The sequence below is a fragment of the Cryobacterium flavum genome (genome assembly GCF_900103805.1).
GTDB classification, from domain to species: Bacteria; Actinomycetota; Actinomycetes; order Actinomycetales; family Microbacteriaceae; genus Cryobacterium; species Cryobacterium flavum.
Genome location: NZ_FNIB01000009.1, coordinates 54,559 through 111,568 on the forward strand (window position 1 = coordinate 54,559; position 57,010 = coordinate 111,568).

54 protein-coding genes and 2 tRNA genes (2 of these 56 running past the window's edge) are annotated in these 57,010 nt (G+C 66.1%); 29 read left to right on the forward strand and 27 right to left on the reverse strand.

Going from position 1 to position 57,010, the window contains the following annotated elements; translation table 11 throughout:
- The 6 genes in view from BLS91_RS13960 to BLS91_RS13985 are tightly spaced (at most 30 nt apart) and all read right to left on the reverse strand, a layout consistent with a single transcriptional unit that may run on beyond the window.
- A protein-coding gene (locus tag BLS91_RS13960) for a vWA domain-containing protein (protein WP_241983111.1) crosses the window boundary here: on the reverse strand, positions 1–938 show its 5' portion. Its footprint begins 349 nt before the window's first position; 938 of the gene's 1,287 nt are visible here — the first part of the coding sequence; the start codon lies at positions 936–938; the stop codon falls past the left edge of the window.
- On the reverse strand, positions 931–1,833 hold the full coding sequence (locus tag BLS91_RS13965; protein ID WP_092341379.1) for an AAA family ATPase: 903 nt from the start codon (positions 1,831–1,833) through the stop codon (positions 931–933). Before BLS91_RS13965 ends, BLS91_RS13960 begins: the two co-directional genes overlap by 8 nt.
- Before the next feature lie 30 nt (positions 1,834–1,863).
- Positions 1,864–2,778, reverse strand: coding sequence for an XdhC family protein (locus BLS91_RS13970; protein ID WP_092341380.1), 915 nt, complete (start codon positions 2,776–2,778; stop codon positions 1,864–1,866).
- Positions 2,779–2,781: 3 nt separating this feature from the next.
- A complete protein-coding gene (locus BLS91_RS13975) occupies positions 2,782–5,175 on the reverse strand; it encodes an aerobic carbon-monoxide dehydrogenase large subunit (protein WP_092341381.1) in 2,394 nt (797 codons plus the stop codon).
- Positions 5,172–5,672: a (2Fe-2S)-binding protein gene (locus tag BLS91_RS13980; protein ID WP_092341382.1), complete on the reverse strand. Its 501-nt coding sequence runs from the start codon at positions 5,670–5,672 to the stop codon at positions 5,172–5,174. The genes BLS91_RS13975 and BLS91_RS13980 overlap by 4 nt, the downstream gene beginning before the upstream one ends.
- Before the next feature lie 12 nt (positions 5,673–5,684).
- Positions 5,685–6,605, reverse strand: coding sequence for an FAD binding domain-containing protein (locus BLS91_RS13985; protein WP_244288016.1), 921 nt, complete (start codon positions 6,603–6,605; stop codon positions 5,685–5,687).
- 96 nt (positions 6,606–6,701) lie between these two features.
- On the opposite strand from BLS91_RS13985, the gene BLS91_RS13990 reads away from it, so the two are divergent.
- Both BLS91_RS13990 and BLS91_RS13995 read left to right on the forward strand, forming a co-directional pair.
- On the forward strand, positions 6,702–7,676 hold the full coding sequence (locus BLS91_RS13990) for a LysR family transcriptional regulator (protein ID WP_092341384.1): 975 nt from the start codon (positions 6,702–6,704) through the stop codon (positions 7,674–7,676).
- 20 nt (positions 7,677–7,696) lie between these two features.
- Positions 7,697–8,362, forward strand: coding sequence for a hypothetical protein (locus BLS91_RS13995; protein WP_092341385.1), 666 nt, complete (start codon positions 7,697–7,699; stop codon positions 8,360–8,362).
- A 17-nt stretch (positions 8,363–8,379) separates the two neighbouring features.
- Here BLS91_RS13995 and BLS91_RS14000 read toward each other — a convergent pair whose 3' ends face one another.
- From BLS91_RS14000 to BLS91_RS14010, 3 genes are all read right to left on the reverse strand, one after another.
- Positions 8,380–9,897: a CYTH and CHAD domain-containing protein gene (locus BLS91_RS14000; protein WP_092341386.1), complete on the reverse strand. Its 1,518-nt coding sequence runs from the start codon at positions 9,895–9,897 to the stop codon at positions 8,380–8,382.
- A gap of 46 nt (positions 9,898–9,943) precedes the next feature.
- On the reverse strand, positions 9,944–11,107 hold the full coding sequence (locus BLS91_RS14005) for a globin domain-containing protein (protein WP_092341387.1): 1,164 nt from the start codon (positions 11,105–11,107) through the stop codon (positions 9,944–9,946).
- 115 nt (positions 11,108–11,222) lie between these two features.
- Positions 11,223–11,666, reverse strand: a complete 444-nt coding sequence (locus BLS91_RS14010; protein WP_092341388.1) for an RrF2 family transcriptional regulator — start codon at positions 11,664–11,666, stop codon at positions 11,223–11,225.
- Between the two features lie 54 nt (positions 11,667–11,720).
- Here BLS91_RS14010 and BLS91_RS14015 point away from each other — a divergent pair, with 54 nt between their 5' ends.
- The gene (locus BLS91_RS14015; protein ID WP_092341389.1) at positions 11,721–12,464 is read left to right on the forward strand and encodes a trimeric intracellular cation channel family protein; all 744 of its coding nucleotides are present in this window, start codon (positions 11,721–11,723) and stop codon (positions 12,462–12,464) included.
- On the opposite strand, the gene BLS91_RS14020 is transcribed toward BLS91_RS14015, so the two are convergent.
- Positions 12,461–13,279: an inositol monophosphatase family protein gene (locus BLS91_RS14020; protein ID WP_092341390.1), complete on the reverse strand. Its 819-nt coding sequence runs from the start codon at positions 13,277–13,279 to the stop codon at positions 12,461–12,463. The two genes, BLS91_RS14015 and BLS91_RS14020, sit on opposite strands and share 4 nt — an antisense overlap.
- 125 nt (positions 13,280–13,404) lie before the next feature.
- Here BLS91_RS14020 and BLS91_RS14025 point away from each other — a divergent pair.
- The 3 genes from BLS91_RS14025 to BLS91_RS14035 all read left to right on the forward strand — a co-directional run bounded on the left by BLS91_RS14025 (position 13,405) and on the right by BLS91_RS14035 (position 15,668).
- A tRNA-Lys gene (locus BLS91_RS14025) sits at positions 13,405–13,480 on the forward strand.
- Positions 13,481–13,698: 218 nt separating this feature from the next.
- Positions 13,699–14,868, forward strand: a complete 1,170-nt coding sequence (locus BLS91_RS14030) for an enoyl-CoA hydratase/isomerase family protein (RefSeq protein ID WP_092341391.1) — start codon at positions 13,699–13,701, stop codon at positions 14,866–14,868.
- A 23-nt stretch (positions 14,869–14,891) separates the two neighbouring features.
- Positions 14,892–15,668, forward strand: a complete 777-nt coding sequence (locus BLS91_RS14035; protein WP_092341453.1) for an enoyl-CoA hydratase — start codon at positions 14,892–14,894, stop codon at positions 15,666–15,668.
- Here the strand turns inward: BLS91_RS14035 and BLS91_RS14040 are convergent.
- Complete coding sequence (locus tag BLS91_RS14040) at positions 15,655–16,362, reverse strand: response regulator (RefSeq protein ID WP_092341454.1); 708 nt, start codon at positions 16,360–16,362, stop codon at positions 15,655–15,657. The genes BLS91_RS14035 and BLS91_RS14040 overlap by 14 nt on opposite strands.
- 7 nt (positions 16,363–16,369) lie before the next feature.
- Positions 16,370–18,040, reverse strand: a complete 1,671-nt coding sequence (locus BLS91_RS14045; protein ID WP_092341392.1) for a sensor histidine kinase — start codon at positions 18,038–18,040, stop codon at positions 16,370–16,372.
- Positions 18,041–18,175: 135 nt separating this feature from the next.
- Here BLS91_RS14045 and BLS91_RS14050 point away from each other — a divergent pair, with 135 nt between their 5' ends.
- The 4 genes from BLS91_RS14050 to BLS91_RS14065 all read left to right on the forward strand — a co-directional run bounded on the left by BLS91_RS14050 (position 18,176) and on the right by BLS91_RS14065 (position 23,148).
- Positions 18,176–19,573 (forward strand): cation:dicarboxylate symporter family transporter, encoded by a 1,398-nt coding sequence (locus BLS91_RS14050; protein ID WP_092341393.1) that lies wholly within the window; start codon positions 18,176–18,178, stop codon positions 19,571–19,573.
- A 338-nt stretch (positions 19,574–19,911) separates the two neighbouring features.
- The gene (locus BLS91_RS14055) at positions 19,912–21,216 is read left to right on the forward strand and encodes a quaternary amine ABC transporter ATP-binding protein (protein WP_194087801.1); all 1,305 of its coding nucleotides are present in this window, start codon (positions 19,912–19,914) and stop codon (positions 21,214–21,216) included.
- Positions 21,213–22,139, forward strand: a complete 927-nt coding sequence (locus BLS91_RS14060; protein WP_092341394.1) for an ABC transporter permease — start codon at positions 21,213–21,215, stop codon at positions 22,137–22,139. Before BLS91_RS14055 ends, BLS91_RS14060 begins: the two co-directional genes overlap by 4 nt.
- A 121-nt stretch (positions 22,140–22,260) precedes the next feature.
- Positions 22,261–23,148, forward strand: a complete 888-nt coding sequence (locus BLS91_RS14065) for a glycine betaine ABC transporter substrate-binding protein (protein WP_092341395.1) — start codon at positions 22,261–22,263, stop codon at positions 23,146–23,148.
- Positions 23,149–23,208: 60 nt separating this feature from the next.
- Here BLS91_RS14065 and BLS91_RS20695 read toward each other — a convergent pair whose 3' ends face one another.
- From BLS91_RS20695 to BLS91_RS19660, 7 genes are all read right to left on the reverse strand, one after another.
- Positions 23,209–23,619: a DUF1801 domain-containing protein gene (locus BLS91_RS20695; protein WP_134505269.1), complete on the reverse strand. Its 411-nt coding sequence runs from the start codon at positions 23,617–23,619 to the stop codon at positions 23,209–23,211.
- A 167-nt stretch (positions 23,620–23,786) separates the two neighbouring features.
- A complete protein-coding gene (locus BLS91_RS14070; RefSeq protein WP_092341396.1) occupies positions 23,787–24,788 on the reverse strand; it encodes an FKBP-type peptidyl-prolyl cis-trans isomerase in 1,002 nt (333 codons plus the stop codon).
- A 140-nt stretch (positions 24,789–24,928) separates the two neighbouring features.
- On the reverse strand, positions 24,929–25,522 hold the full coding sequence (locus BLS91_RS14075; protein ID WP_092341397.1) for an energy-coupling factor transporter transmembrane component T family protein: 594 nt from the start codon (positions 25,520–25,522) through the stop codon (positions 24,929–24,931).
- Between the two features lie 10 nt (positions 25,523–25,532).
- The gene (locus BLS91_RS14080; RefSeq protein ID WP_092341398.1) at positions 25,533–26,213 is read right to left on the reverse strand and encodes an energy-coupling factor ABC transporter ATP-binding protein; all 681 of its coding nucleotides are present in this window, start codon (positions 26,211–26,213) and stop codon (positions 25,533–25,535) included.
- On the reverse strand, positions 26,210–26,818 hold the full coding sequence (locus tag BLS91_RS14085; protein WP_092341399.1) for a biotin transporter BioY: 609 nt from the start codon (positions 26,816–26,818) through the stop codon (positions 26,210–26,212). The genes BLS91_RS14080 and BLS91_RS14085 overlap by 4 nt, the downstream gene beginning before the upstream one ends.
- A 90-nt stretch (positions 26,819–26,908) precedes the next feature.
- Positions 26,909–27,619 (reverse strand): PKD domain-containing protein, encoded by a 711-nt coding sequence (locus tag BLS91_RS14090; RefSeq protein ID WP_140426008.1) that lies wholly within the window; start codon positions 27,617–27,619, stop codon positions 26,909–26,911.
- Positions 27,620–27,780: 161 nt separating this feature from the next.
- Entirely contained in the window at positions 27,781–28,341 is a 561-nt protein-coding gene (locus tag BLS91_RS19660; RefSeq protein ID WP_159433871.1) for a hypothetical protein, read from the reverse strand.
- 341 nt (positions 28,342–28,682) lie between these two features.
- On the opposite strand from BLS91_RS19660, the gene BLS91_RS14095 reads away from it, so the two are divergent.
- Positions 28,683–30,569 (forward strand): DUF222 domain-containing protein, encoded by a 1,887-nt coding sequence (locus tag BLS91_RS14095; RefSeq protein WP_092341401.1) that lies wholly within the window; start codon positions 28,683–28,685, stop codon positions 30,567–30,569.
- Positions 30,570–30,688: 119 nt separating this feature from the next.
- On the opposite strand, the gene BLS91_RS14100 is transcribed toward BLS91_RS14095, so the two are convergent.
- The 3 genes from BLS91_RS14100 to BLS91_RS14110 form a co-directional block, all read right to left on the reverse strand.
- The gene (locus BLS91_RS14100) at positions 30,689–32,533 is read right to left on the reverse strand and encodes a glycoside hydrolase family 15 protein (protein WP_092341402.1); all 1,845 of its coding nucleotides are present in this window, start codon (positions 32,531–32,533) and stop codon (positions 30,689–30,691) included.
- Positions 32,534–32,595: 62 nt separating this feature from the next.
- The gene (locus BLS91_RS14105; protein WP_092341403.1) at positions 32,596–32,988 is read right to left on the reverse strand and encodes a hypothetical protein; all 393 of its coding nucleotides are present in this window, start codon (positions 32,986–32,988) and stop codon (positions 32,596–32,598) included.
- A 157-nt stretch (positions 32,989–33,145) separates the two neighbouring features.
- Complete coding sequence (locus tag BLS91_RS14110) at positions 33,146–33,334, reverse strand: hypothetical protein (protein WP_092341404.1); 189 nt, start codon at positions 33,332–33,334, stop codon at positions 33,146–33,148.
- 159 nt (positions 33,335–33,493) lie between these two features.
- Here BLS91_RS14110 and BLS91_RS14115 point away from each other — a divergent pair, with 159 nt between their 5' ends.
- From BLS91_RS14115 to BLS91_RS14150, 8 genes are all read left to right on the forward strand, one after another.
- On the forward strand, positions 33,494–35,704 hold the full coding sequence (locus BLS91_RS14115; protein WP_233197416.1) for a bifunctional alpha,alpha-trehalose-phosphate synthase (UDP-forming)/trehalose-phosphatase: 2,211 nt from the start codon (positions 33,494–33,496) through the stop codon (positions 35,702–35,704).
- A gap of 31 nt (positions 35,705–35,735) precedes the next feature.
- Positions 35,736–37,430 carry a dihydroxy-acid dehydratase gene (ilvD, locus tag BLS91_RS14120; protein WP_092341406.1) on the forward strand — a complete coding sequence of 565 codons (1,695 nt, stop codon included), beginning with the start codon at positions 35,736–35,738 and terminating at the stop codon, positions 37,428–37,430.
- Positions 37,431–37,515: 85 nt separating this feature from the next.
- Positions 37,516–39,309: an acetolactate synthase large subunit gene (locus BLS91_RS14125; protein WP_092341407.1), complete on the forward strand. Its 1,794-nt coding sequence runs from the start codon at positions 37,516–37,518 to the stop codon at positions 39,307–39,309.
- Between the two features lie 2 nt (positions 39,310–39,311).
- Entirely contained in the window at positions 39,312–39,821 is a 510-nt protein-coding gene (ilvN, locus tag BLS91_RS14130; protein WP_166792332.1) for an acetolactate synthase small subunit, read from the forward strand.
- 46 nt (positions 39,822–39,867) lie between these two features.
- Positions 39,868–40,896 carry a ketol-acid reductoisomerase gene (ilvC, locus tag BLS91_RS14135; protein ID WP_092341409.1) on the forward strand — a complete coding sequence of 343 codons (1,029 nt, stop codon included), beginning with the start codon at positions 39,868–39,870 and terminating at the stop codon, positions 40,894–40,896.
- Positions 40,897–40,977: 81 nt separating this feature from the next.
- Positions 40,978–41,691, forward strand: a complete 714-nt coding sequence (locus tag BLS91_RS14140; protein WP_092341410.1) for a DUF998 domain-containing protein — start codon at positions 40,978–40,980, stop codon at positions 41,689–41,691.
- On the forward strand, positions 41,688–42,203 hold the full coding sequence (locus BLS91_RS14145; protein WP_092341411.1) for a hypothetical protein: 516 nt from the start codon (positions 41,688–41,690) through the stop codon (positions 42,201–42,203). The genes BLS91_RS14140 and BLS91_RS14145 overlap by 4 nt, the downstream gene beginning before the upstream one ends.
- Positions 42,200–42,571 carry a hypothetical protein gene (locus BLS91_RS14150; protein WP_092341412.1) on the forward strand — a complete coding sequence of 124 codons (372 nt, stop codon included), beginning with the start codon at positions 42,200–42,202 and terminating at the stop codon, positions 42,569–42,571. The genes BLS91_RS14145 and BLS91_RS14150 overlap by 4 nt, the downstream gene beginning before the upstream one ends.
- Here the strand turns inward: BLS91_RS14150 and BLS91_RS14155 are convergent, their stop codons facing one another.
- Positions 42,572–42,967, reverse strand: a complete 396-nt coding sequence (locus tag BLS91_RS14155; RefSeq protein ID WP_092341413.1) for a DoxX family protein — start codon at positions 42,965–42,967, stop codon at positions 42,572–42,574.
- Positions 42,968–43,053: 86 nt separating this feature from the next.
- On the opposite strand from BLS91_RS14155, the gene serA reads away from it, so the two are divergent.
- Entirely contained in the window at positions 43,054–44,646 is a 1,593-nt protein-coding gene (gene serA, locus BLS91_RS14160) for a phosphoglycerate dehydrogenase (RefSeq protein WP_092341414.1), read from the forward strand.
- Between the two features lie 58 nt (positions 44,647–44,704).
- On the opposite strand, the gene BLS91_RS20975 is transcribed toward serA, so the two are convergent.
- Complete coding sequence (locus BLS91_RS20975; RefSeq protein WP_134505267.1) at positions 44,705–45,268, reverse strand: TetR/AcrR family transcriptional regulator; 564 nt, start codon at positions 45,266–45,268, stop codon at positions 44,705–44,707.
- 274 nt (positions 45,269–45,542) lie between these two features.
- Here BLS91_RS20975 and BLS91_RS14170 point away from each other — a divergent pair, with 274 nt between their 5' ends.
- Positions 45,543–47,036 carry an MFS transporter gene (locus BLS91_RS14170; protein ID WP_233206059.1) on the forward strand — a complete coding sequence of 498 codons (1,494 nt, stop codon included), beginning with the start codon at positions 45,543–45,545 and terminating at the stop codon, positions 47,034–47,036.
- A gap of 74 nt (positions 47,037–47,110) precedes the next feature.
- On the opposite strand, the gene BLS91_RS14175 is transcribed toward BLS91_RS14170, so the two are convergent.
- Positions 47,111–47,362 carry a DUF6458 family protein gene (locus tag BLS91_RS14175; protein WP_092341415.1) on the reverse strand — a complete coding sequence of 84 codons (252 nt, stop codon included), beginning with the start codon at positions 47,360–47,362 and terminating at the stop codon, positions 47,111–47,113.
- 112 nt (positions 47,363–47,474) lie between these two features.
- Between BLS91_RS14175 and BLS91_RS14180 the strand changes: the two genes are divergently transcribed.
- Genes BLS91_RS14180 through BLS91_RS14190 form a run of 3 tightly spaced genes read left to right on the forward strand, consistent with a single transcriptional unit; the run spans position 47,475 to position 50,420 of the window.
- Positions 47,475–48,545 (forward strand): 3-isopropylmalate dehydrogenase, encoded by a 1,071-nt coding sequence (locus tag BLS91_RS14180; RefSeq protein WP_092341416.1) that lies wholly within the window; start codon positions 47,475–47,477, stop codon positions 48,543–48,545.
- Positions 48,542–49,639 carry a branched-chain amino acid aminotransferase gene (locus BLS91_RS14185; protein ID WP_092341417.1) on the forward strand — a complete coding sequence of 366 codons (1,098 nt, stop codon included), beginning with the start codon at positions 48,542–48,544 and terminating at the stop codon, positions 49,637–49,639. The genes BLS91_RS14180 and BLS91_RS14185 overlap by 4 nt, the downstream gene beginning before the upstream one ends.
- 40 nt (positions 49,640–49,679) lie before the next feature.
- Complete coding sequence (locus tag BLS91_RS14190; protein WP_092341418.1) at positions 49,680–50,420, forward strand: fumarylacetoacetate hydrolase family protein; 741 nt, start codon at positions 49,680–49,682, stop codon at positions 50,418–50,420.
- A 107-nt stretch (positions 50,421–50,527) separates the two neighbouring features.
- On the opposite strand, the gene BLS91_RS14195 is transcribed toward BLS91_RS14190, so the two are convergent.
- Positions 50,528–51,124 carry a TetR/AcrR family transcriptional regulator gene (locus BLS91_RS14195; protein ID WP_233206056.1) on the reverse strand — a complete coding sequence of 199 codons (597 nt, stop codon included), beginning with the start codon at positions 51,122–51,124 and terminating at the stop codon, positions 50,528–50,530.
- Between the two features lie 110 nt (positions 51,125–51,234).
- On the opposite strand from BLS91_RS14195, the gene BLS91_RS14200 reads away from it, so the two are divergent.
- Both BLS91_RS14200 and BLS91_RS14205 read left to right on the forward strand, forming a co-directional pair.
- On the forward strand, positions 51,235–52,269 hold the full coding sequence (locus BLS91_RS14200; RefSeq protein ID WP_092341420.1) for an NADP-dependent oxidoreductase: 1,035 nt from the start codon (positions 51,235–51,237) through the stop codon (positions 52,267–52,269).
- Between the two features lie 53 nt (positions 52,270–52,322).
- The gene (locus BLS91_RS14205) at positions 52,323–53,030 is read left to right on the forward strand and encodes a type 1 glutamine amidotransferase domain-containing protein (RefSeq protein ID WP_092341421.1); all 708 of its coding nucleotides are present in this window, start codon (positions 52,323–52,325) and stop codon (positions 53,028–53,030) included.
- A gap of 63 nt (positions 53,031–53,093) precedes the next feature.
- Here the strand turns inward: BLS91_RS14205 and BLS91_RS14210 are convergent, their stop codons facing one another.
- The gene (locus tag BLS91_RS14210; protein WP_092341458.1) at positions 53,094–54,167 is read right to left on the reverse strand and encodes an aminotransferase class V-fold PLP-dependent enzyme; all 1,074 of its coding nucleotides are present in this window, start codon (positions 54,165–54,167) and stop codon (positions 53,094–53,096) included.
- Positions 54,168–54,315: 148 nt separating this feature from the next.
- Between BLS91_RS14210 and BLS91_RS14215 the strand changes: the two genes are divergently transcribed.
- The 3 genes from BLS91_RS14215 to BLS91_RS14225 all read left to right on the forward strand — a co-directional run.
- The gene (locus tag BLS91_RS14215; protein WP_167552440.1) at positions 54,316–55,257 is read left to right on the forward strand and encodes a LysR family transcriptional regulator; all 942 of its coding nucleotides are present in this window, start codon (positions 54,316–54,318) and stop codon (positions 55,255–55,257) included.
- Positions 55,258–55,372: 115 nt separating this feature from the next.
- Positions 55,373–56,896, forward strand: coding sequence for a glutamate--tRNA ligase (gene gltX, locus BLS91_RS14220; protein WP_092341423.1), 1,524 nt, complete (start codon positions 55,373–55,375; stop codon positions 56,894–56,896).
- 104 nt (positions 56,897–57,000) lie between these two features.
- Positions 57,001–57,010, forward strand: a tRNA-Gln gene (locus BLS91_RS14225) (it continues 62 nt past the right edge of the window).

Below are 57,010 nucleotides of genomic sequence, written 5' to 3' on the forward strand. Positions count from 1 at the left end.
TCGTCGATGAACCGACGGATGCTGGTCGCCAGCCTGGTGCCGCCGGCCCAGTCGGTCGCGGTGGCGGCCGCCTGCGCGAGCGCCTGGTCCGGGTCGCGCAGCGCGAGCTGCCGGGTCAGGCGGGTGAGGTGGGTCGAGAACACGAAGGCTTCGGCGCGGGCGCCGGAGGCAGCGCCCTGCAACAGCGAGAGGAACACCCGGGTATACGGCTCCATCGAACCGGACACGTCGCAGAGCAGTACGAGCCGTCGCGGTTTCGGGCGGCGCCGAGTGAAGTGCAGGGCGATCGGGTCGCCGCCGGTGCGCTGCGCGGCCCGAACAGTGCGGGCCAGATCGAGCCGGTCACGGCTGTGTGGCGTCGGATGCGCGCGCCGACTGATCCGGGTCGGCGTCGACAACACGATGCGGGCCACGAGCTGGCGCAACCGGGCCAGCTCCTCGGGCGCGAGATCGGCGAAGGCCATCTCGTGCAGGTGCTCGTCACGGGACGCCATGGCGAGAATGGCATCGCGCTCGGGGCCGTCGCTGTCGTCGCTCGAGTCCGCGCCGGGCAGCGGCGCGGGTGGGCTGGCCTCGGATTGAGGCTCGGGAGCGCCGGCCGGTCGGTTGGTCGGCGGGGCGGCCTTCGTGCGGGTTTCGGAGCCGATCGCCGGGGGAGCGTTGGGTTCGCCGCGGCTTTCGGCCGGGTCGAGCCGGCCGTCGAACACGGCGCTGAACACCGCGTCGAAGCGGTTGAGGTGCTGCTGCCGGGAGACGAACACGATGCGGCAGGCCCAGTACAGGGCGGCCCGGTCGGTCGGGGGGATGAGTCGAAGCGTCTCGGCCAGCCGGGCGGCCCGGTCGGGCGAGACCGGAAGCCCCGCCCGGTGCAGGGCGGTGCTGAAGCCGGCGGCGAGAGCCGCCGCTTCGACCGGTGGGTGCCACACGCGGTCAGGCACCGGCAGCCTTGGCGACCCACGCGGAGCCGCGGGACGCTACCAGGTCGAGATCGTCCCGGTTCTTCAGCACGGAACCCCAGGTCTGCTCGACCGCGCGGGCGCTGAGCTGTTCGATTCCGAGCACGCCGAGGGCGCTCACCCAGTCGATGGCCTCGGCGATTCCGGGCGGTTTGACCAGGTCGAGCGAGCGCAACCGGGTGATCGCGGCCGCGGCATCCGTCGCGATGGCCTGCGAGCTGCTGGGCACCCGACGCCGCACGATCTGCGCGATCCGCTCCGGACCGGGGTAGTCGATCCAGTGGTACAGGCAGCGCCGGGTGAGGGCATCGTGCAGGTCGCGGGTGCGGTTGCTGGTGAGAATCACGATCGGCGGGTGGGTGGCCTCGACGGTTCCGAGCTCGGGAATGGTCACGGCCGCCTCGGCAAGCAGCTCGAAGGTGAAGGCTTCGAACTCGGCGTCGGCGCGGTCGATTTCGTCGAGCAGCAGCACGGCCGGGCGCGGGCCGGCATGCTCGATCGCCCGCAATAGCGGGCGGCGAAGCAGGTAGTCCCGCCCGAACAATTCCGTTTCGGCCAGTTCAACGCCGCGCGCCTCCGCCAAACGGATACCGAGCAGCTGCCGCGGGTAGTTCCACTCGTACAGGGCTTCTCCGGCGCTGATTCCCTCGTAGCACTGAAGCCGAAACAGTTGGGTGTCGAGCAGCCGGGCCAGCGCCTTGGCAATCTCGGTCTTGCCGACCCCGGGTTCGCCCTCGAGCAGCAGCGGCTGCCGCATGCGCACGGCCAGAAACACCGCCGTTGCGAGGCCCTCATCGGCCAGATAGTCCTCGGCGTCGAGGGCGTTCTGCAGCGCGGCGACGGAGGGGACCAGTTCGGCCACGGAATCCGCGCTCATTGCTCGCACCATTGGCGACAAGGCAGGGCTCTAGCGCGCGGTCGCATACCGCTCCGGATTCGCCAGAAACGCTGTGCGGCATCCCGCCGCACAGAAATACACGGTCTCGCCGCCATGCTCCACCTGCAATGACGAGGGCAGCGCGGCCACCGTCATGCCGCAGACCGGGTCGATCGCGTTGCCAGCCGGTTCAGCGGCGTTCGCCGCGTCAACTGCAGCAGCATGAGACGGATGCCCGCGCCCGGCCCGTTCCTGCACCAGCTGCGCGAAAATGGACACCGCGATCTCGCCGGGCGTGCGCGCCCCGAGGTCGAGCCCGGCCGGACTGAACACCCGCGCGCGCTGTTCGGGCGACACGTCGAGCGAGGCGAGTACCGCCGCGCCCCGCTTCGGACTGGCCACGAGCGCGATATAGGGCACCCCGGCAGCCAGGGCGGCGAGCAGCGCCGGCTCTTCGTCGCGGCCGTGGGACGCGACGATGAGGGCGGCGTCGCCGGCCTGCGGGGCGGCGGTCGCGCCATCCGCTTGCACGAGGTCGAAACCCACGAGCGGTGCCAGGGCGGCGAGTGCGTCGGCGTCGGGGGTCGACCCGACGACGACGAGGCTCGGCAGCGGAATGCGCGGTTCGAGAAAGATCTCGATCGCGCCGCCGCTCACGCAGGGGTTGGAGACCTCGACGGCGCCGTCTTCCACAATGCTCGACGGCGCACCCGCCACGACTTTGAGCAGCAGCGGCTGGCGGCTTTCGAGTACCTGCAGACTGTACAGGCGAACGGATGCCTCCACGCACGTTCCCCCGACGAACCCGTCAATCTCGCCGGTCGCGCGCACAAGCGCCGTGTCCCCGGCGTGCGCGCTCGTGGGGCGCTGGGCGCGCACGACCGTCGCGTGTACGAAGGCCTCACGGCGTGCAACGAGCTCCCGCTCCAGGGTTGCCTGGCCCACGGTTTACACCGGAGGTCTCGTGCGGCCTTGCATGGCCTCCCACACCCGGGCGGGCGTGCAGGGCATGTCCATGTGCACGACGCCAAACGGGGCGAGGGCGTCGACGACGGCGTTGACGACGGCCGGGGGAGAACCGACCGTGGCCGATTCGCCGACGCCCTTGGCGCCGATCGGGTGGTGCGGCGACGGAGTCACGGTGAAGCCGGTCTCCCAGTCGGGCACCTCCATGGCGGTGGGAATGAGGTAGTCCATGAACGAGCCGCCGAGGCAGTTGCCCTCGGCGTCGAATTCGATGAATTCCATCAGCGCCATTCCGACGCCGTCGGTGAGGCCGCCGTGAATCTGCCCCTCGATGATCATCGGGTTGATGCGGGTGCCGCAGTCGTCGACGGCGATGAACCGGCGTACCTTGACGTGACCGGTGCCCGGATCGACGTCGACGACGCAGATGTAGGCGCCGAACGGAAAGGTGAGGTTGGGTGGATCGTAGGTGACTTCGGCGTCGAGGTTGCCGTCGATGCCCTCTGGCAGTGCGACCGTGCCGTGGGCGCCCATCGCGATCTCGGCGATGGTTTTGCCCACGCTCGGGTCGCCCTTGACGAACCAGCGGCCCTTCTCCCATTCGAGGTCTTCCGGGCGGGTTTCGAGCATGGCCGCGGCGATGAACCGGGCCTTCTCCCGCACCTTGCGGGCCACGAGGGCCACGGCGGCGCCACTGACCGGGGTGGACCGGCTGCCGTAGGTGCCGAGGCCGAACGGGGTCTGGTCGGTGTCGCCGTGCACGACGTCGATGTCCTCCGGCGGAATGCCGATTTCCTCCGCCACGATCTGCGCGAACGTCGTTTCGTGGCCCTGACCCTGGCTCTGCACCGAGATGCGCACGACCGCCTTGCCGGTGGGGTGGATGCGCAGTTCGGCGCCGTCGGCCATGCCGAGGCCGAGAATGTCCATGTCCTTGCGGGGGCCGGCACCGACCGTTTCGGTGAAGAAGGAGATGCCGATGCCCATCAGTTCGCCGCGTTCGCGTTTTTCCTTCTGTTCGCGGCGCAGTTCGTCGTAGCCGGCCATCTTCATCGACAGCCGCATGGTGGGTTCGTAGTCGCCGGAGTCGTACTCCCAGCCGGTCTTGTTCGGGTAGGGAAATTGCTCGGGTTTGATGAAATTCTTCAGCCGCAACTCGGCGGGATCCATCTCGAGTTTGCGGGCCAGGATGTCGACCATCCGCTCGACCAGATAGACCGCTTCGGTGACCCGGAACGAACAGGCGTAGGCCACGCCGCCGGGTGCCTTGTTGGTGTACACGCCGGTGACGGTGCAGTGCGCAGCGGCAAGATCGTAGCTGCCGGTGAAGATGTGAAAGAAGCCGGCCGGATACTTGGTGGGCTGGGCGGTGGCGTTGAAGGCACCGTGGTCGGCGAGCACGTTGGTGCGCAGGCCTAAGATCTTGCCGTCCTTGGTCGCCGCGATCTCGCCCTGCATGATGTAGTCGCGGGCGAACGAGGTGCTCATCAGGTTTTCGGAGCGGTCCTCGACCCATTTCACCGGTTTGCCGGTGACGATCGAGCCGACCACGGCGAGAATATAGCCCGGGTAGATGCCGACCTTGTTGCCGAATCCGCCGCCGATATCGGGGGAGACCACGCGAATCTTATGCTCCGGAATGCCGGAGACCATCGCGAACAGGGTGCGGTGGGCGTGCGGGGCCTGCGTGGTTTCGTACAGGGTGAGGCGGCCGTCGATGGGGTCGAAGTCGGCGACGGCGCCGCAGGTTTCCATCGGCGCCGGGTGCACGCGCGGGTAGACGATCTCCTGCGTGACCACGACGTCGGCGCTGGCGAAGACGGCATCCGTTTCGGCCTTGTTGCCGGCTTCCCAGTCGAAGATGTGGTTGTTGGTGCGGCCTTCGAGGTCGTCGCGAATGACCGGAGCGCCCGGATCCATGGCCTTGCGGGCGTCGACGACCGGCGGCAGTACGTCGTACTCGACCTGGATCAGTTCGAGGGCGTCGCGGGCCGCATAGCGGTCTTCGGCGACGACGAACGCCACCTCCTGGCCCTGAAAGCGCACCTTGTCGGTGACGAGAACGGCCTGAACGTCCATCGACAGGGTCGGCGCCCAGGCCAGGCCGAGTGCCTGCAGGTCGCTGCCGGTGATCACGGCGAGCACCTTGGGGTGCGCGAGGGCCTCGGTCGTGTCGATCGAGACCAGCCGGGCGTGGGCGACGGGAGCGCGCAGAATGGCACCGTGCAGCATGCCGGGCAGCACGATGTCGTCGACGTAGTGGCCCTTGCCGCGCACGAAGCGCGGGTCTTCCTTGCGCTGCATGCGGCCGTGGCCGACGGGCCGATCGTGGTCGCCGGCGGCCGGGTTCGACGGGCGGTCCTCAAGGATGGTCATGCGTGCACCTCTTCATCAGTTGTTTCAGCGGTGGCCCCGACCGGATGCTCGGCCGCCCACTGAATGGACCGCACGATGGTGGCGTAGCCGGTGCAGCGGCAGATCTGGCCGGAGATGGCTTCGCGAATCTCCAGTGGTTCGGGATGCGGGTTGTGGTCGAGCAGCGCGCGGGCGGTGAGCATCATGCCGGGAGTGCAGAAACCGCACTGCAGTCCGTGCTCCTCCATGAAGCCCTGCTGCACCGGGTCGAGGGTGGCGCCGTTGGCGAGTCCCTCCACGGTCGTGATCGCATGCCCGTCGGCCATGGCCGCCAGTACCGTGCAGGATTTCACCGGCTGGCCGTCCATCAGCACCACGCAGGTGCCGCAGTTGGTGGTGTCGCAGCCCCAGTGCGTTCCGGTGAGTCGCAGGTCGTCGCGAATGAAGTGCACGAGCAACACCCGCGGTTCGATCTCGCGAGTGACGTCGGTTCCATTGATGGTCATGCTGATCTGCATTGGGCTCAACTCCTAAATCGTAATCTCGGAAACGGATGCCGCGGCGCGACGACAGGCCGCCCGCAAGACCCGACGGGTCAGTTCGTCGGCGAGGTGCCGCTTGTAGTCGATCGGGCCGCGCTGGTCGGCGAGGGGATCGCAGGCGAGGGATGCGAGGCGCCCGGCCTCGGTGAAGAGTTCCTCGGTGGGAGCCTGGCCGACCAGCACCGCTTCGACCTCGGTGACATTGCGGTCAAGTCCGACGGCGGTGAGTCCGACGGCCACCTGGCTGATCGCGCCGGCGGAGTCGAGGCTGACCGAAGCGCCGGCCGCGGCGACGGCCCAGTCGCCGACGCGGCGCTCGACCTTTTCGTAGGCACTGCTCGAGTCGGAGCGAATGGGTATGCGCACCTCGATCAGCAGTTCGTTCTGGGCAACGGCCGTCTCGTAGGGGCCGCGGTGGAAGTCGGCCATGGACAGCATCCGCTCACCGGCCGGACCGCGAACGACGGCCACCGCTTCGAGAACGTGACAGACCGTGGAGAGATCTTCGGCCGGGTCGGCCTGGCAGAGCGAACCGCCGATGGTGCCGCGGTTGCGCACGATCGGATCGGCGATGACCCGTTCGGCGTCGGTGATGATGGGAAACAGGCGCTTGACGTCGTCGGATTCCAGCAGGGTCGTGTGTCGGGTCATCGCGCCGATACGCAGCACGTCCTTATCGACGAGCAGGTAGTCGAGCTCGAACAGGTCGTTGATGTCGATCAGCCAGTCGGGGCGGGCGAGGCGCAGCTTCATCATGGGGAGCAGGCTGTGGCCGCCGGCGACGACCCGGGATTCGGCCCCGTGACGGTCGAGCAGGGCGAGAGCGTTGTCGACCGAACTGGCGCGAACATAGTCGAACGGAGCCGGAATCTGCACGGGCTTCTCCTCACTGAGAAGTTTCCATGGCACCGCGCATCGTTGCGCGACACCGTTGTGTGCCACAGCTTGCTCCCCGCTGCCGAGACTGTCAATATCGACCTAAGGGAAAGGTTATGAGCTGTGGCAATGACGCTGAATCAGCTGCGGGCCTTTGCCCTGGTGGCCCGACTCGGGTCGCTGCGTGCGGCCGCGGCCGCCCTGAACATCAGCGAACCGGCGGTGTCGTCGTCGCTCGCCGCGCTGCGCCTCGACCTCGGTGACGCCCTGTTTGTGCGTGCCGGCGCCGGCATCGCCCTGACCGCCGGCGGGCGGGCGCTCGCCGACCACGCCCAGGAGATCGTGGGCCTGGCCGACCAGGTTCGCTGGGAGGTGTCGCACGCCGAGGAATCCACCGCGAACCTTCGGGTCGTCGCCACGGCCGGGTTCGCCGAGCACGCGGCCGGTCGGCTGCTCGACGCGTTCACCCGTCGGGTGCCCGGTCATTCTGGCGGCATCGATGTGGTGGTCGAGTCCGCCGATGACGTGGGGTCGCTGCTGCAGGACCACGCCTGCGACGTGGCGCTCGGAGCGAGGCCGCCGCAGGGAAACCAGCTGGAAGTGGTGCCCTTTCTGCGCTACCAGCGGGTGCTGGTGGCCGCGCCGGAGCATCCGCTCACCCGGCTGCCGGCGTCGCTCACCGCACTCCTGAAAGAACTGTGGTTCAGCGGTCCGGCCGGGGTGGAGGAGTTCACCGCCGAGAGCCGCTGGCTGGCGGCATCGTTTCTCGCCTCAGCGCTCGGAGTGCCAGAGATCGTGCCGCTCAGCAGCGAAACGGATGCCCTCGCCGCGGTTCGCGACGGCGAGGGCATCATGCTCGCGTTCATGCACATCGTGCGGGCCGAGGTGGCGGCCGGATCGCTCGTGGTGCTGCCGATGCCGAACACGCCGATTGCCGGGTTGTGGTGTGCGAGCACCCTCGATCACGGTCGGGCACCGGCCGCAGCGCGCACCCTGCAGCGGTTCGTGACGACCGCCGAGGCCACCGCAGCGATGCTCGCTCCTGGCGGTTCCCGCGGCGTCGCGCGTCGCGGCAGCAAGGTGCACGTGGCCCTCTGGAGCTGAGTCTGAGTAGACTGGGGTGTATGGCAAACTCACAGCTTCGTGACAATTCAGCGTCCGCGTCCTCCCTCACCGGGTTCGTCGGCGGGGGACTGCTGCTCGCCTCGGTCGTCGTCACGGTGATCTCGCAGCCCGCACTGTTCGCCTATATCGGACTGATCGGCCCGGCTCTGTTCGCCGCGGCCCTACTGGTGTTCGCCTTCGGGGTGCGGGGCGTGGGCAGCGTCACAGCGCGCCGTCCGGTGGGCACGACAGCTCTGGTTCTGCTGGCGTTCTGGCTGTTTCTCGGGTCGGTGCAGAGCGTCGTCATCAGCGACTTCTTCTCGAACGATCCCGCTCCGACCCTGCTGATGGCCTTCTCCTACGCGGACTCGTACGTGCAATTCGCCCTCGCGCTGGTGGCCGTCATGCAGATCGCCCGGATCGGCGCCGTGCCGTCCCCGTTCAACTGGGTGCCGGCCTGGGCGGTAGGCGCGGCCACCGCAACCTGGCTGCTCTCCCAACTGCTGGGCGCGGGCCTGGCCACCTTGACCGGACCGAATCTGGTGGTCTGGGTTCTGATCGGACTGGACGGCCTGGTGCGGATCGGCGGCATGATCCTGCTCGGCGTCATCGCCATCGTTCTCGCCGATCGGGTCAATCGCAGCACCGTTGCCGCCCCGCCCCTGATCGGGGCCGACCAGGTCTGATCCAGCGCCTGACAGCGTCAGGGGCGCCGCGACCATGCTTTCCAGAAGCGGGCTTGGGCGCTTGAAGCCTGCTCCTGCTCCTTCGCGTGCAGCCGGCCGTAGCTGAAGGTGTTCTCCCCGCGCAGGTAGGCTTCGACCCCGCCGCGCTTGAGCAGGCGATCACGGGCGATGACGCTGTCGTGCTGTTCGCCCAGGATGGTCTGCAGCTTCTGGGCGAAGCGGCTCACTCGGGCCGAGCGCTTGGGGCTGAGCGGATGCGCCGTCTCGGCCGCGTAGCGCAGCCGCTTGGCGCGCTTACGAGCGGTGTGCAGGGCGAGATCCCGTTCCGATCCAGGCACGGTCTTGGCGGCCAGGCGCACGGCTCGGCGCAATTTCTTCCACTCCTTGGTGACCAGGGCCGGTACGACGACCCGGGCGTCCTGGTCGGCCGCGGCGGTGAACGGCGGAGTGGCGACGAGGGAATCGAGGGCGTCGAGCAGTCGAAAGTAGCGGTGGCTGTCGAGGGCGGTGACGAGCGTGAGTTGCGCGGAGTGGGCATCCGTTTCGGAGCGGCTTTCGAGGCGTTCGCGAATCGGGCCGAGGAGCAGCGCGGGGGATTCGCGATCGAGCAGGCCGACCAGGTGCCGCTGCAGTACCTCTTCGTCGCGAGAGCCGCCGAGCACGGCGGCGAGCCAGCCGAGTTCGGTGCGGAGATGCTGCACGACCACGGGATCAACGAGCGAACGATAGGTGGCCAGCACCGAGCGTAGCCGACGGGTGGCCACGCGCATCGCGTGCACAGAGCCGGCAGCGTGCTGGCGAACCTGCGGGTCGTGCCGGCGGATGACACCGATCTGCTCGGTCAGGCTGGCCAGCAGAACGTTGCCGGCCGGGCCGTTCCGGGTGGGACGGCGCTGCTTTGTGGTGCTCTCTGCCGGGAACCGGTCGCCGAGGGCGCGGGCGAGCTTGGAGGCGTGCTGTGACACGAGGATGCCGCCGCTCGCGAGCACAGACTGGCCAGCATCGAGCAGGTCCTCCGGTCCGTCGACGAGTTCGATCTCCCATTCACGCCAGGCGGCCGAGGCGGGTTCGTGAAGGAGCCGTTGGGCCTCGACCCGGTCGTCGCAGAGCACGGCGAGGGTTTCGCCGCCGGCGCCGATCAGGGCGTGCACGACGCGGGTGGTGCCGAGGTGCACCACGGGAACGAGCGGGGAGTCGCGGGTGTAGACCCGCACGAGCTGGGCGAGCGACCCGGGTACGGCATCCGCTTCGTCCTGCAGGTGTTTGCCGATGGGAGCGTGTACTTCGCGTCGGCGTCCGACGCCCTGCGGCAGTTTGAGGTGCCAGCCCGCGTCGTCGCCGCCGGTGCGGCGGCGCAGGGTGATGTGCGCACGCGCCAGCACGAGGTCGTTCGTGTCGAAGTAGACGGCCGCGAGGTCATGGGTTACCGGTTCGGCGACGGCCTGCACGCCGGGCAGATCGTTCAAGCGCGGCAGCAGGGCCAGCTCGTCGACGTCAAACTTAAGTTCTATCTCGATACCACCATTAGCGTCCACGGTTCAAACCTAGCGCGGTCGCGCCAGGCTTGAACCGTGCGGTGGGTCAGGCGTTGGCGAGCCACAGGTCGGGGCCGAAGATTTCATAGTGGATGCGATCGGCTGGCACGCCGGATTCCAGCGCCTGGGAGCGCAGGCTGCGCATGAACGGGAGCGGTCCGCACAGGTAGATCGAGGCATCCGCCGGGATGGTCACGTTCGCGAGGGACATGAAGCCCTCGTGGTGGCCAGCGCTCGGGATCTCCAGCCAGAGCTCGAGTTCGGCCGCCTCGAGCAGGGCGACGTCTTCGTTCATCTGGTCGCGCAGCGCCCAGCGCTCGAGGGTACTCTCGGCGTGCAGCACGAGCACCTCGCGCTTGGAGCCGGTGTCCACCAGGGAGCGCAGGATGGAAGCGCTGGGCGTGCAGCCGATTCCGGCCGAGGCCAGGATCAGCGGTCCGGTGCCGTGGTCGAGGGTGATGTCGCCGCACGGAACGGAGAGGATGAGGGTATCGCCGACCTGCACGTCGCGGTGCAGCACGGGGGAGACCTCACCGTCGGCATCGAGCTTCGTGGTGAAGACGCGGGTCGTGGCCGTGCCGGCCGAGAGGGAATACTGACGCACCTGACGGATGCCGTCGGGCATGACCGCGGTGACGCTGACGTACTGGCCTGGCAGGGCGGGCGTCACGGGGGTATCGTCGGCGGGTTCGAGGGTGAACGTTATGGCGTCGGTTCCGGCCGCTTCCTTCTTTACGACGATCCACGGGGCGAGCGGCTTATCGCTGGCGAGGCCGGAGTAGAGGCCCTTCTCCATCTTGATCAGGGCGTGGGCCATCAGCCAGTACACCTCGGTCCAGGCGGCGGCGATCTCGGCGGTGATGACGTCGCTGAGTTCGTCGGCGATGCCCTCGAAGAGGTACTTGTAGACGATGTCGTACTGCTCGGGCTGAATATCGAGCGAGACGTGCTTGTGGGCGATGCGGGAGAGCATGGCCTCTGGCGTGGTGTCGGGGTTCTGCAGCAGATGGGTCGCGAAGACGGCGATGCTGCCGGCCAGCGCCTGCTGCTGCGAGCCATTCTTCTGGTTGGACCGGCTGAACAGCCCGTCGAACAGTTCGGGGTGGGCCGTGAGCATGCGGTGGTAGAAGTTTTTCGCGATCTCGGGCATCCGCTCACCGACCAGCGGCAGGGTCGCTTCGATGAGTGGTTGGGACTGGGGCGAAAGCATGAATACTCCTTCTGCGTGTCGGCACCCGTTTGTGGGGGCCTTCATTAAAAGTAGCATTTGATATACCAATTAAACGGGTGTTTTCTACAAGTCGTAGAAATTAGGGACTTTAGTCCTACCGCACCAAACCCAGTTCGACCAGCACTGGACCGTTCGCTTTTCCGTGCGGGAGGCTGGAGATAACGAGGTCATCCAGCTCGCGGTAGAAGGCTTCCCGCGCGCGGCGCAGGGCGCCGCGGAGGCCGCATCCGCTGATCAACGGGCAGGGACCGTTGGGGGTGTCGCAGGCGGCGAGGTCGGTGCGCGTGTCGAGGGTGCGCAGGAGCGCTCCAACCGTGACCTCACGGCCGAGCGCGCTGATACGCACGCCGCCGTTTCGGCCGCGCAGCGCCTCGACCAGACCGAGTTCGCGCAGGCGCAGCAGCGCCTTGCTCACGTGGTTGTAGGGCGTGCCGACCTCGGCGGCGACGACCCGCGAGGTGAACGTCACGCTCTCCGGTGCCGCTGTAAGCAGCATGACCACCCGCAGGCAGACGTCGGCAAAAGCGTTGATCCTCATGCCTCAACTGTAAGGGCGACGGTTCCACTGTCGATATGAGAGAGAATGGGGTAAGTGAACACTGAGTCGGAGACGCTGTTTGAGATAATCCGCTTTGTGGACCTGGCTGGCGTGCTGGCCAACGCCATTCTTGGCGGCGTCGCGGCCCGCACCGCACGCCTCGATATTGTCGGTTTCGTGGTGCTCGCGATTATGAGCGGGCTCGGTGGCGGAATGATTCGCGACACCCTGCTGCAGCAGGGCACCCCGGCCGCCCTGCTTGACCCGGCCTACCTGATCTGCGCGATTCTCGGCGGGGTCATCGCGTACTTCGTCACGTTCAACGGCCGCTGGACCCGACGCGTGCTGCTGCTGCTCGACGCGCTCGCCGTGGGCTGCTGGTCGGCGGTGGGTGCCCAGAAAGCGCTCGAGGCCGGTCTCGGCTGGCTGCCGGCCATTCTGCTCGGCATCATCACCGCGGTCGGCGGCGGCATGGTGCGCGACATCATGCTGCTCAAGGTGCCGACGATTTTCGGCGGCAACACGCTCTATGCCACGAGCGCCCTGCTGGCGAGTACCGAGATGGTCATTCTAAGCAAGCTCGGGTTCGTGGCGATCGGAACCGCCGTAGCCATTCTCAGCGGCTCGGGGCTGTCGCTGCTGGCCAAACGCTACGGCTGGATTCTGCCGACCGGCTACGCACTGCGCATACCGAAGCCCATTCTGCTGCTGAATCCCCGGGCCTGGCGCCAGCGCCGGCTCGACGCGCGCAACGCCCGCAACGGCATTTTCCCCGACGATCCGGGTGCGTCGGTCTAACTGGGCTGCGTGGGATTCAGAACCGCGAGCGTCGCCGCGTGCAGCAGTCCGTTGGTGGCCAGGGCGCTGCCGTGCCACGGGCCGGGCTGGCCGTCGGCCGAGGTAAAGGTGCCCCCGGCCTCCTGCACGATCGGGGCCAGAGCCGCCATGTCGTAGGGCTGCAGGTCGAATTCGCCGGCCACGTCGAGGTGGCCTTCGGCCAGCAGCATGTACGACCACATATCGCCATAGGCGCGGGTACGCCAGACCTGGCGGGAGAGCGTCACGAGCTCGTCCAGGTGCCCGGCTTGGTCCCACTGCTGCAGGCTGCCATAGCTGATGGAGGCCTCGGCGAGGGTCTCGATGCCGGAGACGTGCAGGCGGGTGGGGGCGGCATCCGCTTCTCGTCTATCGCTTGACCAGGCGCCGCTGCCGGCCGCGGCCCACCAGCGTTTACCAAGGGCGGGGGCGCTGACCACGCCGAGAACGGGCACGCCGTCAATGGCGAGGGAGATGAGGGTGGCCCAGATCGGGATACCACGCAGGAACCCGGCGGTGCCGTCGATGGGGTCGATGATCCACTGGCGCGTGGTCGACCCGGCCGTGCCGAACTCTTCGCCGAGGATGCCGTCGTCGGGGCGGTGCTCGGCGAGCAGGGCGCGGATGGCGCGCTCGACGGCCTGGTCGGCATCCGTTACCGGGGTGCGGTCGGGTTTGGTCGTCACGACGAGGTCGAGCGCGGTGAAGCGGGCGCGGGAGATGGTGTCGGCGGCGTCGGCGAGGGCCAGGGCCAGCTGGAGGTCGTCGGAGAGGGCGTAAATTCGCGGTTCGGTCACCCTTCCAAGGATAGTAATTTCGTGAGCGGATGCCGGTCCTTCGTGCGTTCCCGCCTCGATTGGCGTCGGGCCCCCGTAGGGTGTTAGGGTTACACGTTGCCGCGGGTCATTCCCGGCTTTCGTACGCACCTCTAGCTCAATTGGCAGAGCAACTGACTCTTAATCAGTGGGTTCCCGGTTCAAGTCCGGGGGGGTGCACCACCAGCCCCGCCGTCACTGCTTTTGCAGTGCGGCGGGGCTTTTTTGTACCGTTTCGCGGCTCTGCGCGCCCGATCTCGTGGCACGTGTTTGCGAAGGTGGCACTGGTTTGAACACGTGCCAACTTCTCAAACGCGGGCCATGAAGAATGTCGCGCCACCGCACCTCGTTAGACTGGGCCGCACCGCACCTCCGACCCGCAGCGACGCGGAAAGGTCCCTATGCCCCGCACGGATTCGATCACCACAACCTCCGATGACAGCACGAGGGCGGCGTCGGCGACCGGCGCCGGCGCATCCGCTGTCTCTGACAACGAGGTGCTGCTGCAGCGGGACGGCCCGCTGGCCCGCATCGTCCTGAACCGGCCGAATGCCCTCAACGCTCTGACGCACGGCATGATCCGCACCATCGCCGCAGCCCTCACCGACTGGGCCGACGACCCCGCCGTGCAGACCGTGCTGCTCACCGGCAGCGGTGACCGCGCCCTCTGCGCCGGCGGCGACATCGTCTCGGTCTACCGCGACGCCCGCACCGACCCCGACGAGAACGCCCGATTCTGGGCCGACGAATACACCCTGAACGCCCAGATCAAGCGGTACCCCAAACCGTTCGTCGCCCTGATGGATCGCATCGTGCTCGGCGGGGGAGTCGGCCTGTCTGGTCACGCTTCGCACCGCGTCGTCACCGAACGCACCAAACTGGGAATGCCGGAGACCACCATCGGCTTCGTACCCGACGTCGGCGGCACCTACCTGTACTCGCGGACCCCTGGCGAACTCGGCACCCACCTCGCCCTCACCGCCGCAACCATGACCGGCGCCGACGCCATCGCTCTCGGCCTCGCCGACAGCTTCGTCGAATCCACCCAACTCGAATCCCTCGCCGACGCCCTCAAGCGGATGCCCGCTGCCGCGGCCATCGCCGAGCACGCGTCGACCGTGCCGCCGGCCCCACTGCTGGCCGAGCGCGCCTGGATCGATGAGTGCTATGCCGGCAACGACGTGGCCACGATCATCGACCGGTTGCAGACATCATCCGTCACTGCGGCCGATGACGCGGCCGCCGCGATTCTGGCTAAGTCGCCCACCGCGCTGCGCGTCACCCTCGAATCCCTGCGTCGCGCCCGCGATCTCAGAACCCTCGAAGAGGTGCTCGAGCAGGAATACCGAGTGTCGCTGCGCATGGTGGCCGGCCACGATGTGATCGAGGGTATTCGCGCCCAGGTCATCGACAAGGACCGCAACCCGGCGTGGCAGCCGAGCACGCTGTCCGACGTCTCCGACGCCGACATGCAGGCGTACTTCGCACCGCTGGGAGAGCGCGAACTGCGCTTGCCGCGCAGTAAGACCCACGAAACCAGACAGACCACCGAACGAGAGGCCACCGCGTGAGCGACAGCACCCAGCCCGAGAGCATCGACACCTACAAGAACATTCTGCTTGAACGCCACGGCCGGGTCGGCGTCATCACCCTGAACCGTCCGAAGGCGCTGAACGCCCTCAACTTCGCCACCATGCAGGACGTCGTCGGTGCCGCGACCCGGCTCGACGCCGACCCCGAGATCGGCGCGATCGTCATCACCGGCTCTGAGCGGGCCTTCGCGGCCGGTGCCGACATCAAGGAGATGTCGACCATGAGCTACATGGATATGTATCTCAAGGACTGGTTCGCCGGCTGGGACCGCCTCGCAGCCGTGCGCACCCCGGTCATCGCCGCCGTCTCCGGCCACGCCCTCGGCGGTGGCTGCGAACTCGCCCTGATCTGCGACTTCATCATCGCTTCCGACACCGCCACCTTCGGCCAGCCCGAGATCAAGCTCGGGGTCATCCCGGGCATGGGCGGCTCCCAACGCCTCACCCGCGCCGTCGGCAAGGCCAAGGCCATGGAAATGATCCTCACCGGCCGCACCATCGACGCCGTCGAAGCCGAACGCGCCGGCCTCGTCGCCCGAATCGTGCCCGCCGCCGACCTGCTCGCCGACGCCCTCGCCACGGCCACCGAGATCGCCGCGAAATCGGCGCCGATCGCCATGCTCGCCAAGGAGGTCGTGAACGCGGCCTACGAGACGATGCTGGGGGCCGGCATCCACTTTGAACGTCGCCTGTTTCACTCCGTGTTCGCCACCGACGACCAGAGCGAGGGAATGGCCGCCTTCGTCGAGAAGCGCCCCGCGGTCTTCACGAACCGTTAGCGGTCTTCCAGCTGTACTCATTCTCGGGACGCCCCGGCGTACCGTAGCGGGGAGCGCGCAGCACGAGGCCGGTGTCGGCCAGATACTCCAGATACCGCCTCGCCGTGACGCGTGACAACCCGAGCGGCTTCATGAGCTCACTCGCCGACACCGGCGCGACCTGTGCCTGAAGGTAGGCGACCACCGGGTTCAGGGTCGACTCGGCCAGCCCCTTGGGCCTCGGTATGTCGGTCGGAGCGCGCAGGCTCGCAAAGGCATGGTCGACCGCTGACTGCGTCACAACGGATGCCTGCCCATTCAGTTCCGCACGAAAATCACGGTAACTGGACAATTTCGTGGCGAAGGTGGAGTAGGTGAATGGCTTGATCAGGTACTGCACCACCCCGGCCGCGATCGCCCCGCGCACATTCTCCAGGTCCCGCACCGCGGTGATAGCGATGATGTCCGTGGCCAGACCGGCCGCCCGAATGCGCCGACTCACGTCGAGCCCGTGGCTGTCGGGCAGGTTCATGTCCATGAGCACGAGGTCGATCGGAGTGCCGGCCGAGGCGGCCGCCGCGACCCGGCGAAACGCGTCCTGGCCGGTACCGGCCGTGCCGACGAGCTCGAACCCGGCCAGCCGCCCGACATAGACGGCATGGGCCTCGGCAGCGAGCGGTTCGTCCTCGACGACGAGCACGCGAATGCGCGGCAGCGATGACTCAGGCATGGTCGACCTCGGCAGGATATGCACGAATGACAGCGGGAATGACGACCGTGAAGACGGCGCCCTCACGTCGCCCGATTGTCAGCGTGCCGCCGAGGCGGGTGACCGCCTGCCGAACCAGTGCGAGGCCGAGACCTCGACCACCCACTGAGCGACCGGGCGTCGTGACGCCGGTACCCGTGACGCCGGTACCCTTGGTACTGAACCCGAGCCGCAGCACATCGTCGATCACCTCTGGTGCCACACCGGCGCCGCTGTCGGCCACCTCGATCGTGACGGCCTGCTCGGTCGATGACACGGTGACCGACACTCGACGCGGGTCCGCGCCGGCGGCCGCCGCGTCGAGGGCGTTATCGACCAGGTTGCCGAGCACCGTGACCAAATCCTGAATGGACAGCCCCGACTCGGCGAGCGTGCCAGACGCCGTCACGGTAAGGGTGATCCCCAGCTCGTTGGCCTGCGCCGATTTGCCCATGATCAGGGCACTGATCACCGGTTCGTCGACCGAACCGACCATCTCGTCGGCCAGCCGCTGACTCAACTCGAGATCCTCGGTGGCGAAGTCGAGAGCCTGATCGGTGCGACCGAGTTCCATGAGCGACACGATGGTGTGCAACCGGTTGGAATGCTCGTGGGTCTGCGCCCGCAACGCGTCGGAGAGGGTCTGCATAGACTGCAACTCGCTGCCCAGGGTTTGCAGATCAGTGTGGTCACGAATCGTCGCCACAAATCCCATCGGGGTCGCCCTGGAGCGACTGGCCGAAGCCACGGCCGGTTCCTGGCTGACCACCAGCACCCTCGTGCCGGTCACATGAATCTCATCGTGCGCCGAGCGACCGCTCCGCAGCAACTCACCGAGGCTCGGCGGCAGGCTCAACTCGGCCAGGGCGGGCGGGGGCGTGGCGCTGCCAGCAGCCGGCCGCGGCGGAATGCCGAGCAGCTGCGCCGCCTGGTCGTTGTAGAGCACGAGGTCGCCGTGCAGGTCGACGAGCACGAGTCCCTCGCGCACCGAGTGCAGCACCGAGTCGTAGTAGACGAACAGCTGCGCGAGACGTTCAGGACCCCACCCGAGCGTGACTCGCCGCAGGTAGCGGCCGAGCAGCCAGGTCACTACCGATCCCGAGGCGAGCAGCCCGAGCGCCAGCCCCAGTACCGACGGCAGCCGGGCGTTCAGGGCGATCGTGATGTTGCTCGTCGTGGTGCCCACCGCGACCAGCGCGCGAACGGTGCCGCCGGCATCCGTTACCGGTACGACGGCGCGAACGGATGGCCCGAGCGTTCCCGTGCTGATTTCTGTGAAGGCCGTTCCGGACAGAGCCGGTTCGATCGCACCGATGTAATCCTTGCCGATCTCAGTCTGCGTCGGATGGGTCCAGCGGGTGCGGTCGGGGGCCATGATCGTGATGAAGTCGAGGCCGGCATCCTGGGTGAGATCGAGGGCATAGGGCTGCAGCGTCGCGCTCGGGTCGGCCGACTCGCTGGCCGCGAGTACCAGCGGACTGTCGGCGATGGCGGTGGCGACCGCGAGCATCCGGTCACTGGTTTCGTCGTAGCCGCGATCGCGGGCATCCACGAAGAATGCTGTTCCGACGAAGACCGTGAGCACCACGATGAACAGCGCGTGCGCGAAAAAGAGCCGCTTGGCGATGCTCCATTCCCTACGCACTGCCGGCCCCTCTCTTCGTTTCGTGAACAATATGACCGTAACCGTGCGCGAACGAGCGGCAGCGACCAGTGTGGATCCATTGCAGCAGCCGGAGCCCGTGGTGGGCCAGGTTAAGCCTAGACATAGGAGTCTGACATGGCATCGACGCCATCAACCCGTACCAAACTCATCAAGTCCGGCAAGCCGAAGAAGAAGATCGACTCGTCGCACTACCTCTACATGGCCGTCATCGTCGCGGTCGTGCTCGGTATCGTCGTCGGCCTGGTCTGGGGCGGAGAGAAAGGCTTCGCGGTCTCGCTCAAGCCGCTTGGTGACCTGTTCATCGCGCTGATCCGAATGATGATCGCCCCGATCATCTTCTGCACGATCATTCTCGGCATCGGCTCGATCGCCAAAGCTGCTACCGTCGGCAAAATCGGCGGCCTGGCCCTCGGCTACTTTCTGATCATGTCCACCTTCGCACTCGGCATCGGCCTGGTCGTTGGCAACATGATTCACCCGGGCGAGGGCATCAACCTCGCCGACGCCACCTACAAGGCCACCGAATCCGCTGACACCCAGTCGTTCCTGCTCGGAATCGTGCCCACCACCCTGTTCTCGTCGCTGACCAGCGGCAACATTCTGCAGACTCTCATGGTGGCCCTCATCGCCGGCTTCGCCCTGCAGCGCATGGGACCGGCCGGTAAACCGATTCTCGAGGGAATCGCCCACGTGCAGGCTCTGGTCTTCCGCATTCTGATCATGGTCATGTGGCTTGCCCCGATCGGCGCCTTCGGCGCCATCGCCGCCGTCGTCGGCGCCACCGGAATCCAGGCCGTGATCAGCCTGTTCACACTCATGGTGGCCTTCTACATCACCTGCATCATCTTCATCGTGGTCATTCTCGGCGGCCTGCTCAAGATCGTCACCGGCGTGAACATCTTCAAGCTGATGCGCTACCTCGGCCGCGAATACCTGCTGATCGTGTCAACCTCCTCCTCCGAGGCCGCCCTGCCGCGCCTGATTGCCAAGATGGAACACCTCGGCATCTCCAAGCCCGTCGTCGGTGTCACCGTGCCCACCGGCTACTCCTTCAACCTCGACGGCACCGCGATCTACCTCACCATGGCGTCGCTGTTCATCGCCAACGCGCTCGGCCAGCCGCTCGCCCTCGGCGAACAGATTGGCCTGCTCGTCTTCATGATCATCGCCAGCAAGGGAGCCGCCGGAGTCTCCGGTGCCGGTCTCGCCACCCTGGCCGCCGGGCTGCAGGCGCACGCCCCGCAACTGGTCGGCGGTGTTGGTTTCATCGTGGGCATCGACCGGTTCATGTCCGAAGCGCGCGCGCTGACCAACTTCACCGGCAACGCCGTGGCGACCGTCATGATCGGCTCCTGGACTAAGGAGATGGACCGGGTGCAGGTGGATCGCGTGCTCGACAAGCTCGAACCGTTCGATGAGCGCACCATGCTGACCCACGGCCACGTGAGCGCCGCCGAGACCCAGCGCAGCACTGAGCAGGCCGCGCAGTCGCAGATCCTGGACCGCGTCTAGCAGAAATCGCTGGCTGAAAAATAGCCAGCACTAGACTCGCGCTAAGGGTGCCGTCCGGAGGAGTCCTCCCGGGCGGCACCCCCGTTTAAGCGGTGATTTCGGCATGCCTCAAAGTCAGTGTGTTAGGATTGTCTACGGTCTTACAACCCTTCACCAGGACGCGCACGCGTAGCCCCCATTTGAGATGGAACGGCCGCCTTCGTATGGTGTGGTACCGAAGGATGCGATCCCATGATCGCTCCAGCCCGCGGGCCGCTCGGCGCCAACCCGTCCGCCAAGAGAGCTCGCCCCATTGTCAGTCGTGAAATTGGCTACGTTTGGCGTGCACCGGAGAACGCGTGACCGAGAGTATTCCTCTTCAAGAAACCATTGCCGTCAAGGCAGATCACCTCTACAAAGCATTCGGACGCCGTCCGCACGAGATCGTCAAGAAGCTCAAGGCCGGCAAGAGCCGCGCTGAGATCTCGTCGCACGGAGTTGCCGCCGTCATCGACGCCTCCTTCGAGGTCAAGAAGGGCGAGATCTTCGTCGTGATGGGCCTGTCGGGATCGGGCAAGTCCACCCTCATTCGCATGCTCAACGGACTCTGGGACACTACCTCCGGCACAGTAAGCGTCGGCGGCACCGACATCACCGACGTGTCCGCCAAGGAACTGCGCGATGTACGCCGCAAGAGCATCTCCATGGTGTTCCAGCACTTCGCCCTGCTGCCGCACCGCACCGTGATCGACAATGTCGCCTACGGGCTCGAAATTCAGGGCATGGGCCGTACCGAACGCCTCGCCAAGGCGCGGACGATCATCGATCTGGTCGGCCTGGCCGGCTGGGCCGACAACCTGCCCTCCGAATTGTCCGGTGGCATGCAGCAGCGGGTCGGGCTCGGCCGTGCCCTCGCCGCCGACACCGACGTACTGCTCATGGACGAAGCCTTCTCGGCTCTCGACCCGCTCATTCGCCGCGAGATGCAGGAACAGCTGATCGAGCTGCAGGCCGCGCTCGGCAAAACCATCATCTTCATCACGCACGACCTCAACGAGGCCATGTTCCTCGGCGACCGTATCGCGGTCATGCGCGACGGCCGCATCGTTCAGATCGGCACACCGGAAGAGATCCTCACCGACCCGGCGAACGACTACGTCGCCCAGTTCGTGCAGGACGTCGACCGGGCCCGCGTGCTCACCGCCGCGAGCGTGATGGAACCCGTGCGAGCGGTCATCACCAAGACAGCCGGCCCCCGGGCCGCGCTGCGTACAATGCGCGACCTGCAGACATCCGTCACCTTCGTACTCAACCGCGATCGCAGCTTCGCCGGCATCGTGCGCGATCGCGACGTTCTCAAGCTCGTCAAGCGCGGCGAGACCGACCTGCGCGCCATCATCCGCGATGACGCCACCGCGGTCTTGCCCGAAACCGTCCTGGTCGATTTGGTCGAACCGTCGGTCGAGAGCGAACTGCCCATCGCCGTCGTCGATGAGAAGAACCGCCTGCTCGGCGTGATTCCGCGAGTCACCCTGCTCGCCGCGATCGGCAACGTCACGACCAATACCGGCCCGTTGCCCGTCGTGATGCCACCGGCCACCATCTCGGTCAGCCAGATCGCCGAGATTCTGGGCGACACCGCGCTGGAAGGAGTTGAAGCGTGAACGAGTTCCGAATCCCTGTGGGTTCCTGGGTCGAAGTCTTGTTTGATTTCGTAACCGAGCACTTCAGCTTCTTCTTCGACTTCGTTCGTCTTGCCTTTGCTGGCGCTTTTGAGACCGTCGACTATCTGCTGGTTTCCCCGCCGTTCTATGTGATCATCGGTCTGGCCGGTCTGCTGGCCGTGGCGGCTCGGGGGTGGAAGTTCTTGGCCGGGACAGTCGTCGGCCTCCTGCTGATCGTTGGCATGAATCAATGGGAAAATGCCATGGACACGCTTGCCCTCGTGCTCGTTGCGAGTGTGATCGCCATTGCGATGAGCATCCCACTCGGTATTCTGGCGGCCAAGTCGAAGGCAGCCTCGAGCGTCATTCGTCCGGTGCTCGACTTCCTGCAGACGATGCCTGCCTTCGTCTTTCTGATTCCGGCGCTCCTGTTCTTCCGCGTCGGTGAGGTGCCGGGAATCGTAGCGACTATCATCTTCGCGATGGCGCCGGGGGTGCGCCTGACGGAGCTGGGGATTCGCGGGGTCGACCCAGAGATCGTCGAAGCCGGGTCTGCCTTCGGTGCCTCACCGGGGCGCATCCTGCGCCAGATCCAGCTACCCCTCGCCCTGCCCACGATCATGGCTGGCATCAATCAGGTCATCATGCTGTCACTCTCGATGGTCGTCATTGCTGGAATGGTCGGCGCCGGCGCCCTCGGTGCGGAGATCATGACGAGTCTTAGCCGGATCGATATCGTGCTTGGTTCCGAGGCTGGTCTGGCCGTCGTAATTCTCGCCATATTCCTCGACCGAGTCACCGCCGCGCTCGGTACCGGCAAGACGCCCATCAGTCGCTTCATCGCGTTGCGCAAGAGCCGCGCGCCGGCATCCGCTTCGGTGGAAACCGCAGCTCCGGTCGAACCCGAATTGGTTCGTCTGTAACCCACACACTCACGGGCGAGCGAGCGCCCGTGTCCATCGGCGGTTGTCATAGCACTCAGATCGGCCGCCAGCACCAAGAGCCAACCCTGCCACCCTTCGCGGGTGTCGAGAATGGAAACACATGAAAATTCGTACCAAGTCATTCATTGCAGGAGGAGCCATTTCGCTCCTCGCCCTCAGCGGGTGCGCTTCCGCTGAAACTGCCACTGTCTCCAACGGCGACAACGCGGATATGAGCCTGGCTGTATTCAACGGCTGGGACGAGGGCATCGCCGTTTCCGAGCTGTGGAAAGCCATTCTCGATGAGAAGGGCTACAACGTCGAGCTGGAATACGCCGCGGAGGCCCCCGTCTACTCGGGCCTGGCCACCGGCGATTATGACCTCAGCATGGACATCTGGCTGCCTGACACCCACGCGTCCTACCTCGAAAAGTATGGCGATGACATCGTCGACCTCGGTGCATGGAATACCGAATCCAAGCTCACCGTCGCGGTGAATGCGGATGCCCCGATCGACTCCCTCGCGGAACTGGCCGAAAACGCCGACCTGTTCTCCAACCGGATCGTCGGCATCGAGCCCGGTTCAGGCCTCAATGAGGCCATGGAAGAGCGGGTCATCCCGACCTACGGCCTCGACGGTATGGATAACGTGACGTCGTCGACCGCGGGGATGCTCTCCGAACTCACCAACGCGACCGACAACGGCGAGAACATTGTCGTTACCCTCTGGGAGCCGCACTGGGCCTACGGAGCGTTCCCGATCAAGAACCTTGAGGACCCCGAGGGAACTCTCGAGAACATCGAGAGCATCCACTCCTACGGCAGCACCGAGTTTGAAGCTGACTTCCCGCAGGCCGCCGAGTGGATCAATAACTTCGAGATGGACCTCGATACGCTGTATTCCCTTGAAGAGGAAATGTTCGTCAACTACGACGGTCAGGACTACGCGCCGATCGTCGCCAAGTGGATCGAAGACAACCAGGAATACGTAGACGGCCTCACCAGCTAGTCACGGATTCTGCACGAAAAACGGCCCGCGTCCTTGGACGCGGGCCGTTCTATTTAATGTTTACGCGGCTTCGAGCTCGCGCACCTGCCGCAGCCAGCCGTTGAAGAGATCGCTGTCGAAATCATCCACGCCGCGCAGCTTGTACTCACTCATCTCTGCCGACCCACTGGCATTGAGCTTGCCCGAGTCATCGGTGATGGCCTGGCCGCGCCAGAACAACACCGTGACGAAGGTGGGGTAGGCCTTGAATCCGGCTACCGGCAGCTCGTCGTCGAGCCAGACCGGATGCCCGTGCCACAGTTCCGTAGACGTCTCCGGCAGGCCCAGGTCGAACGTGTCGCGGAGCAGGGAGACGACGCTCGCGAGCGGCTCGGCCGGAGCGGCGACGTATTCGTCGATCGTGGTCGGCTTGTGAGCGGATGCGACGGTGGCGGGAGCGGGCGTTGAGATGAGTGTGGAAGTCAGGTGAATAGCCTCTTTCGTGGTGGAGTTGGCGTACGGCGCTGGCCGAACGGATGCGTTTCTCCCTCCACACTCTCATGCCGTTCCCATTTGCGGCTGGGCAGACACTCAGGAACCGGAGCAAAAAACACCGCCCGCCGACCCGAAGGTCGACGGACGGTGCCAGGGAGACAATGCTACGCGGCGGGCGTCGCTGCCGTGCCGACGAGGTCAACGACGAAGACGAGAGTGTCCGTGCCGCTGATGCCAGCCTGGGTGTTGCCCGCTTCGCCATAGCCCTCGCTCGGCGGCAGAACGGCGATGACCTGGGATCCGACGGTCTGGCCGACGAGTGCAGCACCGAAGCCCGGAACGACCTGGCTGGTGACGAACGTGGTCGGGCCAACGGTGGTCCAGGATGAGTCGAAGGTTTTGCCGGTACCCCAGATGACTCCGGTGTATTCGACCGAGACGGTGTCGCCGTCGGCGACGACAGCGCCGTCACCGAGCTTCGTCGTGGCGATCTGCAGATCGGTCGGCGGGTCGGTGTCGGGGATGGTGATGGTGGGAGCGCCATTATCGGCGAGCTCAACGGTAGGCAGGCCAGGCACGACCGGCTGGTCCACCCCGTCAGCGCGGTCGGCGAGGTTCGTGATCGAGATGACGTCGGTGACGAAAACGACCGAGTCCCCGGCGGCGATTCCGAGCTGGGTATTTCCGTCTGCGCCGAACGCGTCGTCCGCAGTGCTGACGGTGACGATGCGGTCGCCTTCAACGGAACAGTTGACGGCCCGCACCAGCCCCTTGAGGAACGTTTCGCCGACGGTGATGGTCTCGCTGGTACCGCTGGTCGGGTAGGTCGTTTCCTGCACCGTAGCGCCGGTCGTCCCGTTGTAAACCGAGAGTGACACCCCAACCAACGAGCCGGCACCAGCCTCGGTGGTGCCCGTTCCCTTGATCGCCACGGTGCGCTGGGTGGCCGCCGGCGTCAACGGCTCGGCGAACTTGAACGCGGGCACGGCGCCGAAGTCGCCGGTCACGGCGACACCATCGGACACAGCGCCGGGCGCGGTGCACTCGCTGAAGGCGGCATCCGCTGCAGGGGCGGAACTGGTTGCCTCGGGAGTACCGCTGCTTCCGCAGGCGGTCAGCGCGAGCGTGAGGCCCACAATGGTCAGGAGCGCGGGAATTTTCGACACGGGGCCTCTTTCGAGAACGTAGCTGTGGGCAAGCACTGATTGGTGAATGTCTTGGTGGCGCAGACGGCCAAGTGCCCACTCTGCCACGGTTCGCCTATGAACCGGCTGAGTGGATGCGACGGCGCGCCGCCCAGCGCACTTCAGTCGTCGAGACCGCGGGCGATCAGGGCCTCGCCCAGGGCATCCGCTGCGTAGAGCGAGCGCACGACCACCGGAACGGCGATCGACAAGAGCGAGCCCTGGGTACCGCGGGCCGTGCGGGCCTCGAGAACCTCGCGAACGATGTCGGAGACAAGAGGAATGCAACGGATGGTCAGGGCCACCAGCAGCCCCACCCGGTCGGCGTCGATGAACCGATTGAACGGACGCAGCAGGGTCTGGAAAGCTTCCAACACCGCGGTGACCGTGGTCGTCATCGTGAACAGGGCGGCCAGGGCCACCGCAACGACAAGGCGGCCGGTCATCAGTGCGGCGACAGTCCAGCCCGAGAGCAGACCCTGAATCGGTACGGCTACCAACAGAATCAGCAGAATCGGCGCGATCTGGGCGACGGCCGCGCGCAGGGGCACCTGGGCGATGAGGAACAACAGTACGACTCCTGCCGCAGCGCCGCTGACTACCCACGGGTCAGACGAGGTGCCGATCAGCAGCACGCAGAGCGAGAGCAGAAGCAACTTGAGCAGTGTCGGTGCCCGGTGAATCAGTGAGGTTCCGGGGCTGTAGAGACCGATCACGCGCGGCTTCTCACTGCAACAGGGCGCGGTAGGCAGCGAGGGAGTCGGCGGGCGCGCCATCGGCGACCACGGCACCCTCTTCGATCACGATCACGCGGTCGAACTCCTCGACCAGGTGCAGGTGGTGGGTGACCACGATGACCTGTTGGGGGAGCGTCTGCAGCAGTTCGGAGATGCGTCGGGCATTGCGGGCGTCGAGCAGGGTAGTCGGTTCGTCGGCCACGATTGTGGCCGGCTCCGCCACCAGTACGGCCGCGAGGGCGAGCAACTGCTTCTGACCGCCGGAAAGACGGTGCGCCGGATGGTCGGCGTGCTCGCTCAACCCGAACTGTTCGAGGGCCGCGGCCGTGCGCTCGGCGATCTCGGCGGCAGACAGGCCGCGACGGCGCAGGGTGAATGCCACGTCTTCCTGCACGGTGGGCATCACGATCTGATTGTCGGGGTTGGTGAAGATGAACCCGACCTTGCGGCGCACCTCGCGGGCGTGGCGGGCCACATTCTGCCCGTCGACCGTCACGACGCCGGTGGTTGGCGTGACGAGCCCGTTGATCATGCGCACGAGCGTGGACTTGCCCGAACCGTTCGCGCCGACAATGCCGATGCGATGCTCGGTCAGGCTGAGGTTCACATCGTGCAGCACGGTGCGGTCGCCGAAGGACTGCCCGACCTGCTCGAAGTGGATAATACTCACGCTCGGGCCTGACGACCCTTCGGCAGCGCGATCAACCCGGGGTAGGCCTTGTGTACCTGGCCGGCGACGAGCACGGTCAGCACGACCTTGATCAGGTCGCCGGGGATGAACGCGACGTTCAGGCCCAACGTGGTCCACAGCGGCAGGCCGAGGTTCAGGGCCATGACCGGAACTCCAACCAGATAGACGGCGACGATTCCGCCCAGAATCGTGGCACCGAGAGCCAGCCAGAACGGATACTTCGGCAGCAGCCGGGCGGTGAGGTAACCGGTGACGAAGGCGCCGAGCAGCCAGCCGTAGAGATAGCCGGCCGCCGGGCTCACCGTGAACACGCCGATGCCGCCGCGCGCGCCGGCCAGCAGGGGGAGTCCAACAGCCGTGAGCACGAGAAACAACAGCACGGCGAGGGTTCCCTTGCGCGGGCCGAGGATGGCCCCGGCGAACATCACTCCGAGTGACTGCAGGGTGATCGGTACCGGCCCGATGTTGAGCGGTCCGGCCAGGCCGAGCGCCGCGATGAGGGCGGCGAAAATGGCGATCTGGGCGAGATCGCGGGCGGGCAGAATACGTCGAGAACGGGTGCTCGAGAGAACGGTATCGGTCATGGTTTCAAATCTAGAATTCGGTGCCCGCCGGCCGCTGAAGAATACCTACAACAAAATGCCGGGAACTGTAGAGGTCGTGATTTGAGCGCCTCAGCAGCCGGGGCCGTGGGGGTTGGTGTTGCAGTCTTCGGCGACGAGCACGGTGGATTCCTTCGCTGCGACGACGGTGAAAGGGGCGGAGGGGACGGTGACGATGCCTTCGACGGGTCGCCAGCCCTGGTCGCCGAAGCTGTAGTCGGCGCGGTATTCGACGGTGAGGGTGACCGTGTAGGTGCCCTTCTTCGTGTATTTGTGGCTGGTGGGGGTGGTGGAGAATTCGGCGACGGCGAGGTCGGCCCAGCTGGCTCCACCGGTCGGGGTAGAGGCGGTGCTGCCGTCGCCGTAGTTCCAGCGGTACCCGATCGGGGTAAACATGACCTGTGCGGGTTGTCCGAGTAGTACCCCGTCGCCGATATGAGTGGATGCTGCTGCCCAGAAATTCGCGGCCAGTCCGACGATGGCCCAGCCGTTGGGTTCCATGCCGGTGGGGGCAATGGGCGCGGGGAAGTTCTGCAGGTCGGTGACCCGGATGATCGTGTCGGGTGAGCAGCCTGTGCAGGGTGTGGTCGGGGCTGCGAGGGTCACGGGCCACTCGGGATGCCGTGAGACAACGGGGAAGTCGCCGGAGCCACAAAGCGTCCACTCCTGCTCCGCGGTCAGTTGGCCGGCGGGGTGCGCGCAGATCTCAGCCAGCGATGGACCCGTGCCCGCGGCCTTGCCGCCAGACGACTTGCCCGTTCCGCCGCCCGATCGACCATTCACTTCTGCGGTCAGATCAACGCCATCACCAGTTGTGACACCACCAGAGACAAGCTCTGGGCATGTTCCGTTCTTGATATCACTGGTGCCGCAGGCAACTTCATCAGCGGAGGCCGGTGAATTTACCAAGGAGCCGAATGCAAGGAGTGAGAGGAATCCAGCAGTCAGCAGAAATTTGAACCGGACCATACCGTTGACTCCGAAATGAGAAGTTGTTGGGAGATTTCATCGGGGGTTTTGAAGGTCACAACCAATGGCCATCGCGCTAAGCGATTTGGATCGGAAACTACAATCCCCGACGCATCCACCTTTTGGCTTTGGCTTAGATCGAGACAGACGTAGGCTCGCACTTCCCACCTTCCATCGGGTCGAGGATTGAACGACTGGACGGTCATCGAGTCAAATGACGTGGTGCCGGAGAATCTCCAACCGTTTTGTTCAAGCTCCTTCTTTGTCTTGACTTCATCATCCCGTTCAAGGCCGGTCGTCAGCGCGAGGTATTTGATCCACGAGTCTGATCCCTCAGCGCCCGCAGTGTCGCCAGCGGTCAGGTACGCGCCATAGGCGGCGGCCGCGGCGGCCAAGGCTTCCTCGTTCGAGGCGAACACTGGGGGAGTCTCGGTCGGCGCTGCCGTCGCCTCGGCGGCGGGTTCCGACGAGCCGTGGGGAGACGGAGTGGGAGCGGCCGAGCATCCGCTCAGTGTGCCGGCGGCGAGAAACACCATTGAAGCGATATGCACGGCTTTGTGCATGGGGCGACGACGCGGTCGGGTTCGCATGCGGTCACCCTAGACCGGATTGCTCCAATTCCGTTTAAGTTATGCACAGGCGTGGTGCACGCGCCGGATTCAGGATACGAGTGCGGCAGACAGCGATGTGTTCGGTGTCGGTGCTCGTGTTTCAACGAGAACACGATAGGCCCGGACGTGACCGTGCCAGCCTTATGACGGTGGCTCCGGTGGCCCGTTGGAATCAGCTCGTTGAGTCTTCTTTGGCGGGGTCTACCTATTTAGTGCCTATATGCATGACATTTCCTCGTGTCGGTGGTCGGGTGTTGTCTTAGATCATGACCAGCATGGCGATGGAGCTCACCCGGGCAGCGGCCGCTGTCGCAGCGCTGGGCGGGTCCAGTGCTGACTTCGCCGGTCTCTCCGATGCGGAGGTGCTCGCGGCGCGCGCCCCGATTGCCGCGTTGCTGCGGCTGAGTAACACGGTCGCGGCATTGCTCGCGGGCACGATTGCGGAGCGGTCGCGGCCGCAGTTGGGCCAGTCCGGGTTGGCGGCACGCCACGGGTTTGGCAACCCGACGCTGATGGCGCAGCAAGCCACCGGCCTCAGCCGCATTGAGGCCGGTCGGCTGCTGGCGGTCGGGGTGCTGATGAGTGAGACCGAGACAGCGGAGCGCGAGGGGGCGGCCGCCCGGGAGGCGGCGCGGGTCGCGCAGGCCGCGCAGGCCGCCGCGGATGCTGCGGCCGACGCGCAACGGGCATCCGACTGGGCAGCGGCCCAGTGGGAGGCGCGGGAGGCCGATCGGGCCGCGGCATGGGCCGAGTTGTATCCGGGCCTGCCGCTGCCGGAGGGTCCACCCCGCCCCGTGCCGGTGGTCGCCGTGGCGCCGGTCGTCCCGCCCACACCGGTGCCGCCTCTGCCCCTGGTGCCGCCGGTGATCGTACCGTGGCAGGCGCCGATCGTGTACGCCGTCGCCGCCGGCACGTTCTCGCCCGGCGTCGGCGATGCCCTGCTGCGAGGCCTGGGCAGTCTGGATCAGGCGATCACCGCGGAGAAGCTTGGCGTCGCGCTGCGTGTGTTGCTGGTGGAGGCTCCGGGCCTGAACACGGAGCAGGCGTTCAAACGGGCCAGGCGGATGCGGGATGAATTGGATGCTGCGGGCATCCTCGCGCGGGAGAAGCAGGCCCGCGACGACACCCGGTGGTCGTTGTGGCGGCGGGCCGATGGCATGGTCACGCTGCATGCGTTGCTGCCGCCGGAGCAGGGCGAGCTGTGGATCGCCACCTACGACGCATTGACCAGCCCGCGGCGCGGTGGGGTGCGGTTCGTGGATCCGGAGCGGGCGGCGTGGGCGCGGAGCGTGAAGGATGACCCGCGTACCGTCGATCAGATCGCTGCGGATTCGTTCACCCAGCTGCTCAAGCTCGGCGCTGAGGCCGACCCAAACACCCTGTTCGGCGGACGCCGCCCGGTCGTGCAGATCATTGTCACCGACCACGACCGCCCCACCACCATCCCCGACCCCCGCGCGGCGGTACCCAGCGCGACCGCACCCACGCGGCCGCCTACTACCCCAACGGATGCTCCGGTCACGGCCGCCACGGCCACCACCGCCACGCAGCCTGCCGAGACTGCCGACACTGCCGAGGTCGCCGGAACCGCCGATCGCAGCGCGGCCACGCGGGCCCAGTCCACCGGGACGGCCGGGACGGCCACGATGGCCATGCCGAGCACGCAGCCTTCCCCGGCCGCGCCAGGAACGGGGGTGTTCGGCTATATCGAGGGCAATCCGGCTCCGGTGTCAGCGGAGACTATTGCCCGACATCTGTGTGACACGGGCTATCTGGGTATTCTGTTCGATCAAGCCGGGCAACCCCTCAACGTTGGCCGGGATGCACGCCTGTTCAACCGCGAGCAACGCCGCGCCCTCGCCGCGCGCGACGGCGGATGCCGCTGGCCCGGGTATGACCAACCACCCTCGTGGAGTGAAGCTCACCACATTCAAAACTGGGTTGATCTGGGCTTTTCCAACATCGACCAGGCCATACTGCTCGGTGTTCTGCACCATTTGTTGCTGCACAACCGGCACTGGCGGGTCCTATTCCTCGACGAAACATACTGGCTGCAACCTCCGGTCGAGACTGATCCCGAGCGAACCCTGATTGCGCTGCCCAGCAAGAACCCGCTCATGCAGGAGCCGACGCTGCTCGAAGCGCCGCAGTAGCGTTACGCGGCGGCCAGCTCAGACCGGTCGCGTTGGACGATTGCGGTCGACAAGCTCAACCGACGAGATGGTTGGGCTCCGCACCTTGGGTCCCGACGGGGCGGGACGATCGAGGGGCTCTACCCGACGATCAGGCGGTGCGACCTACGTGCCGCCTCGGTGCTCGCCGCCGAGTCGGCGAGCACCGAGGCGGCGCGGCTGGCCATGATCGCATCCGCTGCCCGCACCAGCGCCAGGTGTGAGAGCGCCTGCGGAGTGTTGCCCATCTGGTGTCCGTTGGTCACGTCGTATTCTTCCGAGAGCAGCCCCACATCGTTCACGAAGCCGAGCAGGGTGTCCATGAGCGCGGTGGCGTCGTCAAGGCGTCCCGAGGCGGCGTATTGCTCGACCAACCAGAACGAGCAGGCCAGAAACGGATGCTCACCCGGCGGCAGGCCATCCACGGCGGCGCGCGTGCGATACCGCAGGAGCAGGCCATTGTGGCTGAGATCCGCCTCGATCGCGGCCACGGTGCCGAGCATGCGCGGATCAGTGGGCGCGCAGAAGCCGACCTGCGGGAGCACGAGGAGGGAGGCATCCACTTCGGTGCTGCCGTAGTACTGCACGTAGCTGTTTCGAATTACGTCAAAGCCGCGGCTCTCGATGTCGGCGCGCACCTCGTCACGCAGGGTCTTCCACCGGTCGAGCGGACCGTCGAGGCCGTACTTCTCGATGCCGCGCACCGCACGGTCGAAGGCGGCCCAGACCATCACCCGCGAGTGGGTGAACTCGCGGGCTTGACCGCGCACCTCCCAGATTCCCTGGTCGGCACGGCGCCAGTTTTTCTCGAGAAAGCCCATAAGGGCACGCTGCAGCGGCCAAGAGAACTCGTTCTCCTGCACCCCGGCCGCGCGGGCAGCGTGCAGGGCCACCATAACCTCGCCGATCACATCGGACTGAAACTGGTCGACTGCGCCGTTGCCGACCCGCACGGGGGAGGCGCCATCGTAGCCGGGCAGGCTGGTAAGTTCACGCTCGGGCAGATAGCGCTCGCCGGAGAGTCCGTACATGATCTGAACATCGCACGGATCGCCGGCAATGGCGCGCAGCAGCCAGGCCCGCCAGCCGTCGGCTTCCACCTCGTAGCCGTGGCTGAGCAGTACTTCGAGCGTGAGTGAGGCGTCGCGGAGCCAGACGTAGCGGTAGTCCCAGTTACGAGTGCCGCCGGCCTGCTCGGGCAGCGACGTCGTCGCCGCCGCCACGATGCCGCCGGTCTGCTCGTGGGTCAGGGCGCGCAGCACGAGCAGCGAGCGCACGACCTCGGCGCGCAGCGGCCCCTCGTGACTGCAACTCGACGCCCAGTTCTGCCACCAGGCGCAGGTCGAGGCGTGGACAGCGTCAATGTCGATGGCCGGCGGAACCTCGCGATGCGAGGGATACCAGGTCATCTGCGCGTCGACCGTCTCGTCGGCGGTGACCTCGAAGTGCGACACGTGGCGATGATCCGAGGCGCGTAGCTTGGGGCCGCGCACCACGATGGCGTCGGGGCCGGCGATCGCCACGAGGCCGCGCACCTTCTCGCCCTTCAGCTGCCGCACCCAGGGCACGGTCGTGGCGTAGCCGAAGCGAAATCGCAGGTCCTGGACCATCTGCACCGTGCCGCTGATGCCGCGCACGCGCCGCACCAGGTCGGCCCGACCATCGCCGTGCGGCATGAAATCGAGCACCTCGACCTGGCCGGTAGCAGTGGTCCACACCGTCGAGAGCACGAAGGTGTCGCCCTGGTAGCTGCGCACGGCCGTGGCTGTCATATCGGCGGGGGCCAGTAGCCAGCGGCCGTGGTTCTCGTCACCGAGCAACGCGCCGAACAGCGAGGCGGAGTCGTAGCGCGGCAGGCAGAGCCAATCGATGCTCCCGTCGCGTCCGACGAGGCCCGCCGAGTGGCAGTCACTGATGAGCGCGTAGTCCTCGATATTGAGTGCCATCAGGCCATCCTGTCAGCAGCAGGGTGAGAATTCGCTCCGGATCGGCGCGGCGGGCAGCCGGATCAGGCGACCAAACGAGCCGAGGCGAGCGTTGCTGACGCCTTGTCGATCCAGGCAGCGGATGCCGCGGCCACCTCGGCATCGCTCGTCGGGGCCGGCACCGGCAACGCTGCGCCCGGTTCGCTCCAGTTGGTGATCGGCGCCGGAGTCCAGGACAGCGCGGTCGGCTCACCGCTGGTCTCACCGCGCAGTGCGGCTTGCTCGGTCGTAATGGCCTCGGTGAGCTCGGTCGCGATCTCCCTGGCTTTCAACCCGTGAAAGATGACCTCGGTGTCGTCCGAGCTGCGGGCTACCAGGGTCCAGGCGCCGTGCTCGCCGACCAGCGCACTGAGCTTGTCGTGCAGCAGCTCGAAGATTCGCTCGTCGCGCAATACCGGAGCCGGAGCGATACTCATCCCTGCGCTCGCGGCCAAACGTCGGCGTCGACGACCAAACATGACAAGCCCCTTCCAAACACACGATCACTCTGTTGCAGCCAGCAACAAACTTCTTCGTCCATTTTCGGTGACATAATGCCTGTGGGACGGTGGACACGCCGCAAAAGCGCGGAAGTCAGCTCGCAATCTTGCGTTTATTGGCATCTTCGATGACGGTGCCGACGGCGACAGCGGCGCTCAGAGCCCAGCCGAGCCACAGCATTACCAGGCGCCAATCCCGGGGGCCGTGCCGCGTGGCCTGCACGGTGTTCCAGCCGCCGGCAATCACGCCGATCATCGCACTATTGAATACGAACTTTCGCATGTGAACCTCCGGCATCAGGTTACCCGGGAATGGGCGCGGAACGGCTGGTAACCTTGGTAGGGCAACACAGGTGTGCACGTCGGGTGTGCCCGGAACGGATGATCCATTACTTCTTCAGCCGAATCCACACGGTCCCAGACTGACCTAGCAGCGCCCATCGTGCCCGTCGATACTCCGGCCGGCACCTACACGCTCGTCGTCGTCTCGAACCGCCTGCCGGTGGATTATGAGGAGGGTGCCGACGGCGCCGTCACCTGGCGTACGTCGCCCGGCGGGCTGGTCACCGCGCTCGAACCGCTGATGCGCTCTTCGCACGGAGCCTGGGTCGGCTGGCCGGGCGTCGCCGACCGCGACTTCGAACCGTTCGAGAACGACGGCATCTCCCTCGTACCGGTGCGGCTGAACGAAGCCGACATTGAGGACTACTACGAGGGCTTCTCCAACGACACCCTGTGGCCGCTGTACCACGACGTCATCGCGCCGCCGAGCTTTCACCGCGAGACCTGGGATGCCTACGTCGCGGTCAATCGCCGATTCGCGGCCGCCGCCGCAGCGGTGGCCGCCCCGGGTTCCACGGTCTGGGTGCACGACTACCAGCTGCAGCTCGTGCCGCGCATGCTGCGCGAAGCCCGCCCCGACCTGGTCATCGGATTCTTCAATCACATTCCATTTCCGCCATATGGCATATACGCGCAGCTGCCCTGGCGCAAACAGATCCTGCACGGCCTGCTCGGCGCCGACGTCATCGGCTTTCAACGGGGAGCGGATGCCGGCAACTTCTCCCAAGCGGTGCGTCGCCTCTACGGCTATCCCACCCGCGGCGTCGTCATCGACGTACCGACCGGCGAGAACGGCGACAGCCGACGCGTCATCGCCAAACACTTTCCGATCTCGATCGACGCGGCCGCCTACGAAGAACTCGCCCGGCGCCCCGAGATCCAGGCCCGCGCACGGCAGATTCGTGAAGACCTTGGCAACCCGAAAACCCTCATGCTCGGCGTCGACCGGCTCGACTACACCAAGGGCATCGGGCACCGCATCAAGGCCTTCGGAGAACTGCTCGCCGACGGACGCCTGAGCGTCGAAGATGTCACCCTGGTGCAGGTCGCCAGCCCGTCCCGCGAACGCGTCAGCACCTACATGGCCCTGCGCGACGAGATCGAACTCGCAGTCGGCCGCCTCAACGGTGATTTCTCCACCATCAGCCACACCGCCATCAGCTACCACCACCACAGTTACCCGCGCGAAGAAATGGTCGCGATGTACCTCGCCGCCGACGTGATGCTGGTCACAGCCCTGCGCGACGGCATGAACCTCGTCGCCAAGGAATACGTGGCCGTGCGCTTCGACGTGGACGGCGTTCTCGTTCTAAGCGAGTTCGCCGGCGCCGCTGACGAACTCAAACAGGCCATCCTGATCAACCCGCACGACATCGACGGCACCAAGGATGCGATCGTGCGCGCGGTCGAGATGCCCAAACGTGAGCGCACCAGACGTATGCGCGCGCTCCGCCGCAAGGTCGCCGAGAACGACGTCGCTGCCTGGTCGGCGTCGTTCCTGCGCGCGCTCACCGGGGGAGCGGCAGTACCGGCCGGAATCCCGGACGACCTCGATCAGGCGCTGCAGAGCATTGCCGGCGCCGAAAATCTGCTGATCGCCCTCGACTTCGACGGCACCCTCGCCCCCCACGTCGACCACCCCGAAGACGCCCGCGCCATCGCCGGCACCCGGGAAGCAGTGCAGGCCCTCCTCGACCTGCCGGGCGTGCGCGTCGCGTTCGTTTCCGGCCGGGCACTGGTCAGCCTGCAACACGTCGCCCAGCCGCAGAGCGCGGTGCTGCTCACCGGCTCGCACGGCATCGAGGTGCAGCTGGACACCCCCGAGATCGAGCTCAACCTGCTCTCCACCGAACTCGAGCAACTCGACACCCTCGCCCGGGTGCTCGAAACCATCTCCGGGTCCATTGCCGGCACCACGATTGAACGCAAGCCCGCCGGCCTGGCCTTGCACACCCGCCTGGCCACCGAGAAAGACGGCCAGACCGCGCAGGGTCAGGCGCGCGACCAACTCGGTGACCAGCTGCCAGGGCTGACCATTCGAGAAGGCAAGAACGTGCTGGAATTCTCGGTGCGCTCCAGCACCAAGGGTGATGCCCTCGCGAAACTGCGCGATTACACCGGCGCCGACCGAGTGTTCTACGCCGGCGACGACGTGACCGACGAGGATGCCTTCGCCGCCCTCGACGAGGATGACGTCGGTCTCAAAATCGGTCAGGGCGCAACCCTCGCCGGCTACCGGGTGCGCAGCCCGCAGGAGGTCACCCAGGTTCTGGTGCGCATCGCCGCATTGCGCTCTGGCCGTTCGCTCTGACCGGGCCCGCCAAGGTTCTAGACTCGGAAGCATGTCTGAGATCGATGTGAAACCCCGTAGCCGCGACGTCACCGATGGGATCGAGGCCACCACCTCCCGTGGCATGCTCCGTGCTGTCGGCATGGGCGACGCTGACTGGGACAAGCCCCAGATCGGTATTGCGAGCTCCTGGAACGAGATCACACCCTGCAATCTCTCGCTGGACCGCCTAGCCCAGGCCGCTAAAGAGGGCGTGCATTCCGGCGGCGGCTACCCGCTGCAGTTCGGCACCATCTCCGTCTCCGACGGCATCTCCATGGGGCACGAAGGAATGCACTTCTCCCTCGTCTCCCGTGAAGTCATCGCGGACTCCGTCGAGGTCGTCATGCAGGCCGAACGCCTCGACGGCAGCGTACTGCTGGCCGGCTGCGACAAGTCCCTGCCCGGCATGCTCATGGCCGCCGCCCGCCTCGACCTCGCGAGCGTGTTCCTCTACGCCGGATCGATCGCCCCGGGGTGGGTCAAGCTCAGCGACGGCACCGAAAAAGACATCACCATCATCGACTCGTTCGAAGCCGTCGGCGCAGTGAAGGCCGGGCGAATGAGTGAAGCGGATGCCAAACGCATCGAGTGCGCGTTCGCTCCGGGTGAGGGCGCTTGCGGCGGCATGTACACCGCCAACACCATGGCGAGCGTCGCTGAGGCCCTCGGAATGAGCCTGCCGGGGTCGGCGAGCCCGGCATCCGCTGATCGTCGCCGCGACTACTTCGCCCGCCGCTCCGGCGAAGCCGTCGTCAACATGCTGCGCCTCGGCATCACCGCCCGCGACATTCTTACCCGCAAGGCGTTCGAGAACGCCATCGCCGTGGCCATGGCCTTCGGCGGATCCACTAACGTCGTGCTGCACCTGCTCGCCATCGCCCGCGAGGCCGAGGTCGAGCTCACCCTCGACGACTTCAACCGCATCGGCGACAAGGTTCCGCACATCGGCGACCTCAAGCCCTTCGGCAAGTACGTCATGAACGACGTCGACCGTCAGGGCGGCGTTCCCGTCGTCATGCGCGCGCTCCTTGAAGCTGGCCTGATTCACGGCGACGCGCTCACCGTCACCGGCAAGACCGTGGCCGAGAACCTTGCCGAGATCGACCCGCCCGACCTCGACGGCGAGGTGCTGCGCACCCTTGACAACCCCATTCACAAGAGCGGTGGCATCACCATCCTCAAGGGCACGTTCGCCCCCGAGGGGGCTGTGGTGAAGACCGCCGGATTTGACGCGACCGTGTTCGAAGGACCGGCTCGGGTGTTCGAGCGGGAACGCGGCGCGATGGACGCGCTTACCGACGGCAAAATCTACAAGGGTGACGTGGTCATCATCCGCTATGAAGGACCCAAGGGTGGGCCGGGTATGCGCGAGATGCTGTCGATCACGGCCGCCATCAAGGGCGCGGGCCTCGGCTCCGATGTACTACTATTAACGGACGGTCGATTCTCAGGCGGCACAACCGGACTGTGTATCGGCCACATAGCACCCGAAGCGGTGGACGCAGGTCCAATCGCCTTCGTGCGCGATGGGGATCTGATACGGGTCGATATCGCAGCTCGCACGCTGGACCTACTGGTCGCACCTGCAGAGCTGGCAGCTCGCCGAGAAGGCTGGGAGCCTCTTCCCCCGCGCTACACCCGTGGCGTACTTGCAAAGTACGCCAAGCTCGTGCACTCCGCCGCTGAAGGCGCCATCACGGGGTAACAACTCGTACCGGCTAGCCCGGGTGCCCGGTGGGCACATTGTTAGATGTCGAAACGACCGATTTCGAAGTAGGGATTCAACGATCATGACCACGGAAACCAGTCCCGTGCCCTCGGCCCCCGCTTCTGCGGAGCCGGAAATGCTCACCGGCTCGGGCGCGATCATTCGCACCCTTGAACTGCTCGGCGTCACTGACGTCTTCGGTATCCCCGGCGGCGCCGTTATTCCGCTCTATGACGAGCTCATGACCCAGACCAAAATTCGCCACATTCTGGTGCGGCACGAACAGGGCGCCGGCCACGCAGCCGAGGGCTACGCCTCTGCCACCGGTCGCGTCGGCGTCGCCATCGCCACGAGCGGTCCGGGCGCCACCAACCTCGTCACCGCCATAGCGGATGCCTACATGGACTCGGTTCCGTTGCTCGCGATCACCGGCCAGGTCTTCTCCACCTCGATGGGAACGGACGCCTTCCAGGAGGCCGACATCATTGGCATTACCATGCCGATCACGAAGCACTCCTTCTTGGCCCGTACCGCGGAAGAGATTCCGGCCGCGATCGCTTCGGCCTATCACATCGCATCGACCGGCCGCCCCGGCCCGGTGCTCGTGGACATCACCAAGGACGCGCAGCAAAACCTCGCGCCGTTCATCTGGCCGCCCAAACTCGACCTGCCCGGATACCGGCCGATCGTGAAGGCCCACGGCAAGCAGGTGCAGGCGGCAGCCCAGCTGCTGCTCGCCGCGAAGAAGCCCGTGCTGTACGTGGGCGGCGGTGTCATTCGCGCCCACGCATCCGCTGAACTGCTCGCGCTGGCTGAGGCGACCGGTGCACCCGTCGTAACCACCCTCATGGCCCGTGGTGCCTTCCCCGACTCGCACCCGCAGCACCTCGGCATGCCGGGCATGCACGGCACGGTTCCGGCCGTGCTCTCGCTGCAGGAAAGTGACCTCATCATTTCGCTCGGAGCACGCTTCGACGACCGGGTGACCGGAAAGATCAGCGAATTCGCGCCCAACGCGAAGATCGTGCACGTTGACGTCGACCCGGCGGAGATCTCCAAGATCCGCCTGGCCGATGTACCCATCGTCGGTGATGCCAAGGACGTCATTGCTGACCTGACTTTGGCCTGGGCCGACGCCGCCCAGGGGACTGCCGCCGACACGACCGAGTGGTGGACCTATCTGCACGGCCTGAAGGAGGAGTTCCCGCTCGGTTTTACCGAACCGACCGACGGACTGCTGGCCCCGCAGTATGTGATCCAGCGCATCGGTGAGCTCACCGGCCCCGAAGCCGTGTATGCGGCCGGCGTCGGCCAGCACCAGATGTGGGCGGCGCAGTACATCAAGTACGAACGCCCCAACTCCTGGCTCAACTCCGGCGGCGCCGGCACCATGGGCTATTCCGTGCCCGCGGCCATGGGTGCCAAGGTCGCCGAACCCGACCGTGTGGTCTGGTCGATCGACGGTGACGGCTGCTTCCAGATGACTAACCAGGAACTCGCGACCTGCACCATCAACAAGATTCCGATCAAGGTCGCGATCATCAACAACTCCTCGCTCGGCATGGTGCGCCAGTGGCAGTCGCTGTTCTACGACGGACGTCACTCATTCACCGACCTCAACACCGGTCACGGCACCGCCATGGTGCCGGACTTCGTCAAAATGGCGGATGCCTATGGCGCGCTCGGCATTCGCGTCACCAGCAAGGACCAGGTTGATGACGCCATCAAACTGGCCCTCGCCACCAACGACCGCCCGGTCGTGATCGACTTCATCGTGAGCCCCGGCGCCATGGTCTGGCCGATGGTTCCGCAGGGAGTCAGCAACAGCTTCGTGCAGTACGCCAAAGACCACGCACCGACCTGGGGAGAAGAATAACCGTGACGAGCCACGTTCTGAGTCTGCTCGTCGAGGACAAGCCCGGCCTGCTCACGCGCGTCGCCGGCCTGTTCGCGCGCCGCGGCTTCAACATTGAAAGCCTCGCCGTGGGCCACAGCGAGATCCCCAGCCTGTCCCGCATCACGATTCTGGTCGACGTCGAAGACATACCGCTCGAGCAGGTGACCAAGCAGCTGAACAAGCTGATCAACGTCATCAAGATTGTCGAGCTCGACCCGGCCCAGTCGGTGCAGCGCGAACACCTCCTGATCAAGGTCAAGGTCGACAACACCACCCGTTCTCAGGTACTCGAAGCCGTGAATCTGTTCCGAGCCCGCGTCGTCGACGTTTCAACGGATGCCGTCGTGATCGAGGTCACCGGCGACAGCGGAAAGACGCAGGCGTTGCTGCGCGTGCTCGAGCCGTTCGGCATTCGCGAGCTCGCGCAGTCGGGCCTGCTCGCCATCGGCCGCGGTAGCAAGTCGATCACCGAGCGCGTCTTCAAAAACTAACGTTTTCAGCTTTTTCTAACAATCAATTCACGAGGAGAGATACACATTGTCTGAGATTTTCTACGACAAAGACGCCGACCTGTCGATCATTCAGGGCAAGAAGGTGGCCGTCATCGGCTACGGCTCGCAGGGTCACGCCCATGCACAGAACCTGCGCGACTCCGGCGTTGAGGTCAAGATCGGCCTGAAGGACGGCTCCAAGAGCAAGGCCAAGGCCGAAGAAGCTGGCTTCACCGTGCTCTCCACGGCGGATGCCGCTGCCTGGGCCGACGTCATCGTCATCCTCGCCCCCGACCAGGTGCAGCGTCACCTCTACAAGGACGACGTCCTTCCGAACCTGACCGCCGGTAAGGCGCTCGTCTTCGGTCACGGCTTCAACATCCGTTTCGGCTACATCACGGCTCCCGACGGCGTCGACGTCGTCATGGTTGCCCCCAAGGGACCCGGCCACACTGTGCGCCGCGAATTCGAAGCCGGTCGCGGCGTTCCCGTGATCGTCGCCGTCGAGAAGGATGCCTCTGGTAACGCCTGGCCGCTCACCCTGAGCTACGCCAAGGCGATCGGTGGCCTGCGCGCCGCCGGTATCAAGACCACCTTCACCGAAGAAACCGAAACCGACCTGTTCGGCGAGCAGGCCGTGCTCTGCGGTGGTACCTCACAACTGATCCAGTACGGCTTCGAGGTTCTCACCGAAGCCGGCTACCAGCCGCAGGTCGCCTACTTCGAGGTGCTGCACGAGCTCAAGCTCATCGTCGACCTCATGTGGGAGGGCGGCATCGCCAAGCAGCGTTGGAGTGTCTCCGACACTGCCGAGTACGGCGACTACGTCTCCGGCCCGCGCGTCATCGACCCGAGCGTCAAAGAGAACATGAAGGCCGTTCTCGCCGACATTCAGAGCGGCGCGTTCGCCGAACGTTTCATTGCCGACCAGGACAACGGCGGCGTGGAATTCCTCGCCCTGCGCAAGAAGGGCGAAGAGCACCCGATCGAGGCCACCGGCCGCAGCCTGCGCAAGCTGTTCGCGTGGAACGCGTCGAACGACGACGACTACACCGACGGATCCGTGTCGCGCTAGCGGTTTCCGCTTAACTGCATCACGAAGGGGCCCTCGTTCGCGAGGGTCCCTTCGTGCGTTCACAACGAAAGACTGGTCGGTATGGCAATTCCCGGCACCAGCACCCGCCGGTTGCGTGTGGTGCGGCATAGCCTGGCGACCGTCGCCATGGTCGGTGTCGTGCTGTATGTGCTCATCGACGTGGTGCTGCAGTTTTTGCCGCCGCATTACAGCCCGATCAGCGACGCCGAGAGCAATCTCGCCGTCGGCCCGTACGGCTGGATCATGAACCTCAACTTTCTCGGCCGCGCCGTGTTCTGCGTTGCCGTCGTCGTCGCGATTGCCCTGACCGCGCGGGCCCTGCTGCCCCGGCGTCGGGACGTACTACTCGGTCTGGGCCTCGCGCTGCTGCTCATCGGGGGAGCCAGCTCGGCGGTACTCGCCGTCTTTCCGACCGACATCAGCGCTTCCCACGAGAGCACGCTGCAGACCTCGACCACGGTCGGCGTCATTCATCTCGCCGTCGCATCCTTCGGCTTCGTCACGGCGCTCATCGCTATCGGGCTGCTGACGATCTGGCTGCGGGTTCGAGGCCTGCTGCCGAGGGTGCTGCCCTGGGCGATTGCGTTCTCGGCGATCACCCTGGCCGGGCTGTTGCTGGTCGTCGCGGCCAGTGTCTGGCTGCCCGGCATCGTCGGTCTCGCCGAACGTGTGGCCCTGGTCGGGATTCTGGGGTGGACCCTTTCGGTGAGCGCCGGCATCCGTCGCCGGCCAAACCGTCAGCATCGGCAGCAACCGGATACTCTGGAAAAATGAATGCCACACGCGACGACGATGCGCTGAACTGGGCCGGCGACGACGACCCGACCCTGGTGCCGACGGGAAGCGGTCGGGCCGCGCCCGAACCAACCGGCCTACCGGAGGGATGGACTATCCCAGAGCAGTCAGTGTCAGCCCAGCGAGCGGTCGAAACCGAGCCGGCCGATGCCGGCACTGAATCGGATGCCGAACCGGATGCCGAACCGCAGAGCGCAGCGGTCAGTTCGGTCGCCCTCGTCGGCATGGGCATTCTCGCCGGCATGTACCTGCTGTACACGATCGGCTGGTTCATTGGAGTCGCTCGCATCGAGAAGCCGATCAGCGACCCGGTCGCCGAATTTATGTTCTCCCTCGGCGCCTGGCTCGCCGTGGCAGCGCCGCTGGTTTGGTTCGGGGGCACCTTCTGGCTCACCACGAGCCGTCCGCGGGCCCGACTGGTCTGGCTTCTGATCGGCGTCGTCGTTCTCGCCCCGCTGCCCTTCATTATCGGATCAGGACCGGGCTCATGAGTGACACAGACGGGCGCACCGGCGACGCGACCACAGCCATCCGTCGTCGACCGCCGCGCTGGCTGCTGCTCGTGATCGCGATCTTCTTCGGGCTGTTCTATGCCTACGACGTGTGGGAAGCCATCGGCAACCTGGCCCTGCTCAACCTGCTGGCGCAGTCACTTGACACCCAGCTGAGCGCTTTCGGCTGGACCGTGCTGATTTTCGCGGTGATCCTGCCGATTCTGGTCTACGCGCTGGCCTACTGGCTCGGACGTAACCGGGCTTTCGGCGTGCAGGCCCTGACCCTGTTGGTCGGGCTCTGCGTGGTTGCCGCTGTATCGCTGGACCTCGGTGCCGTATTCAGCCTGGCCCGATTGATCGTCTAGTCAGAGCACCGCGAGAACGATCAGGATCATCAGCACCAGCTGGGCGATGAGCCGGGGGACGAACGGAATCGCCACCCGCCCAAAGCGCTTCGGATGGCGCGCAGCGTAGGCGTTGGCCGGAAACACCGCAGCCAGAAAGAGCACCAGCGCCCCGGCCGCGAGCACCCTGGTCGAGGGAACGAGCAGGCCAACGCCGCCGACAATCTCGCATACTCCGGTGAACAGTACGAGATTGACCGGGCTGGCCAAACCATCCCGGCGTAGGCGCGGCGGAATCATCGCCGCCATGGTGCGCTTGACCGCCGGTAGAAAATGGGTGACTCCGGCGCCGATGAGTACCACGGCGAGAATCACGCGCAGAACCAGTTGGAGTCCGTCTATTACGTCGCTGCTCATTGGTCTATTGTGCAGCCGGTAGGGTGGAAATCGAGTAGCGCCCTTTGTCGCGCCGCCGACACTTGCAATCTAAGGATCCGATTTTATTGTCGAAGCCCGTCGTCCTGATCGCCGAAGAACTTTCCCCCGCCACCGTTGATGCCCTCGGGCCCGACTTTGACATTCACCACGTCGACGGTACGGATCGCTCCGCGCTGTTCGCCGAGCTCGCCACCGCGCAGGCAGTTTTGGTGCGCTCAGCCACCAAAATGGATGCCGAAGCCATCAAAGCGTCGCCCTTTCTGAAGGTCATCGCCCGCGCCGGCGTCGGCCTGGACAACGTTGACATCAAGGCCGCCACCGCAGCCGGTGTCATGGTCGTCAACGCACCAACCTCCAACATCATCTCGGCCGCCGAGCTGACCGTTGGTCACATCCTGAGCTTGGCCCGGCACATTCCGGCCGCGTCAGGCGCCCTCGCCGACGGAGCCTGGAAGCGCTCCAAGTACACCGGCGTCGAGCTCTACGAAAAGACCATCGGCATCATCGGCCTCGGCCGTATCGGTGCGCTCATCACCGCCCGAATGCAGGCGTTCGGTACCAACGTCATCGCCTACGACCCCTACATCACCTCGGCCCGCGCCCAGCAGCTCGGCGTGACCCCGGTCACCCTCGACGAACTGCTCGCCCAGTCCGACTTCGTCACGATCCACATGCCGAAGACCCCCGAGACCACCGGCATGATCGGTGCCGCCCAGCTGGGGCTGATGAAGCCCACCGCGTTCGTCGTCAACGTCGCCCGCGGCGGACTCATCGACGAAGACGCACTGCACGAAGCCCTCGTCGCCGGCACCATCGCCGGCGCCGGCCTCGACGTGTTTGTCAACGAACCGCCGACCGGTTCGCCGCTGCTCGGACTCGACAACATCATTACCACCCCGCACCTCGGCGCTTCGACCGACGAAGCGCAGGAAAAGGCCGGCGTCTCCGTCGCCAAGTCCGTGCGCCTCGCGCTCTCCGGCGAACTCGTTCCCGACGCGGTCAACGTGGCCGGCGGCGTCATCGACCCCTACGTGCGCCCCGGCATCCCGCTGGTCGAGAAGCTCGGCCAGGTGTTCTCCGGCCTCGCCGCGCACAGCCCGCTCACGAGCGTCGACATCGAGGTGCGGGGCGAACTCGTCGAGTACGACGTCAGCGTGCTCAAGCTCGCTGCGCTCAAGGGCATCTTCACGAACGTGGTCAGCGAAACCGTCTCGTACGTCAACGCACCGCTGCTGGCCGAGCAGCGCGGTGTCACGGTGCGCATGCTCACCGACGCCGAATCGCCCGAGTACCGCAACGTGATCACGCTGCGTGGTGCCCTCGCCGATGGTTCGCAGGTCTCCGTCTCGGGTACCCTCACGGGCACCAAGCAGATCGAGAAGATCGTCGAGATCAACGGCTACGACGTGGAGGTTCCCTTCGCCAAGAACCTCATCGTCATGCTCTACGCCGACCGCCCGGGAATCGTCGCCGTGTACGGTCGCGAATTCGGCGAGGCTAACATCAACATCGCCGGCATGCAGATCGCCCGTCACGTGGCCGGCGGCAAGGCGCTCAGCGTGCTGACCGTCGACTCCGAGGTTCCGGCCGGACTGCTCACCGCGGTGCGCGCCGCGATCGACGCCGAGATCATGGTGGCGATCGACCTCACCGAATAGGCCTGTTTAGAACGGATGCGAGTGGGCGCCTGCCCTGTAGGCGCCCACTCGTGTATCTCTAGGAGCCGGGCAGAAGCCGGCCGATCAGGGCAATCAGCCGCGCCATCGCCGCATCCGTGGGATCCTGCGGTGCCAGCTCGTTCTCGGCCAGTGAACTGTTGACGTAGAGACCGTCGCTGATCAGCATGATCGCCTGGGCGGTATCCGGGTCGTGCACGGCCTCTTCGATCACCGACAGCCAGCGCCGACGAATATCGGCGAGCACCTGCATGGCACGGGGATCCCGGCCCTGGGCCAAACGCGACCCGGCAATATAGGCGCGGTCGAGGGGACTGCCGGTGTGCACCGAGGTGCGAATGAGATAGTCGACTGGGCCGGCCGGGGCGGTGCGAATATTTTCGGCGTCCTGCAGGGCGAGCGCGTCCAACCGTGCCAGAACACCGTCGACCAGGGCGTCCTTCGACGCGAAGTGGTACAGCAGACCGCCCTTGGAGACTGCAGCGGCCGCCGCGACGGCATCGAGCGTCGCCGACCGCTCGCCGCCCTCGACCAGCAGGTCTTCGAAGGCGTCGAGCAGACGATCCCGGGTGGGAACGGATGGTGCGGCAGCATTTTTCGGCATATGGGCCATGGTAACGAACACGCAAACTCTCGGTCGGGCACGGGCGAACTAGACAACTATACCGTCTAGCCGGTACAGTTACATTTGTTGCTCCGCCCGTGGCGGTCGAGAAAGAACCCAGAAAGTGAATGAGATCGTGTCTGCCCCCGCTGTTCCCACCAATTCCATTACCCTGCCCGGTATCGCCTCGAACCACGCCGACCAAAGCCGTGCGGCAGAGAGTCGAAGCAGCGAGACGCGGGCAGCCGGATCGGCCAGCACCGCGGCATCCGCTTTGCCAGTACGGCACGACCGCAGGCGCTGGTGGGCCCTCGCGGTGCTCATGCTACCGGTACTGCTCGTGTCGATCGACAACACCGTGCTCAACTTCGCCCTGCCGGCGATCTCCACGGCCACCCTGCCGAGCGGTGTGCAGCTGCTCTGGATGGTTGACATCTACCCTCTCGTGCTGGCCGGACTGCTCGTGGCAATGGGCAGCCTGGGCGACCGCATCGGACGTCGCCGCCTGCTGATGATCGGTTCGGCCGGCTTCGGTGTGGTCTCGGTGTTCGCGGCCTTCGCCCCGAGCATCGAGGGGCTCATCATCGCCCGCGCCGCCCTCGGATTCTTCGGCGCCATGCTCATGCCGTCGACTCTGTCGCTGCTGCGTTCCACCTTCGTCGACCGCGACCAGCGTCGCCTCGCTATCGCGATTTGGGCCACCGGCTTTGCGGCTGGCAGCGCCCTTGGCCCGGTGGTCGGCGGCATTCTGCTCGAGCACTTCGCCTGGGGCTCGGTCTTTCTGATCGCCGTTCCCGTTCTGCTGCCGCTGCTCGTGCTGGCGCCAATTCTGGTGACCGAATCGCGGGATCCGCACCCGGGGCGCATCGACCTGCTCAGTATTGCCCTCTCACTCGGCACCATGCTGCCGATCGTCTACGGCATCAAGAGCATCGCCGAGCACGGCGTGACCTGGATCACGGTCGCCCCGATCGCGCTCGGACTGGGGCTCGGCGTCTGGTTCGTGCGTCGACAGCTGCATGTGCCGAACCCCATGCTCGACATGGGGCTGTTTCGACGCGGCGCTTTCAGCGGCGCGGTCGGCGTCAACCTGCTCAGTGTCACGGCGCTGGTCGGCTGCCTGTTTTTTATCTCGCAGCACCTGCAACTCGTGCTCGGGCTGTCGCCGTTGAACGCCGGGCTGGTGCTCGTTCCCGGCCTGGCCGCGATGATCGTGGCCGGACTGCTGATCGTGCCGATTGCACGCCGGGTACGGCCGTCGCGGGTGGTGCCCGTGGCGCTGCTGGTGTCGGTGGCTGGATTCGCGTCGATCGCGCTGCGCGGCGGTGCAATCGATGCGTTCTGGATCGGCGTCGCCTTCGTGCTGCTCGGCATCGGAATCGGCGCGGCCGAAACCGTCTCGAACGAGCTCATCGTGGCGACCGCGCCGGCCGACAAGGCAGGGGCGGCATCCGCTGTGTCTGAAACAGCCTACGAACTGGGAGCGGTGCTCGGAACGGCCGTACTCGGCACCATCCTCACCGTGTCTTACCGGGCGGCAGTACTGTTGCCGGACGGCCTGAGCGCGGCCGACCGGCTGGCGGCGGGGGAGACTCTCGGCGGAGCGGTGTCCGTGGCCGGCCATCTTTCGCCCGTGGCCGGGGAGCAGCTGCTCGAGTCGGCCCGACACGCCTTCGACAGCGGTGTGGGCCTGACCGCCTGGATCGGCGTCGCGCTGGTGCTCGGAGCGGCCGTCGTGGCGCTGCTGTCGCTACGCCGGGCCCGCTAAAGCCCGCGAAAGCGGGTGACGCGTTGTTTCGCGAGTGCTCAAGCAACACTTCACCCGCTTTCGCGAGCTGTGGGTTAGAGGTCGTCGATCGAGTTCTCGCGACGCGTGACCTGCTCGCCGTTCGCCGGGTCGGCGATCGTGCGGGTGGTGCTCACGCTATTGCGGCGGCGGGTCATCAGTACGATGCCGAGGATCGTCACGAGCGCTCCGGCCGCGAGCAGAATATAGCCGACGAGCGTCAGATCAATGCCGGTGACGGTCACGTCGAGGGCCCACACCAGAATGGCGCCGACGACGAGCAGAAAGATTCCTAGTCCGATACTCATGATTTCCTGCTTTCCGTTGGTGGTGCGCTAGGGACAAGCCTAGGCACTTCGGTGAGAAAGGTAAGGTTTGACTATACGCAATTCAGGTGATCATTGACTGTTTCGGAGCCACATGTCTCGTACTATCAAACTCGCTGTCATTCCCGGAGACGGGATTGGACCGGAAGTTGTCGCCGAGGCCGTGAAGGTACTCGGCGCCGTCACTGCCCGCGATGACGTCACGATTGAGACGAGCACCTTTCAGCTGGGCGCCGCGCGGTTCCTCGAAACCGGTGATGTACTCACGGATGCCGACCTCGCGTCGATCCGGCAGCATGACGCGATTCTGCTCGGTGCTGTCGGCGGCGTTCCCGGCGACCCACGCCTGAAAGACGCCAACATCGAGCGTGGGCTGCTGCTCGGCCTGCGCTTCGCACTCGACCACTACGTGAACCTGCGGCCCTGCACGATCTACCCCGGCGTCACGAGCCCGCTCGCCGCGCCCGGCGTGGTCGACTTCGTCGTCGTGCGCGAAGGTACAGAGGGCCCCTACGTGGGCAACGGCGGCGCCATCCGTCGCGGCACGCCGCAGGAAGTCGCCAACGAGGTGTCGGTGAACACCGCCTACGGGGTGGAACGCGTTGTGCGGTACGCCTTCGAGGTGGCCCAGGGTCGCGAGCGCAAACGCCTCACCCTCGTGCACAAGACCAACGTGCTCGTTTTCGCCGGCGGCCTGTGGCAGCGCATCGTGAACGAGGTGGCCGCCGAGTACCCCCAGGTTGCGGTTGATTACCTGCATGTCGACGCGGCGACCATTTTCTTCGTCACGAATCCGAGTAGATTCGATGTACTCGTCACCGATAACCTTTTTGGCGATATTCTCACCGACCTGGCAGCGGCAATCAGCGGCGGCATCGGCTTGGCGGCCTCCGGCAATATCAACCCGACGGGTCGCTTTCCCAGCATGTTCGAGCCGGTGCACGGCTCGGCCCCCGATATCGCAGGCCAGCAACTCGCCGACCCGACCGCGGCCATCCTCTCGGTGGCACTGTTGCTCGATCATCTCGGGCTGACGGATGCCGCGGCTCGCGTCAACGAGGCGGTCGCCGACGACCTTGCTCGCCGCTCCGCTCTCGTGCGACGCAGCACCGCTGAGGTGGGAGACGCCATCGTGACCCTTCTGACAGACAAGGTACTGAAATGACCGTGACTTTCCCCCTGACTTTTGCCCTCACTCCGTCGACCGACGCGCGCGCCGAGACCGAACGGGAAGAGATTCTGGCCGACCCGGGCTTCGGCAAGCACTTCACCGACCACATGGTCACGATCGACTGGTCGGTCGAAGCCGGCTGGCACGACGCGCGGGTCACCCCGTACGGCCCCCTGCTGCTCGACCCCGCCTCCTCGGTGCTGCACTACGGCCAGGAGATTTTCGAGGGCCTCAAGGCCTACCGGCACGCCGACAAGTCGATCTGGACCTTCCGGCCCGAAAAAAATGCGCAGCGTCTCCAGCGTTCCGCCCACCGCCTCGCGCTGCCCGAACTGTCGGTGGCAGACTTCATCGAGTCGGTCAAGCAGATGATTGCCATCGACGGCGATTGGGTGCCCTCCGCGCCCGAGACCAGCCTGTACCTGCGTCCGTTCATGATCGCCAATGAGAGCTTTCTCGGGGTGCGTGCCGCCCACAAGGTGAGTTTCTACGTGATCGCGAGCCCCGCCGGCGCCTACTTCGCCGACGGCGTCGCCCCGGTGAAGATCTGGCTCTCGACCGAGTACTCCCGCGCCGGCCGCGGCGGGACCGGCGCCGCCAAATGCGGCGGAAACTACGCCGCCTCGCTGCTGCCGCAGATGGAAGCCTATGAGAACGGCTGCGCCCAGGTGCTCTTTCTCGACGGGGAGACCGGCAGCCACATCGACGAATTGGGCGGCATGAACGTGTTCTTCGTGCACGGCACCGACACGCTCGTCACGCCGCGCCTGACCGGATCTATCCTCGAGGGCGTCACCCGCGACAGCATCATGCAGCTCGCGCGCGACCGCGGAATGACCGTGGAGGAGCGCGAGGTGACCCTGGGGGAGTGGCGTGAGGGTGTCGCATCCGGCGCCATCACCGAGGTCTTCGCCTGCGGAACCGCCGCCGTGGTCACGCCGATCGGTCAGGTCAAGGCGAAGGACTTCACCATCGGCGACCCGGATGCCCCCGCCGGTCGGATCACCCTGTCGCTTCGGCAAGAACTCACCGACATTCAGTATGGACGCGTGCCCGATCGTCACGGCTGGCTCACTCGACTAAACTGAAGCTTTTGGCCCTGTCTCGGGGCCGCGGAAGGCGCACAACGTGAAGATCGCACGCTATAGCTACCAGGGCGCCATTGCGTTCGGCATTGTTGACGAGCACGAACTGGTCGTTCTCGCGAGTGACCCGATGTTCGCCGGCTTCGACACCACCGGCGACCGCGTGGCTTTGGCTGACGTGAAACTGCTCGCCCCGGTGATTCCGCGCTCCAAGATCGTCGCGGTGCAGCAGGCGGGCGCCGAGCCGGTGTTTGTACTGAAGCCCAACACTGCCGTCGTCGGGCCAGGCGACGCCATCGTGCTGCCGGCCGCCTCCGAACGTGTCGAGGTCGACGGCCAACTCGCCATTATTATCGGCAAGATTGCCAAGAATGTCTCGGTAGCGGATGCCACCGGCCGCGTCTTCGGCTACACCGTCGCCACGGTCGTCACCGCGACCGACCTCGCCGAGCGGGATACGACCCGGGCCGGCGCCTTCGACACCTTCCTCCCGTTCGGACCCGTCATTGAGACCGACTTCGACGACGCGGCCACACCGCTGCGCGGCCTGATCAACGATGAGGAATTTCAGGCGGTGGAGCTCGGCGACGACGATTCGACCCCGACGGAGGAGACCGTCGCGGCCCTCGTCGCGTACGCCTCCAGCGTGTTCACCCTGCTGCCGGGCGACGTGATTCTGGCCGGGCCGATGGACACCGCCGCCGCCGTCGAGGACGGCGACACGGTCTCGATGTCCATCGCAGGCATCGGAACCCTGGTGAACCCGGTCGTTCGCCCGGCCTGAGTTCGTGCGCCCCGTCGCTCCGGGCGCAGGTTCGGTAGCTGGGCGCACCGTATAACCTGCGCCTGGCTACACAAGGTGCGCCCGGACAAATAACTTGATCTTGTGGCTCAGATCACAGGGTCCGGGAACCAGTCCCTGATCTGGTTCGACGCCGTGGACAGCAGGGCGATCGCCTCGTCGCGGTTGACCCGGGCCATCAGCATCGCGCTGATCGACAAGGAAGTCAGGGTGCGCACGCGCTCGTCGACGGATTCCGCCGCTGACGGCGACGGGGCTGCGGCGTTTTCGAGCGCGTGTCTTAACGCCTCGGCCAGTTCGATGCGATACCCCTCCACGACTGCGCGGGTCGGCTCGTCGTGCGCGGCGAGGCCGACCGCGCAATTGACCAGAAGGCATCCGGTCTGCGCTGAGTCGGGGGCCTGCGTGACCGTTGCGCGGGCGAGGCCGGCGAAGTACTCGAGCAGGGCTGAGGAATCGCGGGGGCCCGCTCGCAATCCGGCCAGCCGTGGCCGGATCACCGTCTCCAGATAGTCGGTGACCGCGGCGTCGAAGAGCCCGCGTTTGCTCCCGAACGCGTGGTACAGGCTGGACCGCCCGACGCCCGTGGCCGCCTCCAGTTCGGCCAGGGATGCGCCGTCAAACCCCTTGTCCCAGAACAGGTTTCGCGCAGCCTGCACGACCACTCCGCTGTCAAAGGTCTGCATCCGCCCCATGTTCGCTCCTTGAATCCTGTCCGACGATCGGACAATTTTGTGTACCGATGAGTCTACTTTATAGTAAAACGATCGTTCTAGAACTAGCAGAGGAGCCGACCATGGCGTCAAATACCGTCAGTACCCAGATCCAGCTCGTAAATCGTCCCGTCGGTTGGCCGACGGATGCGGACTTCCGCACCGTGACTGTCGACCTGCCGGAGCTTGCAGTCGGCCAGATTCGAGTCGCGAATGAATTCATCTCCGTCGACCCGTACATGCGTGGCCGGATGAACGATGTGAGGAGCTACATACCGCCGTTCGTGCTCGGTGAGACCATGACCGGCGCGGCTGTCGGCCGCGTCATCGCCTCCGCAAACGAGGCGTTCGCCATCGGCGACGTCGTCACCCATCAGTACGGCTGGCGTGACCTGGTGCAGGAGGACGCCGCCGGCTTCAGGGTTGTTCCCGAGCTCCCCGGCGTTCCGGCCTCCGCTTACCTCGGCGTGCTCGGCATGACTGCACTGACTGCCTATGTCGGCCTGCTCGAGATCGCACAGCTCAAAGAAGGCGACACCGTGTTCGTCTCCGGCGCAGCGGGCGCGGTCGGCAGTATGGTCGGCCAGATCGCCCGGCTCAAGGGGGCCAAGCGCGTCATCGGCTCGGCCGGATCGCCCGAGAAGGTGGCCCTGCTCACCAGCAAGTACGGCTTTGACGCCGCGTTCAACTACAAGGACGGATCCATCACAGACCAGCTGGCCGTCGCAGCGCCAGACGGCATCGACGTTTATTACGACAATGTCGGAGGTGAACACCTCGAGGCAGCCCTCGCGTCGTTCAACGACGGCGGGCGTGCTGCCCTGTGCGGCGCGATCTCGCTCTACAACAGCACGGATGCCCCGGCCGGCCCCAACAATATGTCCAACATCGTCACCCGCGGCCTCACCCTCACGGGCTTCACGATCGGCAACTACTGGTCGCACCTCCCGGCGTTCTCCGCCGAGATGGCGAACTGGTTGGCTTCCGGCGAGATCGTCTTCGACGAGACCATCGTCGACGGCGTCGAGAACACCGTCGCGGCGTTCCTCGGCCTCATGCGCGGCGAGAACACCGGAAAGATGGTCGTGCGCACGGGCGAAACTGTTCCGGCGCTCTGAGCCGAATTAACACGCACGATTCCACGAAAGATTTCACAGTAAATGGAGACACTATGACTCACGTACTTTTCGTAGTCAGCGCCGCTGACCACTGGACCCTCACTGACGGCAGCCAGCACCCCACCGGATACTGGGCAGAGGAGCTCGCTGAGCCGCACCGCCTGTTCACTGCGGCCGGCTGGCAGATCAGCATCGCCACACCGGGCGGCGTGGCTCCGACAATCGATGCGGTCAGCCTCCGTGCGGACGCGGCCGGCGGAGAGGAGCGTGTGGCGCAGCTCATCGACTACATCGGAACCATTTCCGCTCAGCTCGACGAACCGCTCAGCCTCAACGACATCAACGTTGGCGATTACGACGTGGTCTTCTACCCGGGCGGTCACGGCCCGATGGAAGACCTCGCCTTCGACGCCGTGTCGGGGAGCATTCTCACCGAAGCGCTCGACACCGGTCGCATCCTCGGCGTACTCTGCCACGCTCCAGCCGCGCTGCTCGCTGCCAAGCGCGCCGACGACAGCTGGCCGTTCACCGGCTACCGGATGACCGGCTTCACCGACGCCGAAGAGGTTCTCGGCGGACTGGCTCCGAAGGCTCCGTGGCTCGTGCAGAGCCGTCTGGTCGAACTGGGAGCCGATTTCATCGCCGGTGAATCGTTCGCGCCGCACATGGAGATCGACCGCAACCTGTATACCGGCCAGAACCCTGCTTCGTCGGGTGCCCTCGCCGAGGCGATCATCGCGGCCGTCGCCGATAAGGCATAACGGCGGGCGACGTCGGGCCCAGGGGCCCGACGTCGCTGACAGCGAATGTTCGCCCGGCGTTGTCTAGCCGCGGCGCAGCGCGTCCAGCACGGCGTCCACGTCGTCCCGATCGTTCCAGAGGTGGAACGCCACGCGGGCTCGACCGGCGCGGCCTGATGCGGTGATTCCGGCGGCGGTGAGGCGAGCGAGGTCGCGGCCACCGGCATCCGGCCAGCTGATGATGGCCTGGCCGAGTCGGGGCAGGTCGAGTCCATCACACAGGGCGTCGCCGAGGGCCACGTTGTGGGTGGCCACCTCGGCCAGGTCGAGGCGGCGGAACAGGTCGATGGCCGGCTCGGCGCCGACCCAGGCGGGCCAGGCCGGCGACACGTCGAACCGGCGGGCATCGGAAGCAAGCGCCATCGCCGGACCGTAGCAGGAGGCCCACAGGTCGTCTCCCGCGTACCATCCGGCGTTGATCGGGTGCAGTTGTGCGGCGAAAGTCTCGGCGACCGTGAAGAACCCAACGCCGCGCGGGGCGCCGAGCCACTTGTAGCTGTGGCAGATGGTGGCGTCGAACAGCGAGGCGTCGACCGGCATCCACCCGGTAGCTTGGGTGGTGTCGCAGAGGGTGAAGGTGCCCGTTGCACGGGCGGCGGCCCGGATGGCGTCGCTGTCGGCGAGGGTTCCGGTGGCGGACTGCACGAGCGAAAACGCGACCAGCCACGTGTTCGCGGTGAGGCTCGTGGCCAGGTCGGCCAGATCCACCTGCCGCACGGTCACTCCGCGGTGCGCCTGGGCGAGGAACGGGAACACCATCGAGCTGAAGTCGCCACGCGGCAGCACGACTTCGGCGCCATCGGGGATGCTGGCGGCGACCAATCCGGCCATGACCGAGGTCTGCGAGCCGATCGCCACGCTGTGGGGTGTGACGTTCACCAGATCGGCGTACCCGACGCGTACCCGCTCGACGACCTCACCGTAACGGGAGGCACAGGCTTGGCCGCCGGCCCAGGCCTCGGTATCGGCGCGCATCGCAGCGATCGTTTCGATCGTGGGCAGTCCGAGGGTGCAGGCCGCGAGGTAGCCGCGGCCCGAAGTGTAGCGGGTGCGGGCTTCGGCGAGGGTCACGGTGCTCGTGCTCGTGTAAGCGATCATGCCGGTGCCCGGGTGGGTGGCCGTATTGGCGGTGGGGCTGCTCGTGCTCGTTGCTGCAGGGCTCATATTTCTAGTGTGACCACCCAGCACTCATGCGACAACGGTCAGTATTCGATGCAATGCATAACCAGCGATTATGATTGAGCGCATGATCCATCTGCCCGGCGAGAGCCCCGACCTCGACGCCAACGCCCTGCGGGTCGTGCGGGCGGTGCACGAAACCGGATCCATCACCGCAGCGGCCGTCGCCCTCGGTTACAGCCAGCCGGCCGTGAGTCAGCAGCTCAAACGGCTTGAGCAGCGGCTCGGACTCTCCGTGGTTGAGCGGGTCGGGCGTGGCGTTCGCCTCACCGAAGCCGGCCTCGTGCTGGCGCGGCACGCCGTGACCGTGGCCACCGCGCTCGATGCGGCGGCCGGGGAGATCGCCGAGCTGCAGGGGCTGCGCGCCGGGCTCGTGCGTCTCGTGGCGTTTCCGTCGGCATCCGCTACCCTGGTGCCGAGCCTGCTGGCCCGCATGAAGGCGCGGCATTCCCAGATCAGCGTCACCTATCTGGAGGCGGAGCCGCCGGAGGCCGTCGCCGCCGTGCGTGAGAACCGTGCCGATCTGGCCATCACGTTCAGTTACCCGGGGGACCGGGTGGATCCGCACCGGGATAGCGCTCAGGGGTTGCGGGTGGCGACCCTGCGGCGAGATGAGATGATGCTCGTGCTGCCGGTCGGGCATCCGCTTGACAGCGTTACCCCGATCGACCTGGGCGAGCTCGCCGACGAGAACTGGGTGGCCGGCTGCCCGCGCTGCCGTGGACACTTGCTCGACCTGTGCGATCGGCGCGGATTCGCGCCGCGCATCAGCTACGAGACTGACAACGTTGCCGCCGTCTTCGGCCTCGTTGAAGCGGGCATCGGTGTTGCGCTGCTGCCGGCCCTCGCGATCGAGTCCGTCGGCCGGCGCGCGGGTGTCTCGATTCGCGCCACGACCGGACGTGATCATCGCACCCTGCACGCCGTGACGGCGGCCCGGGCCGAGCGCGTGCCCGCCCTGGCTGCGGTATTGCGCGTGCTTGATGCGATCTCGCTGGTTGGACGTTAGTTCGGATCCCGGGCCCATCTTATGAAAGCGGGCCCACGATTGATCATGGGCCCGCTTTCTGGGCCCGGGCCCGGAAAGAAGTAGGTCAGGAATCGCGCAACTAGAATCATGAGTAATGTCTGACACCACTGCACACCCGTTCTCAACCGCCACCGGAACCGACGTTCGCGTGCGGTTCTGCCCCTCGCCGACCGGAACGCCCCACGTGGGCCTCATCCGCACCGCCATGTTCAACTGGGCCTATGCCCGGCACACCGGCGGCAAGATGATCTTCCGCATCGAGGACACCGACGCCGCCCGTGACAGCGAAGACAGCTTTCTGCAACTCGTCGACGCCATGCGCTGGCTGCAGCTCGACTGGGACGAAGGCGTCGACGTCGGCGGCCCCCAGGCGCCGTACCGCCAGAGCGAGCGCTACGACATCTATCTCGGCGTCATCGAGAAGCTCAAGGACAGCGGCCACATTTACGAGAGCTTCGTCACCGGCGAAGAGATCGAAAAGCGCAACCGCGACCTCGGGCGCGACCCCAAGATGGGCTACGACAACTTCGAGCGCGACCTAACCGAAGACCAGAAGGCCGCCTACCGGGCCGAGGGCCGCTCCCCGGCGCTCCGCCTGCGCGTGCCCGACACCGAGCTCTCCTTCGACGACCTCGTGCGCGGTGAAATCACCTTCCCGGCCGGCTCGTTCAGCGACTTTGTGGTGGTGCGCCCGAACGGGCATCCGCTCTACCCCTTCGTCAACCCCGTCGACGACGCCCTCATGGGCGTTACCCACGTGCTGCGCGGCGAAGACCTGCTCTCGTCGACGCCGCGCCAGATCGCGTTGTACCACGCGCTCATCGACATCGGCGTGACCACGTTCGTGCCGCGTTTTGGCCACCTCCCCTACGTCATGGGCGACAAGAACAAGAAGCTCAGTAAGCGTGACGCCGAGGCGAACCTGTTTCTGCACCGCGACCGTGGATTCATCCCCGAGGGCCTGCTCAACTACCTCGCCCTGCTGGGCTGGTCGCTCTCGCACGACCGCGACGTTTTCTCGATCAATGAGTTCACGGCCGCCTTCGACGTCGTGAATGTCAACCCGAACCCGGCCCGCTTCGACCTCAAGAAGGCCGAGTCGATCAACGGCGACCACATTCGCCAGCTCGATGCTGCCGACTTCGCCGCCCGGCTGGTGCCCTACCTGGTGACCGCCGGCGTGTTCGGCGAGAATCCGAGCGAGGCCGAACTGGCCCTGCTCGCCCAGGGAGCACCGCTCATCCAGGAGCGCATCGCGCTGCTCGGCGAAGCCCCCTTCATGCTCGGATTTCTGTTCGTGACCGGCGCCGACCTGGTTCTCGAAGCGGATGCCCTCGCCTCGCTTCCGCAGAACGCCGCCGACATTCTCGGCGCAAGTCGCACCGCACTGGAAAGTATTCCGTCTGCGGAATGGACTACCGATCGCGTACACGCCCTGCTTGCCGAGACGCTCATTGAAGGCCTCGGCCTCAAGCCGCGCGTTGCCTTTGGGCCCCTGCGCGTCGCGCTCTCGGGTCGCAAGATCTCGCCGCCGCTGTTTGAATCCATGGAAATCCTCGGTCAGGCCGAGACCCTGGACCGCCTGGATCGGGCCCTGGCTGCAATTTCGGCAGCCTGACGCTCGGGCCGGAGGGGCTTCGACTCGCCGGGGGACACCCCGGTTTGGCCTCTCCTGCCCGAGTGAGCTAGGCTACTACTCGGCCCGATCTTCGGATTAGGCATTGGGGTATGG

Excerpts from the sequence above, each read along its gene's own strand:
- BLS91_RS13965 (WP_092341379.1), bottom strand. The coding sequence starts at position 1,833 with ATGAGCGCGGATTCCGTGGCCGAACTGGTCCCCTCCGTCGCCGCGCTG.
- BLS91_RS13975 (WP_092341381.1), bottom strand. The coding sequence starts at position 5,175 with ATGACCATCCTTGAGGACCGCCCGTCGAACCCGGCCGCCGGCGACCAC.
- BLS91_RS13980 (WP_092341382.1), bottom strand. The coding sequence starts at position 5,672 with ATGCAGATCAGCATGACCATCAATGGAACCGACGTCACTCGCGAGATC.
- BLS91_RS13990 (WP_092341384.1), top strand. The coding sequence starts at position 6,702 with ATGACGCTGAATCAGCTGCGGGCCTTTGCCCTGGTGGCCCGACTCGGG.
- BLS91_RS13995 (WP_092341385.1), top strand. The coding sequence starts at position 7,697 with ATGGCAAACTCACAGCTTCGTGACAATTCAGCGTCCGCGTCCTCCCTC.
- BLS91_RS14005 (WP_092341387.1), bottom strand. The coding sequence starts at position 11,107 with ATGCTTTCGCCCCAGTCCCAACCACTCATCGAAGCGACCCTGCCGCTG.
- BLS91_RS14010 (WP_092341388.1), bottom strand. The coding sequence starts at position 11,666 with ATGAGGATCAACGCTTTTGCCGACGTCTGCCTGCGGGTGGTCATGCTG.
- BLS91_RS14030 (WP_092341391.1), top strand. The coding sequence starts at position 13,699 with ATGCCCCGCACGGATTCGATCACCACAACCTCCGATGACAGCACGAGG.
- BLS91_RS14050 (WP_092341393.1), top strand. The coding sequence starts at position 18,176 with ATGGCATCGACGCCATCAACCCGTACCAAACTCATCAAGTCCGGCAAG.
- BLS91_RS14065 (WP_092341395.1), top strand. The coding sequence starts at position 22,261 with ATGAAAATTCGTACCAAGTCATTCATTGCAGGAGGAGCCATTTCGCTC.
- BLS91_RS14085 (WP_092341399.1), bottom strand. The coding sequence starts at position 26,818 with ATGACCGATACCGTTCTCTCGAGCACCCGTTCTCGACGTATTCTGCCC.
- BLS91_RS19660 (WP_159433871.1), bottom strand. The coding sequence starts at position 28,341 with ATGGTGTTTCTCGCCGCCGGCACACTGAGCGGATGCTCGGCCGCTCCC.
- BLS91_RS14095 (WP_092341401.1), top strand. The coding sequence starts at position 28,683 with ATGACCAGCATGGCGATGGAGCTCACCCGGGCAGCGGCCGCTGTCGCA.
- BLS91_RS14100 (WP_092341402.1), bottom strand. The coding sequence starts at position 32,533 with ATGGCACTCAATATCGAGGACTACGCGCTCATCAGTGACTGCCACTCG.
- BLS91_RS14105 (WP_092341403.1), bottom strand. The coding sequence starts at position 32,988 with ATGAGTATCGCTCCGGCTCCGGTATTGCGCGACGAGCGAATCTTCGAG.
- BLS91_RS14110 (WP_092341404.1), bottom strand. The coding sequence starts at position 33,334 with ATGCGAAAGTTCGTATTCAATAGTGCGATGATCGGCGTGATTGCCGGC.
- ilvD (WP_092341406.1), top strand. The coding sequence starts at position 35,736 with ATGTCTGAGATCGATGTGAAACCCCGTAGCCGCGACGTCACCGATGGG.
- BLS91_RS14125 (WP_092341407.1), top strand. The coding sequence starts at position 37,516 with ATGACCACGGAAACCAGTCCCGTGCCCTCGGCCCCCGCTTCTGCGGAG.
- BLS91_RS14140 (WP_092341410.1), top strand. The coding sequence starts at position 40,978 with ATGGCAATTCCCGGCACCAGCACCCGCCGGTTGCGTGTGGTGCGGCAT.
- BLS91_RS14145 (WP_092341411.1), top strand. The coding sequence starts at position 41,688 with ATGAATGCCACACGCGACGACGATGCGCTGAACTGGGCCGGCGACGAC.
- BLS91_RS14150 (WP_092341412.1), top strand. The coding sequence starts at position 42,200 with ATGAGTGACACAGACGGGCGCACCGGCGACGCGACCACAGCCATCCGT.
- BLS91_RS14155 (WP_092341413.1), bottom strand. The coding sequence starts at position 42,967 with ATGAGCAGCGACGTAATAGACGGACTCCAACTGGTTCTGCGCGTGATT.
- BLS91_RS20975 (WP_134505267.1), bottom strand. The coding sequence starts at position 45,268 with ATGCCGAAAAATGCTGCCGCACCATCCGTTCCCACCCGGGATCGTCTG.
- BLS91_RS14175 (WP_092341415.1), bottom strand. The coding sequence starts at position 47,362 with ATGAGTATCGGACTAGGAATCTTTCTGCTCGTCGTCGGCGCCATTCTG.
- BLS91_RS14180 (WP_092341416.1), top strand. The coding sequence starts at position 47,475 with ATGTCTCGTACTATCAAACTCGCTGTCATTCCCGGAGACGGGATTGGA.
- BLS91_RS14185 (WP_092341417.1), top strand. The coding sequence starts at position 48,542 with ATGACCGTGACTTTCCCCCTGACTTTTGCCCTCACTCCGTCGACCGAC.
- BLS91_RS14195 (WP_233206056.1), bottom strand. The coding sequence starts at position 51,124 with ATGCAGACCTTTGACAGCGGAGTGGTCGTGCAGGCTGCGCGAAACCTG.
- BLS91_RS14200 (WP_092341420.1), top strand. The coding sequence starts at position 51,235 with ATGGCGTCAAATACCGTCAGTACCCAGATCCAGCTCGTAAATCGTCCC.
- BLS91_RS14205 (WP_092341421.1), top strand. The coding sequence starts at position 52,323 with ATGACTCACGTACTTTTCGTAGTCAGCGCCGCTGACCACTGGACCCTC.
- BLS91_RS14210 (WP_092341458.1), bottom strand. The coding sequence starts at position 54,167 with ATGATCGCTTACACGAGCACGAGCACCGTGACCCTCGCCGAAGCCCGC.
- BLS91_RS14215 (WP_167552440.1), top strand. The coding sequence starts at position 54,316 with ATGATCCATCTGCCCGGCGAGAGCCCCGACCTCGACGCCAACGCCCTG.
- gltX (WP_092341423.1), top strand. The coding sequence starts at position 55,373 with ATGTCTGACACCACTGCACACCCGTTCTCAACCGCCACCGGAACCGAC.